Here is a 57,671-nt window from a genome sequence, read left to right as displayed (position 1 = left end):
AATCAAATAAAGCATCCTTTACAATCTTGGGCATAGTAATTTATGATTACGCAACAAAATGATTATCAAGTATTTAATTTTATTCTTCGGAAGTTAAACCTCGTAATACAATGTGCTCCTTCTCTCATTTTATTCAAGCCAAAGTATACATTCGTCTTGCATTATAAAAATTTTATCTGCAGAAATGGCCACAACACAGATTCAAATTTTCGATACTACCCTACGCGATGGGGAGCAAGTTCCGGGATGTAAACTCGACACCGATCAAAAAGTCATCATCGCGCGACAGCTAGATTCTCTGGGCGTAGATGTTATTGAAGCCGGATTCCCCATCTCCAGTCCGGGAGACTTCAATTCAGTTGCAAAAGTTTCAGAAATCGTGGAACAAGCAACGGTATGCGGACTCACACGTGCCGTGAAAAAAGATATTGAAGTGGCCGCGGAAGCGCTTCAGAAGGCCAAAAAACCGCGAATTCATACCGGTATCGGAACTTCCGATTCTCATATCAAACACAAGTTCAACAGTACGCGGGAAGCCATACTAGAACGCGCCTTTGAGGCCGTACGCTATGCCAAATCTTTTGTTGAAGATGTAGAATTCTATGCCGAAGATGCCGGACGAACGGATAACGAATATTTAGCCCGTGTTTGTGAAGTAGCCATCAAAGCGGGAGCTACCGTTCTCAACATTCCAGATACCACCGGTTATTGTTTACCCAGCGAATACGGGGCGAAGATCAAATACCTGGTAGAGCATGTGAAAGGCATTGATAAGGCCATTCTTTCCTGTCACTGTCACAATGATTTGGGGCTCGCCACAGCAAATTCAATTGAAGGGGTTATTAACGGTGCCCGGCAGATTGAATGTACGCTTAATGGTATTGGCGAACGCGCCGGAAATACAGCATTGGAAGAGGTGGTTATGATTTTGAAACAGCATCCATACTTAGCGCTGGATACCAACATCCAGACTAAGGAACTTTACAAAACCAGTCAGTTGGTCTCTAAACACATGGGCATTTACACCCAGCCGAACAAAGCCATTGTAGGCTCAAATGCCTTTGCGCATAGTTCGGGGATTCATCAGGACGGCATGATCAAAAATCGTGAAACTTACGAGATTATCGACCCTAAAGAAGTAGGCGTCACCGATTCTGCCATCGTGCTCACCGCGCGCAGTGGAAGAGCCGCGTTAGCCTATCGCGCCAGAAAGCTTGGTTACGAACTCACCAAGCTTCAGTTAGATGTCGTATACCAAAACTTTTTGGCCTATGCCGATCGCAAAAAAGAGATCGAAGATACCGACATCCATCAGATCATCGAAACCAGCAATGTGTATCAACAGATTATTTCTGCCTAAAAGATGAAGACACTCTTTGACAAGGTTTGGGACGCCCATGTGGTGCAACGGATTGAAAACGGACCCGAAATTCTGTACATCGACCAGCACTTGATCCACGAAGTTACGAGTCCGCAAGCCTTTAATGAATTAGCCGATCGCAACATCCCACTATTTAGACCCAAGCAGGTAGTAGCCACAGCAGATCACAATACGCCCACCCTCAATCAACACTTGCCGGTTCAAGACGCCCTCTCAAGAAATCAGTTGAAACAACTATCAGAAAATTGCGAAAAACACAATATAACGCTGTATCAACTAGGTCATAAATACAATGGCATCGTTCATGTGATGGCTCCGGAACTTGGTATCACACAACCCGGAATGACCCTCGTCTGTGGCGACAGCCATACCTCAACCCACGGAGCATTTGGCGCGATAGCCTTCGGAATTGGAACAAGTCAGGTAGCACAGGTATTTGCAAGTCAGTGTTTGTTGCTTCGGAAACCAAAATCCATGCGTATTACCGTCAATGGTACGCTGAAACCGGGCGTTCTTCCGAAAGATGTGATCTTGTACATAATTGCGCAACTAGGAACCGATGCGGGCACTGGGTATTTCTGTGAATATGCCGGAAGCGTGTTTGAACAGATGAGCATGGAAGGTAGAATGACCGTCTGTAACATGAGCATTGAAATGGGGGCGCGGGGCGGCATGATCGCTCCAGATGAAACTACGTTTGCGTATCTGAAAGGAAAAGAATTTGCTCCCAAAGGAGCTGAATTAGATCGTAAGATCGCCTATTGGAGGACCTTACCCAGCGAGGCGGATGCTGTTTTTGATACCGAATTTGAATTTGATGCTGAAGACATCGCCCCAATGATCACCTACGGAACCAATCCGGGTATGGGTATTAAACTTTCCGAAACCATACCGACAAAAACGGATGCTTCCTTTCAAAAGTCCTTAGCTTATATGAATTTGCAAGCCGGAGATCGCTTAATAGACCATCCCATCAATTATGTTTTCATCGGTAGTTGTACGAACTCCAGAATTGAAGATTTTCGCGTGGCCGCAACTTACGTGGCCGGAAAGCAAAAAGCATCCCATGTCACCGCCTGGTTGGTTCCCGGAAGTAAACAGGTGGAAGCGCAATTGGAAGCCGAAGGGCTGCGACAGGTTTTTGAAGACGCCGGATTTCAACTCCGACAACCGGGATGCTCTGCCTGTTTAGCGATGAATGACGATAAAATTCCGCAAGGCGAATATTGCGTTTCGACCTCCAATCGAAATTTTGAAGGCCGACAAGGACAAGGGGCACGTACCCTGCTGGCGAGTCCGTTAGTCGCTGCTGCCACCGCTATTGAAGGTAAAATTGTGGACATCACCCAACAACTCGAAACATGCAAAAACTAGTGCGCATTACCGACACTGCCGTGCCGTTGGCTATTGAGAATGTAGATACCGACCAGATCATTCCTGCACGGTTTTTAAAGGCAACCAATAAGGAAGGCTTCGGAAATAATCTCTTCCGCGATTGGCGGTATCAGAATGATGGCACACTTAACCGCGATTTTGTTTTGAATGACCCTACTTATCGAGGTAGCATCCTGGTGGCCGGAACTAATTTTGGCTGTGGATCGAGTCGGGAACACGCGGCTTGGGCATTGGCTGGTTATGGTTTTCGGGTCGTGATCTCAAGCTTTTTCGCGGATATTTTTAAAGGAAATGCCCTGAACAACGGATTACTTCCCGTACAGGTCTCACCAACATTCTTGTCGGCACTATTACCACAACTCCAAAAAGCGCCTGACACTAAAATCACCGTGGATGTGGAAACTCAAACGCTTTCCGTAGAAAACCAGGCCTTAGAAACTACTTTCGACATCGACCCCTATAAAAAAACATGTTTGCTTCACGGCTATGACGATATTGATTTTCTATTGAGTAAGAAAGAAGCCATCGAAGCTTTTGAACAACAAAGAACGTACGTATGAAAAAAATGATAGCAGTATTACCCGGTGACGGCATTGGGCCTGAAGTGACTCATGAAGCGATAAAAGCCTTACAAGCGATTGCCGTTGCTTTCGATCATCAGTTTTCTTTTCCGCAGGCATTAGTAGGCGCTACCGCCATCGACGCAACCGGCACTCCCCTACCTGAAGATACCCTAGCGCTATGCAAAGAAAGTGATGCCATTCTCTTCGGGGCCATTGGTCATCCCAAATACGATAACGATCCTTCGGCACCGGTTCGACCCGAACAAGGTTTGTTAGCGCTTCGGAAGGAATTAGGGTTGTTTGCTAACATTCGGCCTGTGAAGGCCTACGACACCCTACTTCATCATTCACCCCTTAAAGAAGACCGCATCAAAGGCACCGACATTAGCATCTATCGCGAATTGACGGGTGGTATTTATTTCGGTGAAAAACATCGAAACGAAGATGGCACCGAGGCCTCAGACCTCTGTGTTTATTCCAAGAATGAAATAGAACGCATTGCACATTTAGCTTTTCAAGCAGCGCGATCTCGAAAGAAAAAGGTAACCCTTGTCGACAAGGCAAATGTCCTGGAAAGCTCGCGTCTTTGGCGCAAAGTCGTTACCGCGCTGTCGCATGAATACCCGGATATCACCTTAGACTTTTTGTTTGTGGATAATGCAGCCATGCAACTTATTCTCAATCCAACACAGTTCGACGTCATCCTAACCGAAAACATGTTTGGAGATATTTTAAGCGATGAGGCCAGTGTGATTGGCGGGTCTATCGGACTCTTAGCGTCGGCTTCGGTGGGAGGGGACATCGGACTCTTTGAGCCCATCCACGGATCGTTTCCGCAAGCCACTGGGAAGGGCATCGCCAACCCGATCGCCTCGATCCTTTCCGCAGCCATGATGCTGGAGCATTTCAAACTCCATAAAGAAGCGCATCGCATTCAAAAGGCCGTGGAAAAAGCGTTGGAACTATCGGTTACCACCGCCGATATTAACCCTGAAAACACTCACATTAAAACGAATCAAGTAGGGGATTTTATTGAAGATTATATCCTAAATCCACACGACTCTAACGTGAATTTTCAAAACATTCACTTAGGGCAGTCAACCATTATCTAAGCGTTGGTTAATAGGTAATCGTTAAGTTGAGAATAGGTCGAAATTTTTTCGGCCTTTTTCTTTTTAGGTAAGATTCGTTGGATGTTTTCCGGAATAGCGATCGCTTCGGAAAGCGCTTCGGGCAACACATCTAAGAACTTTACCGGATGCGCCGTTTCTAAGAACACGCCAAACGCCTCCCTTTCTTGCAGGTATTTTTGAAGGGCAAGATACCCGATGGCGCCGTGTGGATCGGCCTGATAGGAATGTGCCCGATACAACGAAACAAGTGCGCTTCGGGTTTGTTCATCGGTAAAAGCAAATCCTGAAAGATCTTCTTTAAGCCGGTGATAATTATTTCCGTAGAGCGCCTGAATTCTAATAAAGTTGCTCGGGTCGCCCACATCCATCGCATTGGCAATCGTGGCTTTGGTTTGCTGGGGTTGGTACGCGCCAGAAAGCAAGTATTGTGGTACTACATCATTGACATTGGTGGCGGCGATAAAGTGTGAAATTGGCAGCCCTAATCGCTTCGCCATCATCCCAGCACAAATATTTCCGTAATTGCCGCTGGGCACTGAAAATACCACTTCGGCAGCTTCTTTGGGAAGCTGTTGAAAGGCGAAAAAGTAATAGAACATCTGTGGTAACCAACGGGCAACGTTAATGGAATTTGCCGAGGTAAGCGTTCGTGCCTTCGTGATAATGGGGTCTAGAAACGCTTGCTTTACCATCTCCTGGCAATCGTCGAAACTGCCCGCTACTTCCACCGCATGAATGTTCTTACCCAAGGTCGTCAATTGCTTCTCCTGGATGTCACTCACCTTTCCGGAAGGGTATAAAATTACTACCTCAACGCCCGGTACGTCATAAAATCCGTCGGCTACGGCGCCACCGGTATCGCCCGAGGTGGCCACTAACACCGTCACTTTTTCGTGTGAAGTGTCTTGATTAAAATATCCTAAACAGCGTGCCATAAAACGAGCACCCACGTCTTTAAAAGCTAAGGTTGGTCCGTGGTACAATTCTAACGCACTTATATTATTCTCTACGGATACCATCGGAAAATCAAATACCAAGGTTTCGGAGATGATCTTTTTTAATACGCTCTTCGGAAGGGTATCACCTACAAAACCACGAATGACTTCAAACGCAATTTCGTTACGATCGGCTGTGAGTAGCTGCTGAAAGAATTCCGCAGACAAGGTGGGTATCTCCTTCGGAAAATAGAGTCCGCGATCTGGAGCGATGCCTTGAATCACTGCTTCCCGGAAGGAAACCATTGGGGCTTTATGGTGTAGGCTGTAGTACTTCATGATTGCGTAAGGGTTCGAACGCCATGTTCGCTGATATTAGAAACATAGGTGCGAAAGGCGATGTCTGAAACCGAATAGAGGCGTGTCAATGCTTGCGCTACCAGAATGGCTGTATTTTTTCCTTCAGATAACGCAAATAAGGTGGGCCCTGAACCGGAAATCCCTAAACCGAGAGCTCCGTTCTCTAGCGCTGCCGCACGGGCTTCGTCAAATAATGGTATCAATCCTTTCCGGGCGGGTTCTGCCACGCCATCAAACATCGCTGCGCGTAGCAACTCAACATCTGAAGTATGCAAGGCATGCACAAATGCCCCCACATGCGCCCATTGTTTGGTGGCTGTTTCCAATGGAATTTGTCGAGGTAATACCGAGCGGGCATCAGCAGTTTTAATCTCTATTTGCGGATGAATGAGAGTCACGTATAGATTGGGAGGTGTAGGTAATGAAATTACATGCAAGGGATCCAGATTACGCACTAATACGAAGCCGCCAAACAGCGCAGCCGACACATTATCGGCAATGGGGGTTCCGCACGCCAGCGCTTCCCCCAGTCGAGAAAATTCCACCAGCGCTTCAGTTGAATAAGGCCCTCCCAACAATTGATTTACTCCATACGCCGTTCCGGCACTGCTTGCCGCACTACTTCCTAATCCGCTGCCGGGCTTGTACTTTTTAATCAATTGAATATCGAGTCCGAAGTCGGCATTTGCCGCTGTCAGCATGGCTTCCGCCACAACACCTGCTACATTTTTTTTAGGGTCTGTAGGAAGTTCGGCACCTTCAATATTGGAAATGGTGACATCTCTGTTCGACCGTTTCCGAAGCAACAATTCATCCCCTAATTCGGCTACAGCAAACCCCAGGGCATCAAATCCACAGGAAACGTTGGCGACGGTTGCCGGCGCAAAAACACGAATTTCATCCATAGTTAGTTATTGGCCAACCGAATTACATCTCCAAACAATCCGGAAGCCGTTACATCGGCACCGGCACCGGCGCCTTTTATAATCAACGGCTGTTCGGCATAGCGTTGGGTGTAAAATAACACAATATTATCTTTTCCGTCAAGGTGGTAGAACGGATGATCTGGAGCAATTTGTTGGAGTCCCACCCGCGCCTTGCCGTCTTGAAAGCTCGCAACATATTTCAATCGATTCCCCGCTTCAGCAGCTTGAGTATATAACTTTCTAAAATGAGCCTCCTCCTCATTCAAAATGTGGTAAAAATCGGCTACCGTATCTGCTCCCACAGAGGCATCCGGCAAAAACGACTGATTTTCGATGTCTTCCAGCTCTAAAATGTAGCCACTTTCACGCGCAAGGATTAAGATTTTTCGGGCTACATCTACCCCACTTAGATCGATTCGTGGGTCGGGTTCGGTATAGCCTTCCTGCTGGGCTTGTGCTACAATATTATGAAAGGTGTTGTTTCCATCGTAATTATTAAATACGAAATTTAGTGACCCAGACAATACGGCCTGTATGGCGGTGACACGATCTCCCGAATGAATTAGGTCTTTTAATGTGTTAATTACCGGAAGCCCCGCTCCTACGTTGGTTTCAAATAGAAATTGCGCATAGTATTTTCGCGCGGTTTGTTTCAGCTTTTTATAAGAGGTGTAAGCGGAAGAACAGGCAATCTTATTGCAAGCAATCACCGAAATACTTTCTCTAAGATAATCTTGATAGGTTTCAGCCACTGAAGCACTTGCCGTAATATCCATGACAATACTATTGCGCAGGTTTAGCTGTTTGATGGTTGCTAACCAGCGATCGGCATCTGCCTTTTCTCCGGCCGCTAAGAGCGACTCCCATTGGTTTAAATCGATACCCTCCTCCTCTAAAATCATGGTTCGGGAATTACTGAGACCCGCTACGCGAATCTTCAGATACAATTCTTCGTTCAACAAGGCTTGTTGTTGTTGAATTTGTGCCAACAAACGTTTTCCAACATTTCCGACCCCAATTATAAAGAGGTTCACGGTTCGAATTTGGCGTTCGAAGAATCGGTAATGTAACGTATTCAATGCTTTTTTAACATCCTTAGCAGCGATGACCGCCGAGATGTTCCGTTCTGAAGCGCCTTGCGCGATAGCGCGAATGTTCACGTTGTTCTTTCCGAGGGACGAAAACATGTTACCACTGATGCCCTGATGGCTTTTCATACGGTCTCCAATGAGAGCGATAATAGCCAGATTGTGCTCGATGGATACGGGATCGATACTATGGAGCGAGATTTCGTAGGCGAACACCTGATTGGTAATTTGTTCTGCCAGTGCTGCTTTTTCTTCTGGAATTGCCACACAAATAGAGTGTTCTGAAGAGGCCTGTGTGATCAAAATAACATTGATCTCTTTCGACGACAGCGCTTCGAACAATCGTTTCGAAAAGCCGGGAATCCCTACCATGCCTGATCCTTCCAAGGTAAGTAGCGCAATGTCGGGTAAGTGGCTAATACCCTTTACCGGCTGTTTATCGTCGCTCACTTTTTTCAGAATTTCGGTGCCGGGAGCTTCCGGATCGAAGGTGTTTTTGATATGTATAATGATGTCCTTATCGAGCACCGGCCGGATGGTAGGCGGGTATAATACTTTAGCGCCAAAATGCGATAATTCCATCGCTTCCTGATAGGAAATTTTGGGTAACGGATAGGCCTGTTTTACCCACTTGGGGTTCGCCGTGTACATTCCGCTTACATCGGTCCAAATTTCCAATGCCTCAACCTCCAAGGCACTGGCAACAATCGCGGCCGTATAGTCGGAACCCCCGCGTCCCAGGGTGGTTGCTTCTCCCTCCTGATTACGCGACACAAATCCGGGCATGATGGTGATCTGATTCGAATGAGTACTAAAATATTCCTCAATGTTTCCTTCGGAAACTGACGCTAAAAGATGGGCATTGGTGAATTGAGAATCGGTCACGATCAGGGTTCGACTGTCTGCTCTTGCCACGCTATCACATTCCTTTTCTACAGCGGCAGCCACGATGATGGACGATATTAGTTCGCCGAAACTAACTACTTTGTCTTGTGTCTTTTTTGAAAACTCATTGATCAAAAACACGCCTTGCAACAACTCTTTTAGTAGCTCAAGCTCCTTCTGAATGGCATCAAGCACTGAATTGGGTAAGGCAAGGGCTGTTGCCACTTCAAGATGCCGAGAAACGAGCGCTTCATAAGTCTGCTTGTAAGAAGTGTCCTTTCGAAAGGCCTGCTGTCCAGCTGTTAGCAATTCATCAGTCACACCCCCTAGTGCCGAAACAACCGCCACCAGGGGTTCGTCTTTTGCTTTTTCGCAGAGGATGGCAACCACTTGCTGAATACTCTCCGAGGTGGCTACAGAAGTGCCACCAAATTTTAAAACTCTCAAAATAGGTTAGTTAGTGTTGTTAAAACAAAATTAGACTAAAAACTGAAATAACTCGGGTTTGCTATTGAGATAATCCCCATAGAAACCATTTGCTTTCATCCGTGAAATAAGCGGTTGGAGCTTTGATGGGTGCGAAATTTCTATTCCCACCACGGCGGCTCCATTTTCTCGATTCGTCTTTTTGGTGTACTCGAAATGGGTAATGTCATCCTCCGAATCGAGAATTTGATCTAAAAATTGGCGCAACGCCCCGGCCCGCTGCGGAAACTTCACAATAAAATAATGCTTCAATTGTGCGTGTAATAGCGCTCGTTCTTTGATTTCGCCTGTACGCATAATATCATTGTTTCCGCCGCTAATCACACAAACCACATTTTTTCCGCGAATTCGTTCGGCATAAGGTTCCAGTGCGGCGATACTCATAGCGCCAGCAGGTTCTACAATAATAGCCTCTTTATGATACAGGTCGAGTAACGTCTGACAAACACTACCTTCCGCTACGGCCACGACATCGTGCAACCCCTCTTTACAGATCGAGAAGTTCAGATCACCTACACGATGAACCGCAGCGCCATCTACAAATTTATCGATTGACTTCAAGGGGGTGTTTTCTCCCTTTTCCAAAGAAGCTTTCATGGCCGCCGCACCCTGTGGTTCCACGCCGATGATCTTGGTTTCCGGCATAAGTTCTTGGAACACCGTACAAACACCAGCGGCGAGTCCGCCACCTCCAATCGGCACGAACAGGTAATCGATGGGTTCTCGTATTTGCTCGAGAATTTCTAAGGCTACCGTAGCCTGACCTTCAATAATTTTCGCATCATCAAAAGGCGGAATAAAAGTTTTACTATATTCTTCTGAAAGGGTAAGTGCGAGACGTTGCGCATCGTCAAAAGTATCTCCCTCTAACCTCAGATTCACAAAGGATTCACCAAACATTTGAACCTGCTCGATCTTCTGCTGAGGCGTGGTAGTTGGCATGACGATGGTACCATCAATAGCCAAAAGTTTGCAAGAAAGCGCCACCCCCTGGGCATGATTCCCGGCACTGGCGCAAACAATCCCACGCTTTTTTTCTTCGGAAGAAAGCGATTGTATTTTATGATACGCGCCTCGAATCTTATAGGATCTCACCGACTGAAGATCTTCTCGCTTAAACAAGATGCTCGCACTGTATACATCTGAGTAGCGCTTCTGAAAGGATAAGGGCGTTCGCAAGGAAACCCATTTCAGCGTCTTGGCAGCTTCTCGAACTGATGCAAGCGTTACCCCTTTTGAAACCGATGTCTCCATAGCGTATTTTTTAAACAGCTTGCAAGCTATGCTTTGCCTTTGAAGTATGTATCGACTTCATGGCGGTCATGGCAGCTCGAAGTTCCTTTCCTACAGTTTCTATAGGATGAGACGCAATGGCTTCGTTCACCGTGATTAATTCTTTATTAGCTACGGCCGTGTTTGGGAAATCATGACCAATATCTTCCGGCTGCACCTCCTTCATAAAATCGGCCAGCAAGGGTTGCGCGGCATGATCGAACAAATAACAACCATACTCTGCCGTGTCTGAAATAATACGATTCATTTCATACAACTTTTTACGCGCAATGGTATTGGCGATGAGTGGCAATTCGTGTAGCGATTCGTAATACGCGGAGGCCTCAATAATTCCGGAGGCCACCATGGTTTCAAAGGCCAATTCTACTCCCGATTTGATAAAAGCGATCATCAGGGTACCTTGATCAAAATAGGTTTGTTCTGCAATTGGGGTGCGGGTAATTTCCGTCTTTTCAAATGCCGTCTCGCCTGTGGCTGCACGCCATCGCAGCAAATCGGCATCGTCCTGTTGCCAGTCGGTCATCATTCCTTCTGAAAACGCTCCGCTCATAATGTCATCCATATGTTTCTCAAACAGAGGCTTCAATTGTTTTTTCAAGGCTTCCGATAACTCAAATGCGCGCACTTTCGCGGCATTTGACAAGCGATTCATCATATGTGTGATTCCGCCGTGCTTCAGCGCTTCCGTTTGTGTTTCCCACCCAAACTGAATTAATTTCGCCGCGTAATCGGGCGTGACTCCTTGTGCTACCATGGTGTCAAAACAAAGGATAGAAGCTGTTTGCAGCACCCCGCATAAAATCGTCTGTTCCCCCATCAAATCACTTTTTACCTCCGCGACAAAAGAGGAAGCCAACACTCCCGCACGATGCCCACCCGTAGCGTACGCATAGGCCTTGGCCTGATCCCAGCCTTTTTGCTGCGGATCATTTTCAGGGTGTACGGCAATAAGGGTAGGAACACCAAAGCCTCTTTTGTATTCCTCTCGTACTTCCGTGCCCGGACATTTAGGAGCGACCATGATGACGGTGAGGTCTTTTCGAATGCTCATTCCTTCCTCCACGACGTTAAACCCGTGTGAATACGATAAGGTAGCACCTTCTTTCATCAGCGGTACGATTGCCTTCACAACGGACGTATGTTGCTTGTCAGGTGTGAGATTACAGACAACATCTGCATCAGGAATAAGTTCATCGTAAGTACCCACTTGAAACCCATGTTCTGTGGCATTTTTGTACGAAGCACGCTGTTCTTCAATAGCTTCCGGACGTAATGCATAGGCAATTCGCAGGCCGGAATCTCGCATGTTCAGACCTTGGTTAAGCCCTTGGGCACCACAACCAATAATTACGATCTTCTTGTTTTCAAGCGCGGCAATTCCTTTGGAGAATTCGGAAGTTTCCATAAATCGGCACTGCCCTAAAGCGTCTATTTTTTCACGTAGGCAAAGGGTGTTGAAATAGTTCTTCATAATCATTTATTGTTCATTAAAAGCAGCTAATAATGAGGTTATTTGAATCGGTTCTTTGGTCACCGCAATTCTCCCGGAACGCACAAACTGCATAATTCCGAAGGGCTTCAATTGCTCGTACAGCCGTTCTACTTCTTCTTTTCGACCAGATTTCTCCAAGACAAAGAAGTTCCTATTGACGGTTACAATACGCGCATGACTCTCTTTGATGATGTTCTGAATTTGGCGTTCTTCAAAAAGCAGCTCACTAGCTACTTTGAACAAGCCGGATTCTTGATAAATGGTTTCGTCATCGGTAAAATAATGGGCCCGGATCACTTCGACCTGTCGTTCGATCTGCCCGATGATTTTTCGGATCTGCGCTTCGGAAACTTCCACAACGATGGTCCATCGAGAGACCCCTTCAATTTCAGAAATAGAACTGTTAATACTATCAATGTTAATATGACGACGTTGAAAAATAGCGGAGATCCGGTTGAGGAGTCCGACGTTATTTTCCGTGTAAATAGAAACCGTATAGCGTTGCGTGGTAGTTGTCATAGCGTGGTATTAAGAAAGGCGAATATCAGAAACGGAAGCCCCCGTGGGAATCATAGGAAACACATTGTCTTCTCTTTCTACGCAGACTTCCAGGAAATACGGACCTTCATGCTGCATCATGGTTTGTACCGCTTCTGAAAGCGTGGCCCGTTCTGTGACCCGTTGAGCGGGAATGTGGTAACCTTGAGCTATAGTGACGAAATTAGGGTTGGTCATCTCGGTAGCGGCGTATCGCTTGTCGAAAAAGAGTTGTTGCCATTGGCGAACCATGCCTAAGAATTCATTATTGAGCACTACTATTTTCACTGCGGTTTGCGTCTGAAAAATCGTTCCTAATTCCTGAATGGTCATTTGATACCCGCCATCTCCAATAATGGCGACCACCTCGCGTTGTGGTGCCGCCATTTTTGCCCCGATAGCTGCGGGTAAGGCAAAGCCCATGGTCCCAAGGCCTCCCGAAGTGATGTTACTTTTGGAGTGGATGAATTTGGCGTAGCGACAGGCAACCATTTGGTGTTGTCCTACATCGGAAACAATCGCAGCCTCTCCACCACTTACTTCGTTGATCTGTTGGATCACTTCCCCCATGGTGAGACCCTCTTTCGAGGGAAAAAGATCTGTTTGAATAATGGTATCGTGCTCTAATTGATAAAGCTCTCGGAATAATTGCAACCATTGCGAATGCGCTTTCGGGTTTAATAAGGGCAACAATGCTTCCAAGCTTGATTTGGCATCTCCTAACACCGGCACATCCGCGTACACATTTTTGTGAATTTCCGCCGGATCGATCTCAAAGTGGATCACTTTCGCTTGCTTCGCATACGTTTCCAAATTTCCTGTTACCCGGTCATCGAATCGCATTCCGATAGCGATCAACACATCACATTCATTGGTAAGTTTATTTGGCGCGTAGTTGCCATGCATGCCTACCATCCCGACATTCAACGGATGGTCAGTAGGAATCGCAGAAGCTCCCAAAATGGTCCAGGCGGCCGGAAGTCCCGCCTTCTCGATGACCTCTTGAAAGATAGCCTCGGCCTGTCCCAAGATCACGCCTTGTCCCCAGACCACCAGTGGCTTTTTAGCCGAATTGATCAGTGTTGCGGCGGCTTGGATTGCCTCAGTATCGCATTTTGGCACTGGATTGTAGCTGCGAATATGCTTGCACGCCTTATATTCAAAATCAAAGGTATCAAACTGAGCGTCCTTGGTGATATCGATAAGCACCGGCCCTGGTCTTCCGCTTCGCGCGATGTAAAATGCTTTGGCGAAGACTTCAGGAATTTCTTTAGCATCGGTTATTTGGTGGTTCCATTTGGTCACCGGAGTAGAAATTCCGATGATGTCGGTTTCCTGAAAGGCATCACTTCCTAATAAATGCGACCCAACCTGACCGGTGATACAAACCAGTGGTGTAGAATCTATATAGGCATCTGCCAGCCCTGTCACCAAATTAGTAGCACCGGGCCCGGAAGTAGCCATGGCCACGCCAACCTTTCCCGAGATACGGGCGTACCCCTGTGCGGCATGTGTGGCGCCTTGCTCATGCCTGGTGAGCACATGGTGCAGCTTGTCATGGTAGTGAAATAGCGCGTCGTATACTGGCATGATGGCCCCACCGGGGTATCCGTACAATGTGGTGACACCTTCTGCCAGTAAACATTTAATAACCGCCTCGCTACCACTTATAGCATGAGAAGTGGTTTGTGTTGCCGTTTCGGATAAGGTGGATGTTTCCATAGGTATTTGATCTAAAATTCATCAGTAACACAGCCAGTATCTGCCGGAGATACGGTCTTAGCATATTTGTAAAGCACGCCGCGCTCGCATTTAAGCGGCGGCTGTTTCCATTGTGCTTTTCTTTGTTGAAGGATTTCTTCGGAAAGCGCTACGCAGATCGTATTTTCTTCAGCGTCAATAGTGATAATGTCGCCATCTTCCACGTAGGCAATAGGCCCGCCAACTTGGGCTTCCGGCGTAATATGACCTACCACAAACCCGTGCGTTCCACCTGAAAAGCGACCGTCGGTAATGAGCGCCACCTCGTTTCCTAGTCCGCTGCCCATAATCGCCGCAGTAGGTTTCAGCATTTCGGGCATACCGGGTCCTCCTTTGGGACCTTCATATCGAATAACGACCACCTCTCCTGCTTGTACAAGTCCGTCTCGAATGCCGTCGTTCGCTTCATATTCGCTGTTAAACACACGCGCCGGACCCGAAAAATACAGTCCTTCTTTTCCGGTTATTTTGGCCACGCTTCCCGCCGGGGCCAAATTTCCGAAGAGCATCTGCAAATGCCCCGACGGCTTTATAGGTGATTCAATTGGGCGAATTATATCTTGTTGCTCTGAAAGTTTAGGCGCTTCCAACAGATTTTCGGCTACTGTTTTTCCGGTTACTGTTAAACAATCGCCGTGCAGGTATCCATTTTCTAGCAAATAACGAAGTACTGCCGGGACACCTCCGATGTCATGAACATCTTCCATGAGGTATTTTCCGCTAGGTTTCAGATCTGCTAAAAAGGGTGTAGTGTCGCTTATTTTTTGAAAGTCTTTCAGCGTAAAATCGATCTTAGCCGCTCTGGCGATGGCCAAAAAATGAAGCACCGCATTCGTAGAGCCACCGAGCACGGTGACCAAACGAATGGCATTTTCCAACGACTTTCGCGTGATGATATCGCTAGGCTTGATATCCTTTTCCAACAACAATCGCATGGCCTTTCCCGCGGTTACGCTTTCGCGTTGCTTGTCTTTGCTAAGTGCCGGATTGGAAGCATTGAATGGTAAAGATATTCCCAAGGCTTCAATCGCAGCGGCCATGGTGTTGGCGGTATACATCCCGCCGCAGGCACCCGCGCCCGGACATGCTTTTTCGACTACCGCCTGATAGTCGGTTTCCGACATGGTGCCAGCTACCTTACTTCCCCAGGCTTCGAAGGCAGACACCACATCCAGTTTTTTCCCTTGATACGAGCCTGAATCAATGGTGCCGCCATAGACTAAAATGCTCGGTCTATTAAGACGGATCATCGCCATGAGCGCACCGGGCATGTTCTTATCACATCCCACAACGGTTATGAGTCCGTCGTAGCTCATCGCCTGCACCACGGTTTCCATAGAATCTGCAATGAGATCTCTTGAAGGAAGTGAATACCGCATTCCCGGGGTTCCCATAGAAATACCGTCACTTACACCTATGGTGTTAAAAATGAGCCCGACAAGATCTTCAGAAAAGGTTCCTTCCTTGGCCAATTCAGCTAAGCCGTTGAGATGCATATTACAAGGATTTCCTTCGTAGCCAGTACTTGCAATACCTACAAAGGGTTTGTAAAAATCTTCCGTGGTAAGTCCAATGGCATGCAGCATGGCTTGGGCTGCCGGTTGGGTGGGGTCCTGTGTCACTGCTTTGCTATATCCGTTAAGAGCCATGTAGTGCGTGTTTCAAAATATATTCGAAACTACTGGAATGAACTTAGACGCGCCTATGCAAATTAGAAATGTGCCCAAGCTCAATACTTCAAAAAAATAGATAAACAACTGTATTAAAGCATTTTACATTTTATATTTTACGACAGTCATCGCTAAAAAAAGACATAACCCTACCGTTGGAATTAAAAAGTTACCCTGACAGACGTGGAAATTTTAAGCCGGGCGTAAATGCTTTTGTAGTTGTTTTTAAATACGTACATTTGCCCCGTTCAAGAGGAAAGATTTGACTGATTGCAACCTCTTTTGAAAACGAGTAGGGTTTCAAAATAAAAATGCTAAAGGCAGTACATCTCCTTCAGCAGTTTGCGCGTCGTTTCCTCTTTTTGATAACTTATTTAAACTCCTTGTATGGCGTATTTATTTACTTCGGAAAGCGTTTCCGAAGGACATCCCGATAAAGTGGCAGACCAGATTAGCGATGCCTTATTAGATCATTTTTTGGCCTTCGACCCCGAATCGAAAGTTGCCTGCGAAACGTTGGTGACAACAGGGCAGGTAGTGCTGGCAGGTGAAGTAAAAAGTGACACCTATCTCGATGTACAAAGCATTGCCCGCGAGGTGATCAACAAAATTGGGTACACCAAAGGGGCCTATCAATTTAGCGGTGATTCCTGCGGTGTTATTTCGTTGATCCATGAACAATCACAGGATATTAACCAAGGAGTAGATCGCGATTCTAAAGAGGAACAAGGTGCCGGAGACCAAGGTATGATGTTTGGCTATGCGACCAATGAAACCGATAAGTTCATGCCGTTGGCCTTAGAAATCTCACACACCATCCTCATTGAGCTCGCAAAATTGCGCCGTGAAGGAAAGGAGATAGCTTATTTGCGTCCCGATTCTAAAAGTCAGGTGACCATAGAATACGACGATAACGACGTGCCACAGCGCATCGATACGATAGTATTGTCTACACAGCATGACGCGTTCGACGAGGACGAGGCCATGCTCAAAAAGATCAAAGAGGACATCATTTCTATCTTGATGCCAAGAGTTAAAGCGCAGCTTCCGGAATACGTGCAAAAGCTCTTTACAGATGCGATTACCTACCACATAAATCCTACCGGAAAATTTGTGATTGGTGGTCCTCACGGGGATACCGGACTCACGGGACGAAAGATCATCGTGGACACCTACGGCGGAAAAGGAGCGCACGGAGGTGGTGCTTTCAGTGGAAAGGACCCAAGTAAAGTAGATCGAAGTGCAGCGTATGCCTCCCGCCATATCGCCAAGAATTTAGTAGCAGCGGGTGTCGCTGATGAAGTGTTGGTGCAAGTGAGCTATGCCATTGGTGTGGTGGAGCCTACTTCGATTTTGGTCAATACGTATGGAAAATCGTCACTCGGACTCACAGACGGAGAAATTTCTAAGAAAGTAGCTGAGATATTTGATATGCGCCCGGCCGCCATCGAAAAGCGACTCAAATTACGTCACCCAATCTATTCGGAAACTGCGGCGTATGGGCACATGGGGCGCATTCCTGAAACTGTCACTAAAATATTTGAGAGTCCGTATAGCGGCAGAAAGGAAGTGGACGTTGAGTTGTTTACCTGGGAAAAACTAGATTACGTCTCAAAAGTGAAAGAGGCATTTGGATTGGCGTAGCGGCTAAATGATATTGTGATTTTTCGCCTTTTGTACCGCTTCAATCTTGCTGTGCACCTGTAGCTTTTTGTAAATATTTTCAATGTGTTTGCGTACCGTACTTGGAGAGAGGAACAGATTCTCTGCAATAATGGTATAGCTCAATCCTTTGCTGAGTTGCTCTAAGACCTCAACTTCGCGCTTGGACAGGGATATTTCCTCTTTATCCGACTGATTTTTAATACTGTCAGGATTTCGCAACAGCTTCAGTGTTTTAAGCGCAATAGACGGATTCATCGCGGCTCCGCCATTCATTGTTTCCTGCAATCCATTGTACAAGTCTTCTGGATTGATCTCTTTCAGCAGATACCCATCGGCACCCGCCTTGATGGCGTTGAAGATATTCTCGTCGTTATCAAAGGCCGTCAACATCACAATTTTGATATGTGGATACTTCTGCTTCACCATTTGGGTGGTTTCAATCCCGTCGAGTACCGGCATTTCAATATCCATCAAGATCACATCGAGATTGTGATTATGCTCTAATTGCGTGAGCAACTCACTTCCGTTAAGAGAGGTGTGTTTAATGGAAACATCTTCAAAAAAGGACAATTTTTCCTTAATCGCATGAATGAGGAAGGTATTATCGTCAACAATCGCAACTTTGAGATTCATGGTCGTTTGGTTAGTTTGTTAAAGATAGGGAAGTTACAAATAATAAGATCCCCAACCGATACGACAAATGCCCTATCTAGGATCGCTTCGGAACATTGATCTCGATGGTTGTCCCGTGGTCGATTTGTGATAAAACCGACCATTCTGCATCGATGTCTCTCGCGCGTTTTTTCATGTTCTGCAAACCATTTCCGTCGGAAATCAGATCGCTATCAAAACCTTGTCCGTTGTCTGAAATCTGGATGGTCAGCAACTTGTTAGCTTCGGAAAAAATTACCTTTATTTGATTCGCCTGTGCGTATTTAAGCGCATTATTCACGCTTTCTTGAATGATCCTGTAGATGTTCATTCCTTCCACGGAAGTAAAGGTGTAGTCGCTATCTACATTGGGTTCTATAATGCATTCAAAAGTAACCGAAGAAGTAGCTGTACGTGCTTTTTCAATAAAATTAGTGATGCGTGCCTGTAGGTCTTCAAAGGTAATTTCTTCTTTGTTCATCGCCCAGATCGTATCTCGTAATTCATAAATGGTAGCACTTGTAAACCGACTTATCCCACCCAAACGATTTTCCAGGCTCGCGCCCATGTCTTTAAAGCCGTATTTCAAATTATCCAGACTCGAAATTATAAAGGTAAGTTGCGCCCCGATATTATCGTGCAGATCGCGTGAGATTCTAAGGCGTTGCTCTTGTAATTTGTTTTGTGTTTCTATTTTCGCCAACGCATATTTTAGTTCGTTTTCTTTTCTAAGCTGCTGATTTCTCAACTTCTGCTGCTTGTAGCGCATATATCCCAGTATCCCAAGCACCAGTGCCAATGCCAAACTTCCGAAAATGATGATGTTTTTCTGTCGCACTTCCAATTCTTTTTCGGCCAATTGGGCGCGTTGTTGCAAAATTTGCGTTTCCTTTTCAGCGGTTTCATATTGGGTCTCCAATTCTTTTGCCGCTTTGGCACGTTCTACTTCAAACAGTGAATCTTTGATGACTCGCAGCTTGTCGAGGCTTTTCATTGCCGCTTCAAACTTTCCTTGCGCCTTGTAGATTTTATATTGCTCGTCGTAGATCCATTTGTACATTTCTACGTAGTTGGTTCGTTCGGTATACACCACACCGCTATCCAAATAGCGAAGCGCCCGCTGGTACTCCCCTGCCACGTTTTCGGTCATTCCACTATTTACATACAACACGGCCAGCGCGTATTCATTGTTCAGTTTAGAATACATATCAAGGCCTATTTGATTGTACTGACGTGACTTCTCAATATCGCCCGCCAATAAATAAGCATACCCCATATTACCCAGCGTGGCAGCAATATCGATGGAATCCAGAGGGGGCACATAAGAAAGCACCCGTTCGTAGTAAAAAAGCGTGCTATCGGGTTTGTTGAGTTCACTAAAAGCAGCCCCAATCAAATTGTTGGCATCTACCATATCTTTTTCGTATTCGGGATAGGTGTCGGGCGTCTCTAGTATGGTCTTCTTGGCATAGAAAATCGCTTCATCATAGTCGTGGAAAAGGCGATGACATTGCGAGATCGATCGATAGGCACGGTTGATCAACACATAATTGTTTTGCCTTTTTGCGGCCTCCACCGACTTAAAATATAGAGCGATCGCCTCATCGTAAAGTCCGGTTTTCTCAAGGTAATAACCCATCTTGTGATATTGCAGACTCAGGGCGTCATAATCATTGGCTTCCGCATAAATAGCCACTAATTCATTCGCTACCCTATCCAGGGAATCGCGCTGCAAGACTTCGGAATAATAGCTCTGCCTGGCAGTGAGAAAGGAAATACGGTCATCAGAGGTTCGGAGGAAGGTTTCCGCTTGCGAAAAGTAATAGCCCGAGGAGTCTGAAGGCGGCAGTGCCTTTTCTAATAGTGTTTCTAGGTCTTGTGCTTGCATTCCGAAGCAACCCAAGAGCAAACCAAGTATAAGCGCGTAGCGAATCATATAAGGAGCTGGAAAGGTATTATTTAATTTCTTGCTGAACAAGTAGCGCTTCCTCCAGATTATACTCCAGGAAATCATAACGTCTTAAGGCGATGTGTCGTTTCGCGATTTGCTTGCGATGCAGGGCCAATTTGGTTTCCAACTGCTCACAAAACGCTTGATGTCGTTTCCAATCTCGCTTTCTTTCCACACGAAACCAGTGCCACATCACCAATAGCATTGTCAACACACCACCAATAAGCAAGAAGAACCGCTCGGCCATAATTTTCAGAATAAAAGCTAAAGATAGAAACTCAGCCTTGGCTACCCTATACGACAATTGCCTTAGTTCATTGTAGGAAATTCAAGACGCACGGTAGTACCCACATTCGGTTCACTGGAAAGTTGCAGACTTCCGTTTAGATCGTGGGCCCGCTTTTTCATGTTTTGGAGTCCGTTGCCCAATGGCACATTAGAAGGATCAAAACCGTTACCATCATCTTGCACCGTCACCTGAAATTGATCATCCACTTTGTCAAGACGTACTCCAATAACCGTCGCCTTTGCGTACTTCATCGCATTGTTCACCGCCTCTTGAATAATGCGATAGGTATTCATTCCCTGCACCGACGTAAAGGTGTGGTGGGAGGGTACAGACGGACTTATTTCCACCTGAAAAGTAACCTGCTCCTGACTGCGGTGTGCTTGGTCGATAAAGTTGGCAATACGAGTTTGTAGATCTTCACAGGAGATCTGTTCTTTATTCATGGCCCAGATGGTGTCCCGTAGTTCGTAAATGGTTTGGGTGGTAAATTCACTTATGGTTTTCAGCTTGTGGCGCACCTTGTCTTCCTGGTTCGACATTCCGTAAGAAAGATTTTCAATGGAGGAAGTTACAAAGGTGAGTTGCGACCCGATATTGTCGTGCAGGTCTCTCGAAATCCGAAGGCGTTGCTCCTGAAGTTTATTTTGCGTTTCGATACGGGCCAAAGCGGTTTTAAGTTCGGTTTCGCGCTGTAATTGACGGTTTTTCAATTTCTGTTGATTGTACAACAGATATCCCAGCAGCCCTAATATCATCGCCAATCCGAAGCCCCCATACACCAACGCGTTTTTTTGCTTTACTTCTAGCTCTCGTTGGGCCAGATCTGCCCGGGTTTCTGCCAATTGACGCTCTTTCTTTTCCGATTCGTACTTGGCATCAATCTCTTTGAACGACCGTTGTTTCTCGAGGGTAAATAGGCTGTCGTTGATCTTTTGAAACTTCTCTTGTGCCTGATAGGCTTTTGTAAAGTCACCTCTAGAAGCATAGAGATTGGCCAGGGCATCGTTAATGTAGGCCACTTCGGAAAGCATTTCCAGACTATCGGCCTTGGCTTCTAAAGGCTCTAAGGTTTGCAGGGCCTTTTGTGAGGCACCAGACTCCACATAGGCCACTCCCAGAGTGTAGTGATAATCAAAGTCGGTTTCAGCATTAATGCGATATTTGTCGAGCAGGTGGTTGGTAGCTTCTAGCACCTCAATAGCCTCTGCATACCGCTCCATCTCCAAATAGATCTTGGCACGTCGTGTCGCCGCCAACGATTTGGAGGCCTCCAGTCCTTTCTCCTCAATAAAAAGATCCATTTCGTCCAAGAGCGCCAACGCCTTGTCATAATTTCCGTCAGCCTGTTCCTTTTGCGCTAAATTGGTATACGCTAAAGGCATGTATTCAGGATATTGATCTTTTTCTTTAGTAAAGGTTTCCAGGGCTTTCTCAGCGAATAGCTTTGCCTTTTTATCGTCCTCCAAGGCACCATAACTTGCCGATAAGCTATTATAGATGGTTCCTTTGATGTATTGGTATTGAGTTGTATCGGCCATTTGATCGCCCTCCAGATAGAGTTGAATGGCTTTAGGATATTCCCCCTGAACATAATAGATATTCCCTAAGTTGAGTTTTGCGATGGTTATTCCGAGGCTATCGTTCACAGCACGAAAAACCGAATCGGCTTTTTGATAATGGTAAATTGCTTCCTTCAAAGCACCATTGCGATGGCTCATCTCACCCATTTCGCTGTGTAGTTTTCCAACGAGTCCGCTATCCTCAAGAGAATCCTGTCGCAGGGCGAATTTCATCCCGGTTTCAAAGTAATACTGTGCACTATCGGTTTCGCCATTGAATCCTTTTTGCGAGATCAATTTGCGATAAAAATACCCTTCATCGGCTTGACGCTTTAGTTTTCTGGATCGCTTTAAGCCTAATTGCAATACACGATTGGCTTCCGTTTCGTTAGAATATTTGAGCTCCCAGGCTTGATCCTTATACGATTCGATAATACTGTCCAGTGCCGCCTCCTGTGCAACGAGCGTTTCCGAATTCAAAAAGAATCCGAAGACACCAAGGGAGATGATGTAGAAAATTTTTCTCAAAACGGGTCTAATATAGCGCAATTATTTTATTCAGAACCTACTTCTTTTCCGCGGAAAAACAGCCAAGACATATGCAACTGAAATTAAAAAAAGGGGCCGTAAGCCCCTTTTTGTATGTCTCACAAGAGATGTTACTTCATAGGAGTAACCAAGGTCCCATTTGACCAAACCCCTATTTGTTGTTTGTAGTCCTGATCGTGGTAGTAGCCTCTACCGTGGTACTTTCCGTTTTTCCATTCGCCGCCATAGTATTCACCCGACTCGAAGAAAAAACGCCCCAATCCGTCGAACTCATTATTAGAATTGAACATCCCGCTGTACTTATCGCCGGAGGCAAAAGCGTAAGTTCCCATATACATACGACCATTCAACCAAAAACCGGTGAACGAATCTCCGTTATCCCACTTATAGCGACCATACTGATTAACACAATCGCCTGCCGTACAGCCTGTGGTAACGTTATTTGTTACAAATTTATGCGGCGTAACCAACTGCCCGTTGCTATACACGCCCTGAGCCCAGGTTTCACCCGTCACGGTATATCCTTTTCCATTGAGTTCTCCATTCAGGTATTCTCCCACGACGTTATCATTATTATCGGCCAAATACACGCCGTAGCCCGTCATATTTCCATTGGACCAATTGCCTATATACTTTCCAATACCGGTCCATTTGTACATGCCGTAGCCGTCCTTTTTACCATTTTTCCAGAATCCGTCGTAATACCCATTGTCGTCTTCCCATTTTCCCCATCCGTTTTGACAATCTCCAGAAACGCAGCCCGAACCGGAAACCGACGTATTCGCCATGGTCACCGGAGTGAAGACGAAGGATGCCATGGTATAATAACCCGGCAAGGTGTAGGTATGCACTCCGTTGATATCAACGGTCATGTCGTTACCCACTTTCTTAGGTTTCGCCACTGAATAATCGATAGGTCGTCCTTCCTTGATGATTCCATATTCCCCTTTGGCCGCGTCACGATACCAATAGGTGTGATTGCTCGAAGCTGGAAGTTTCATACTATTTCCGGCGGCAAAGGTGGTGTAGGAGCGAATGTTTGGAAGCCGATAGGTAGCTCCAAGCTCGGGTTGATAATAGATATAGTCGCCATTGATATTACTGAAAGGACCGGCGTTGTATTCATCATTCACATAATGTACGAACGAATAGGGATTCGTGAAGAAAAAACTGTTTCCCACGTTTTGCTGCAACAGTATGGCCTTTCCAGTACTTCCTTCGGAAGCGTTTTTGAAATCAGCCAATAAGTAGACATTTCGGTTGGTCTTATCCAAGACTCCAAGGGTATCTGTTTTAAGATACTTTAGATCCATTGTATTGCTCAACACATTTCCTTTCGCGTCCTTGAGCGTATAATAAATGCCTTGTTTGGTCCAAGACGGACCCGTAATTGTTGTGGTATTCGTTCCGGGGCGGTTTGGGGTAGAAGGCGGTGACACTTGCGCTACCACAGCCACAGAACACAATAATAATAGGGTGTATAAAAATTTCATAATGAAGTAATTTGGTACAGTGAAAATAATGATTTTTGAAAAACTCGAATGGTGAGATGCTACGAACTAGGATTTTTTGACGTACGAATCGGAACCGTTTTGAGGGTAGTAAAGGTATCGTCACAAAGATCGAAATGAATGGGTTCGCCTTCAAATACCTTTTCGGAAAGCAACATTCCTAAGGCTTTAAAACTCACCTCCATGCTCGGGTCTTCTGCGATACCGTCTTGTACCACCATACGAAAATGATAGACCGAGTCGCGCGTAATTTGAACCGATTTAGGGTCTCCATCGGTAAATCCGATTTCTTCTAAATACGCTCCGGTGGCTTCTGCTTTCGACTTAAGATCGTCTTGGGTGTAGTGAACATCGGTGCCGTCGTAGGTCACTTTTTCTCCATAGCCCGAGCAAGCTACTAAAGTGATACAGCAACATAGCATGATTACATATCTCATGATTCTGGTTTTTAAGTGTCCGGTAAAAGTCACCAATAATGCGTTGTAAGAAAATAGGGCATTTGCACTATTTATTCGGAAAAGCGCTCTAATTCGCGTTTCATCTTAAGGGCCTCTTCTTCGGTTTTGCTCAGTTTCTCAGCGACCGTTTGTAGGGCATTTCCATTTTTCCGAAGCGCTACCATTACCAGATCGACTCCAAGCCGAAACAGGATTAAGAAGACAGCCGCTGCTGTACCGGCTTGAAGAATCACGAAGAAGAATCCTCCTAGAATTACAGCAAACTGTTGTACAAAAATGCGAACATACGGCTTCATGAGTAGTTCACTCGCTCGGTATTCTTTGTACCGTTGCGGCTGTATAAAATTAGTGATGAAATAGGCAACGTTCGTCACGATAATAGAAGCCAACACAGGAATGATCCCGGGATGTCGAAAGGCATAACTGTAGTTTTCGATCAAATTAAAGCCGCTGGTAATTTCGGGAATGGCGCCTTCAAAAAATCCAAACATAAAAATGGATTGAATGGCCACAAAAAACCCATAATGCATAATAAAGAATAGGATCAAACCAATGCCTCTCGGTTGATTTGGATCGTTAGATTCTGAAGCCTTACCATAGCGATTCACCATGGCAAGCTTGATCACGTGTAGCATTCCAACGATGATGGTTTCTAGAAAATAAGCCAGTAAGACGGTTAATGCATCGACGATACCAAGAGCAACTAACACGGCAAAGAACACGGCCTGTGCCCACACCACGGCATTGTATTTATTGGGTAGCAGTATTGCTTTCATAGTCATAAGGTATAAAAAAGCCCCATCAAGCGATAGGGCTTTTGCTTCCGAAGAAGCCTCCATCTAACTTGGTTAGTTACCGGGTTAAATCGTATGCAAAAATACTGTTATTATCGGCTTTGTAATACAATACACCGCCTAGTTCATCTACTTGATATTCTGGTTTTTTGTCCTTCAGAACGATCTCTTTTTCCAACGCACCCGTGTCTTTATTCAATTTTACCAAGCCCACTCCGTCATCGAGTTTGGTTAAGACAAATTGCGCGTTTGCCGTAGCCGCTGTCGCTTTAAAACGTTTCAACATTTCCGTTACCGAAGCGCCAGACGCCGCTGCTAGTCCGCCTGCTAAATTCGATTGGCGATCCGCCAGGTCATCATATTTGGCAATTCTATTCTGAATGGAAGCATTCGCTGCTGCTGCAGCCCCTGCAGCACTTGCCACGGCAGTGACTCCGGCTAATATAGCTCCCATTGCACTTTTCCCCGGAGCTCTGTAATACTCATGCCAATTGGTACTTCCGCCACTGTCGAGCATCATCATGTTCTGATCGCTGGTTAGCAAGATGCCTCCGGAACGGATTTCAATGCCGGTGGGGGCTTCCTTTCCTTCAAATTTAGACTCCGCCAATTCGGTTACTTCACTGGTATTGGCATCGATAGCGTACAAGGTTTCGTCCGCGCTAATCAAGTACCGGTTGTTGGCTTTATCAAAGGTTGACGAAACCGCATCCGTGCGCTTGTACTTTAACGGTTTCTTCCACACTTGCTCTCCGGTATTTAAGTTCACGATGTTAGCATCTTCGGAAGTGATGTAGATCAATCCCTGAGGGGTTTCGGCCATAGTGAGAATATTCTCTCCTGTTTTTAAAGGCTTTTTGAACAGCGTATTTCCGTCGTACGAAATCTTGTTGATCCCTCCTTCGTGAATTCCGAAGAGAATACCGTCTTCCATGATGTAGAAATGTTGTACATAGCCTTTCGTTTTGGGAGCCTTATCCCACAAATCTTCACCGTTTTTTGCATCTAGCATCGCAATTTTAGATTCTGAACTGCCTGCTAAAATTCCTTTACCTTGATTATACGTATTACTTACGATCGCCAAGCCCTGCGGAAGGATTTCGAAATTGGTCACTACACCTTTTACTTTTTGTTCATCTTCCCATAGTTCGGCGCCATTAGTACCCACTTTATGGATCTTGGTGTTGTTTCCATTGGGATGTACCTCAAAAGCGTAGATCTCCGTCTCAGTTTCGTCTGTAACCATCCAATTCACATTCTTCATTTTGTTATCCCAAAGGATTTCACCTGATTGTGCCTTTTTGGCAACCAACCCTTGTGCCGTAGGCACGATGAGGTAATCTTTCAGCAACAAGGGACGTCCAGTAACGCTATAGTTCTTTGCAATTCCTACGCGGTCTGGATCTCCTAGATTAAAGCGATAATCCTCTTGCCCTGTATTGAGATCATACACGGCTACCTGGGTTGCATATTTTTCTTTCGCACGACGTTGGCCACTAACCACGAGTTTATTTTGTGGCATCATAACATCGCAGGTGGTCACCATTTTCCAACCATTATCTTCTGTACTGAATAGTTTCTTTCCAGAGATATAATCGATCACAGCTTTCTTTGTGCTGATACTGGCAAACCCGGTTTGGCCTACCATCACATAAGGTGCATTGGGAACAAAGAATAGTTCTTCAGGTTTTACGCGCCCGTAGTCAGTAAAGTTAAAGAGCAGTTCGTTAGAACCGGGCTTAATTCCTACCAAGCCATCGTTGGTAGCTACCACAAGGGTTCCTCCTTGGGTCAAGGTCATTTCATTGATCTTCGCGCCTACATCGTAGCGAAAATCGGGTGTTTCGGCCTTTTGAGACCAAACCAAACTTGTGGATACTGTAAATAGTATCAAGAGGTTTCTAAGTGTTTTTTGTATGTTCATGTGTTTGAAGTTTAATCTGATCTCAAAGGTGTCGTATTCCAAACTCGCATTCAATACGGCAGTTGTCGTATTCGGCAGACACCGCGGAGGCATTACATAAAAAACCGGAAGTACTACAGTTGTAATACCCCCGGCTCCACGTAAAAACCTCAACACTTGAGATTTTCTTTATACGTTTAAACCATTAGAAATTGGCATTAAAGGCCCCTTCGGTTATGTTTTTTGTAGAATCATCGTTCGAATTTTTACCAGTAAAGCTAAAGGTTCCGGTAACATTGGTTTCGTTGATCTCACTAATGTTGATCTCTCCCGCTACGCTCTCATCAAAAGGAGCCATCCAAGATTGTGAATCGGTTGGATTTGAAACATTGGCTTCAACATAAATAGCATTGGTAAAAATATCAGCTCCACCACCTACGTCATAGGATCCAGTACCATCAAAACCGGTAATGGTTAGGATGATTCCTTTTCCATCGGCATCCGATCCTTGAATGCGCAGCGTGGTAACCCCACCTGCTGTGGTTTGTACTGCTGTTGTCGCGATAGACATAGAAGTAAAATTAGCACCATCTACCTTGGCCGTTACCGTACCTTCTGCAGCACCGCCCCCATCGCCACCATCATCGTCACTTTTATTACACGCTACCACGGCAACACTTAGTAGTAGCACGAGAAATACATTTTTGAACCGTTTCATAATTGTTGGGTTTTTAGGTTATTATTCTGAAGCAAAACTGCGATATAACGCCTCACGGTTCAATAGGGCAATTGACGTATTCTCTTAAAACCTCAATAAATACAGGGATTACCAGCGGGCATATGGTAGCTTTTTTGCCACTGCTTCCATTTTTTTCTGAAGGGATTGCTGAAAACTTTTATGCGCCTCGTGGTTGGGATGAAACGGACGATGCGCCAACCCTTTTCTAATGGAATCAATCTCTTTCTGAAGCGACAGCGTCTCTTCGGAAATCCAGACCGTTCTAAAGCGGTTCCAAATATGAGCGATCGCAACCTGATTGGGATGAATCATATCCGACTCGTAAAAGCGATACTCCCGGAGTTCATCCATCATTATTTCGAACGACGGAAAATAATACGCACCTTCCAAGGCATCGATCCCCTGGTGAATTCCGGCGCGTAGATGGGCTTTGCTCAAACTGTTTTCAACAAATCCGTCTTTTAGATGCCGTACCGGTGAAACGGTAGTTATAACGGTAGCCTTAGGATTCACTTCACGAACCAATACCACAATGTTCTCCAAAGCCGTTGCTACTTCTTCCGGAGTGAACAGTTCTTTCAGAAATTTTTTCTGCGGAACCTTATGGCAATTCGCTACCAATTGATCGCTTTCAACATGCCGATACCCCCAAGCGGTTCCGAAGCTCAGCACAATATGTGATGCCGATAGAATTCGGTCGTGAAGCGTTTGCAAAGCGGTATTCAAGGTACTCAACAGCTCTTTTTGAGTGGCTGTAGAACAGTTAGAATGCGCCTCAAACGAATGCCATAAATCGTTGTGCTGAAAGCAGTCTTTTTCTGTGTAGTTCCCTAGATTGATGGCTCTTGTGATGACCGCTTCGATGGCAGAAGGATGAAATAACACGCCAAAAGGATTGCTGAGGTATCGAAACTGAAAGTAGTCTAACGTAGTCGCAATGTGTTCAGCAAAGCAAGAGCCTAATAAAAGGACATCCGACGCATAATCAATGGAAGGCTGTTGTGGAGAAAGCGGTATTTCGGTACTCCAGTTCACCTAAGCGAGATAGGCTTTGGCCTTTTCTAAGGCTTCGGAAATTCCTTGCGGGTTTTTCCCGCCTGCCGTAGCGAAAAACGGTTGGCCGCCGCCTCCACCTTGGATATGTTTACCCAATTCGCGTACGATGGTTCCGGCATTGAGTTCCTTTTCCGCAGCTAGGTCTTTTGAAATATAACAGGTGAGTAGCGCTTTTCCCTCTTGTTCTGAACCAAAAACCAAGAACAGATTCTCGACCTCACCACCTAATTCGTAGGCGAGATCTTTCATACCCGAAGCGTCCAAATCAATTTTTTCCGCTAGGAAATTAATACCGTTTACCGATTGAATATTATGTTTGAGCGTTCCTTTTAAGCCTTGCGCTTTCTCCTTTAAAAGGCCGGCTACCTGTTGTTCCAGTTGTTCTTTTTCTTCCTGTAATTTTGATATGGCCTGCACCGGGTCTTTTGCATTATTGAGCGATTGTTGTACCTGCTTGAAGGCCTCACTGCGCTCCATAAAATACTGTTTGGCGGCATCTCCGGTAATCGCTTCAATACGTCGAATTCCCGAAGCCACAGCTCCTTCCGAAGTAATAATAAAATGCCAAACCTCGTTGGTGTTTAGAACATGGGTTCCTCCGCAAAGTTCCATCGATTTTCCAAAACGGATGGTTCGAACGGTATCTCCGTACTTTTCTCCAAATAAGGCAATGGCCCCCTCATTTAATGCTTCTTGATACGGTTGATTGCGTTGTTCCTGAAGCGCTAACCCTTCCCGAATTCGCGCATTCACAAAATCTTCTACGGTTTTGAGTTCTTCTTCGGAAACCTTGCTGAAATGCGAAAAGTCGAATCGCAGGTTTCTGCTGTGTACCATCGATCCTTTCTGTTCTACGTGTTCCCCTAGCACATTCCGAAGCGCTTGATGTAATAAATGCGTCGCGGTGTGATTGGAAGCCGTTCGTGATCGTTGTTTAGCGTCCACCACCGCTTTAAAGGTCTCCTCGGGATTTCGAGGAAGGTTCTTGGCAAAATGGATGATCAGGTTGTTCTCTTTTTTGGTGTCTACAATATAGACCACCTCTCCGTTTGGCGCTTGCAGATACCCCTTATCTCCAACCTGTCCGCCTCCTTCCGGATAAAACGGTGTTAAGTTGAAAACCAATTGATACACTTCGCCTTCTTTCTTACTTTCTGTTTTTCGATACCGGGTAATCCGAACCGAAGTTTCCAGACTATCATAGCCAATAAATTCTTCTTCCGCGTCCTCTTCCAAGATCACCCAATCTCCCGTTTGCACCTTCGCAGCAGAACGCGAACGATCTTTCTGCTTTTGCAATGCTGCATCGAATGCCTGCTTATCGTAGTGATATCCGCGCTCACGAAGAATCAGCCCGGTTAGGTCATCAGGAAATCCATAGGTATCATACAGTTCGAACACTTTTGTTCCGGAGATCTCCTTATCGGAAGCCCCTTGAATGATATTCTCCAGCAATACCAATCCTTGATCCAGGGTTCGTAAGAAGGAGGCTTCCTCCTCGCGAATCACATTCACGATCAGGTTCTTTTCTTTCCGAAGTTCCGGAAACGCATCGCCCATTTGCTTGACCAAGGTTTCTGTCAATTTATAAATGAAAGGTTGCTGTTGGTCGAGGAAGGTGAAGCCATACCGAATGGCACGTCGTAAAATTCGGCGAATCACATAGCCTGCTCCATTGTTACTAGGTAATTGTCCATCGGCAATCGAAAATGCCACCGCCCGAACGTGGTCGGCAATCACACGAATGGCGATATCGATTTTTTCGTCCTTTCCGTAGGTACTGTTCGTGATGGCTTCGATCTCGCGAATTAAGGGCGTAAAGACATCCGTGTCATAATTACTTTGTTTGCCTTGCAACACCATACACAAACGTTCGAAACCCATGCCGGTGTCTACATGTTGCGCGGGTAAAGGCTCGAGACTACCGTTGGCCTTTCGGTTGAACTGCATAAAAACCAGGTTCCAGATCTCCACTACTTGTGGATGGTCTTGATTCACTAAATCAGCTCCCGGTGTTTTCTTTTTTTCTTCTTCGGAACGGATATCAACATGAATCTCACTACAGGGGCCACAGGGGCCTTGTTCGCCCATTTCCCAAAAATTATCTTTTTTATTGCCTAATAGAATTCGTTCTTCCGGCACCCATTGTTTCCAAAAATTGAAGGCTTCGGTATCGCGTTCCAGTCCTTCCGAAGCATCCCCTTCAAAAATAGTAACGTAAAGCATCGAAGGATCCATTTGGAAAACTTCTGTGAGTAACTCCCACGCCCAGGCAATCGCCTCTTCTTTAAAATAATCTCCAAAACTCCAATTGCCCAGCATCTCGAACATGGTGTGATGATAGGTATCCATCCCCACCTCTTCCAGATCGTTGTGTTTTCCGCTTACGCGCAAACACTTTTGCGTATCGGTAATACGGACATCCTTCGATTCTTTATTCCCTAAAAAATATTCTTTAAACTGATTCATACCGGCATTGGTAAACATCAGCGTGGGGTCGTTTTTCATCACCATTGGGGCCGAGGGGACAATGGTATGTGACTTCGATTTAAAAAAGTCTAAAAACCGACTACGTATATCGTTGGAATTCATAGGTAAAACAGCTTAAAAATGACGTTTTCTCCTACAATGCAAACAATTTTTATCTTTGCAATGCGTTAGCTTCTGAACGTCGTGTTCAATCAACCGCAAAAATAGGACTTTTTTAGCGTATGTCTAAAGTCAAATATTACTACGATAGCGAAACCCTTTCGTACCGAAAAATCGAACAGAAAAAAGGTAGAAAATTGGGTATTGTACTGTTGAGTCTCTTAGGAATCTTCTTAAGCGGATTCGTGCTTTTGGTGATCTACCTCAACCTTCCGTATGTAGAAACGCCCAAAGAAAAGGCCTTAAAACGCGAATTGGCCAATATGGAGCTGCAATACGAGCTGTTAAACCGTAAGATGGACCAGGCCGAAACCGTCTTGGATCAGTTGGCAGATCGCGATAATAATTTATACCGTGTGTATTTTGAAGCCAATCCGATTCCTGAAAATCAGCGTAAAGCCGGGTTTGGCGGAGTAAATCGCTATCAGGAGCTGGAAGGTTTTGACAATTCGAAGTTGGTCGTTAATGCACACAAACGTATTGATATTCTAACCAAGCAAATTGTGGTCCAATCGCGGTCCCTAGATGAGATTGCACAACTCGCCGAAAATAAAGAGAAATTATTAGCCGCTATTCCGGCGATTCAACCCGTGAGAAACGAAGACCTAACGCGTATGGCTTCTGGCTACGGATATCGAACCGATCCTTTTACCAAGGCGCGTAAATTCCATTGGGGAATGGACTTCACGGCGCCCCGTGGGACGCCAATTTATGCTTCGGGAGACGGTGTTGTGAGTCGAGCCGACAATACCGCTTCGGGCTATGGAAACCACATTCGCATCGAGCACGGCTTTGGCTACGAGAGCCTTTACGCCCATCTTTACAAATACAATGTTCGCCAGGGGCAAAAAGTAAAACGCGGCGATCTTATTGGATTTGTAGGAAGTACCGGACGAAGTGAAGCCCCGCATTTACATTATGAAGTGTTCAAGGATGGGGAACGTATCAATCCGATTAATTTCTACTACGGAAACCTAACGGCTGAAGAATTTGCCGTACTTTTAGAGAAGTCACAGCAAGAAAACCAATCCTTAGACTAATGCATGTCGAATTACCGGAGAAGCGCTATTACAGCATCGGAGAAGTTGCCGAAGCTTTTGAGGTGAACGCTTCGCTCATTCGGTACTGGGAAAAAGAATTTGATGTCCTTCAACCGAAGAAGAACGCCAAAGGCAATCGCAAGTTTACGCCCGAAGATATCAAGAATCTGGAATTGATCTACCACTTGGTAAAGGAACGTGGTTTTACCTTGGAAGGCGCCAAAACGCACCTGAAAGAAAACAAAAAGAAAACCTTCAGCAACTTTGAGATAATTCGTAAATTGGAATCGGTGAAAGCCGAATTACTGAAAATCAAAGACCAACTTTAAATTCTGTTTCTTATGAAAAAATGGCTACCCCTCATCGTTATTTTGGGGCTTGTACTCATTCTTGGTGGATATATCGCTTCGTTGAACAACTCCCTTGTCGAGCTCGATGAAAGCGCCGAAGCCCAATGGGGAAATGTAGAGAGCGCGTACCAACGTCGTGCCGATCTCATTCCGAATATTGTGAGCACCGCCAGAGGCTATGCTGAATTTGAGCGTGAAACCCTGACGCAAGTCATCGAAGCACGCAGCAAAGCGACGGCAGTGACCATCGACCCTAGCAATATCACCCCCGGACAACTACAACAATTTCAGGAAGTTCAAAGCGGTTTGAGTTCTGCCTTATCAAGACTTTTGGCTGTGTTTGAGCGCTATCCCGACCTAAAAGCGAACGAGAACTTTAAGGAATTGATCAACGAATTAGAACGTACCGAAAATAGGATCAACGTAGAGCGCAACCGTTACAACGAAACGGCACAAACCTATAATACCAAAGTGAAAAAGTTCCCTGCCAATTTCTTTGCGGGAATACTCGGGTTTGAAGAGCGTGCCTATTTTAAGAGTGAAGCGGGCGCTGAAGTCGCTCCAGAGGTAGAATTCGATTTTAGCAACTAATACCCTTTGTATGTCGAAAGTAGAAGATTTTCTTGCTGCGGAAGAAGAAGCAGCCATTATTGAAGCCATTCGGAATGCCGAGAAAAACACTTCCGGAGAAATTCGAGTACACCTGGAAGCGCATACCGATCTTGATCCATTTGAACGGGCCGCCGAAGTATTCGACTTCCTTCATATGGACAATACCAAATTGAGCAACGGGGTCTTGATCTACGTGGCTGTGGAAGATCGCACTCTGGTGATCTTAGGAGATAGCGGCATCAACGATGTGGTAGCTCCTGATTTTTGGGACAGTACCCGTGATATCATTATTACGCACTTTAAAGATGGGAATATGAAACAAGGATTGATTGCAGGTATTGAAGAAGCCGGACTTCAACTAAAGAAACACTTTCCATTTCGGAAGAATGACAAAAACGAATTGCCCGACGATATTTCCATAGGATGATGAACCCACGAATGCCCAAGACGTGTCTTTGTTGGCTCGTGTTTCTCTTCGGAACACTGTCTGCGCTGGCGCAATACGACATTCCAGAACTTCCGAAACAACAAACTTCCGTATACGATTACATCGAGCTGTTGTCTCCCACTCAAAAGAGTAGTTTGGAACGGAAATTAGTTGGATACGCCGACTCCACCTCCACCCAAATCGTTGTCGCTATTATTGGAACCACAAAAGGTGAAGACATCTCAATGTTGGGCGCGCGTTGGGGGCAGCAGTGGGGTATTGGCCAGGCCGATGAAGATAACGGAATACTTATTCTCTTGGCTAAGGACGATCGAAAGATCGACATCAATACCGGCTACGGAATTGAGTATCGCGTGACCGACCTCATGGCCGAACGTATTATCAACAGGATCATGATCCCTGAATTTAAAAAAGGGGATTTTTACAGCGGACTCGATCAAGGAGCTGACGCACTATTTGCCGCCCTACGAGGAGAATTTAAGGAAGATCGAAAACAACGGAAGGATTCCAAGATCCCATACGCTTCGGTGATCATTTTACTGTTCTTTATTTTAATTATCATCTTGAGAAGTCGCGGTGGCGGAAAAGGCGGTCGCGGTGGCGGTGGCAGTTTGCTAGACGTGATCATCCTGAGCAATATGGGACGCACCGGTGGTTACAGTAGCGGTGGCGGCAGCTTTGGTGGCGGTGGTGGCTTCAGCGGCGGCTTCGGAGGAGGCGGCTTTGGTGGCGGCGGAGCCTCAGGAGGCTGGTAATGTTCGTCATCATTATCAAGATTATAATGAGCTTAAGGTAAGCCGCCGTAATGGGCGGTGGTTGTTTAGACCATTTTGTACGTTGCGAAGCACAAAATGGGATAAACTTTCCGTAAGAACCAATCGAGGAGCCTCAGGAGGCTGGTAATGTTTGTCATCATTATCAAGATTATAATGAGCTTAAGGTAAGCCGCCGTAATGGGCGGTGGTGCGATCGATATAATTCAACAATGGGAAATCACTAATGGATGTCTCTGGCGTTGTGTCGTTTATAATTAAAATTTTTCTACCCCTAATAAACCTCTATATTGCTACCTCTTATATTTTAATCTTTTATCATTATCACATTTTTATGAAAAATAAGCTACTCCTCTGTGTCACAATTTGTTTTGTTTCAATGTTTAACATTTCTGCACAAGAACTCGACATACACGCCATGCCTAAAAAGGCCTACATTGCCGAGGCAAAGGCTATCGCAAACACCTTTTTTACCAACTTCAAAGACAAAAAACTCAAGGAAAATGCCGATTTCATCGTAAACAGTTTGGGAGCTACCTGGGATGAAACTAAAAAAATATCCCAACGTAATGAATACTTGGGCAAGTTCGAAATCATTAGCTTGAAACCTCCAAAGGGATTGTATGGCGACCTCGATGATTATGACCTTATCGAGGAAGGATTTTTACAGGGAAGCGATCGCTATTTTAGACATACCTATATCGGATATCACGAAGGAAGTGTTTTGATATACGAATTCAGATTTTATGTGAATCACAAAGAGGAAGTTACCCTTCATTACATCGGCTGGAGTGAAAAAAATCCATTTGAGTACATGAGTACTGCCGATATGTTGCTCCCAAAATATTAAGAGTTTATAGTATCATAACTTGCGTTGAGGCCGTTTATGGAATCGACGCAAGTTTTTTCCAACGCTGACGGTCAAAACTTACTTCTTTCTAATATAAATAGTAATAGGCACCCCCTTAAAATCAAATTGATCGCGCAACTTATTCTCTAAAAATCGTTTGTAGGGATCTTTTACATACTGTGGAAGGTTGGCGAAAAACGCGAAGCTTGGATACGGGGTGGGGAGTTGCGTACAGAATTTGATCTTAACGTATTTCCCTTTTGTGGCTGGTGGGGGTGTTGCTTGAATAATCGGTAACATCACATCGTTCAGCTTGCTTGTCTTGATCTTCTTGGTTCGGTTTTCATAGACTTTTACAGCCGATTCGATCGCTTTGAATATACGCTGTTTGTTCAATACGGAAATGAACACAATGGGAACATCGACAAAGGGTGCGCATTCCTTTTTGATATAAGCTTCCATTTCTTTGGTAGTCTTATGGTCCTTTTCCACCTTGTCCCATTTGTTGGCCAATATCACGATCCCCTTGTTGTTGCGCTGCGCCAGCCAGAAGATATTCTGCACTTGTCCGTCGAATCCGCGGGTGGCATCAAAGACCAGAATAGCCACATCGCAATGTTCGATGGCGCGCACGCTTCGCATTACACTGTAGAATTCCAGGTCTTCTTTCACCTTGCTTTTACGCCGAATTCCGGCCGTATCCACTAAGTTGAATTCAAACCCAAACCGACTGTATTTCGTATCGATACTATCTCGGGTGGTTCCCGCAATATCCGTAACCACAAAACGCTCTTTTCCAATCAGGGCATTGATAAAAGAAGATTTTCCGGCATTGGGCCGCCCTACTACGGCAAAGCGCGGCAAGGTTTCTTCTTCGGCTTCCGGCTCGTCTGGCAAAATTTTGACCAGATCGTCTAACAATTCGCCTGTACCGCTACCATTGATCCCTGAGATGGTGTAATATTGCTCGAAACCTAGCGAGTAGAATTCCACAGCATCATTCACTCGGGTAGCAGAATCTACCTTATTGACGGTGAGAAATACGGGTTTTTTACTGCGTCGTAGCAATTGCGCGACTTCTTCGTCCATGCCTGTGACGCCAGATTCTACATCTACCATAAAAATGATAGCATCGGCCTCTTCGATGGCGAGCTCTACTTGTTTGTCGATTTCGGCTTCAAACACATCGTCGCTGCCTCGTACATACCCCCCGGTGTCGATGAGGGAAAACTCTTTTCCGTTCCAATCCGATTTACCGTAATGACGGTCTCGCGTGACTCCGCTTACCGCATCCACAATAGCCTCGCGACGTTGGATCAATCGATTGAAAAAGGTAGATTTTCCTACATTAGGCCGACCTACAATGGCAACAATACTGCTCATAGACTTAGAATTGACTGCAAAGGTAACGCATTAGCCGAATATGGTGGAAAGAACATGCTGTTTTTATAGCCTGCGTTAGGGATAGCAGCGGCATCGCCCCACGGGCATACAGCGGATAGCCCGACCGTGCCGTAGGCGCGGGAACGCCCTACTTATTTTTGTTGATATCCGAACCGACGTAGTTGCCGATCGTCACTACGCCAGTTTTTATTGACTTTTACATAGGTTTCCAGATGGACCTGCTTTCCGAAGAAGGCCTCGAGATCCTTACGAGCCTCTACACCTACCCGCTTAATGGCGGCTCCTTTGTGCCCGATAAGAATTCCCTTTTGGGTGTCGCGTTCTACCATGATGACACTGCGAATGCGAATGAGTTCCTCTTCTTCAAAAAATTCTTCGGTATCAATTTCCACCGAATACGGAATCTCTTTTTTGTAATGCATCAGAATTTTTTCGCGAATGATCTCATTGACGAAAAAGCGCTCGGGCTTGTCGGTTAACTGATCTTTGGGATAAAATGGGGGTGATTCTGGTAATAATTGGAGAATGCGGGTGAACACCTCTTGCACGCCAAAATTCTCCAGGGCAGAGATGGCAAAGATTTCGGCATTGGGTACTTTTTCTTGCCAGAGGGAAAGGGCTTCGGCAAGTTGGGTTTCATCGCCTTTGTCGATTTTATTGATCAGCAACAATACCGGAATAGTAGCGTTTGTGATCTTCTGAAAAAAGGCCTCGTCTTTTAAATCTTTTTCTCCTAACTCTACCAAATACAGCAACACATCGGCGTCTTCAAAAGCCGATTTTACAAAGTCCATCATATTCTCCTGCAGGGTATAGGCGGGTTTAATGATGCCCGGCGTATCGCTCAAGACCACCTGAAAATCATCTCCATTCACGATTCCTAAAATGCGATGACGCGTGGTCTGGGCTTTGGACGTTATAATAGAGAGCCGTTCGCCCACAAAAGCATTCATAAGCGTACTTTTCCCTACGTTGGGATTTCCGATGATGTTTACAAAACCTGCTTTGTGTGCCATAGTAATTTTTTACAAAGATAGGCAATACACGCATGGTAGCTGTCCTCTTTTTTTCTTCTTGGGAATATAGTACCTTGTCCTAAAATTAACCTCATGACCGCATCTGCACAACTTGCCAAACGTTTCAGAGAAGCCCTGCTCAACGGCACCTCTATCGCTTTTACGAACTATAAAGATCAACTGGAGGGAACCCACTGGGAACTGGCCACCCAACAAATACATTCCCGCAACAGCCTGTCTCAACTGGCGCAACACATTCATTACTATATTCACGGTGTGCTACAGGTTTTTGAAGGAGGCGATTTAACCATTCGCGACAAATTCAGTTTTGATTTTCCTCCCGTGACCTCTCAAGAACAATGGGAACGTATTTTGACTACCCTTTGGAACGATGCTGAAAAATTCGCGACCCACATAGAAGCCCTATCGGATGAACAATTAGAGCACCCTTTCGTCAATGGGACTTATGGAAATTACCGGCATAACATTAATATGATGATCGAGCACTGCTATTATCATTTAGGGCAAGTAGTGATCATCAAAAAAATGTTATTGCAATGATTATGTTCTCTCGTATTGGGATACCTCGCAAACTACTAGTTTTCGGTTTTTTTGCAGGTGTTAGTTTCTTCGGAACCGCACAAACAGTCGTTTTCCAAAACTTTGACGGATTTCTTTCCATTGGAACCCAGTCGAATCGCACGGCCGGAATTTCTTTGGCCGATATGGACAATGATGGCGACTTAGACGCGCTGGTGGCCAATGGCAGGCATTGGGCCGAACAAAATTACCTGTTCTACAACGACGGAAAAGGCAACTTTAAACAAGGGCAACCTATTGGCCTTATGGATGCCAGTTATGAAATGGTCGCGGCCGATGTCAATCAGGATGGTTATATGGACCTACTGGTCGCTAACGACAATATTCCAAACGCCCTTTATTTCGGTGGAAAAGGTCAAGAATTTACGTGGCAAGGAAGTTTTGGCGCCATTGCTCCCACTCGTGGTATCCGCCTAGTCGATCTAGACAATGATAGCGACTTAGACATTGTCTTGGCCCATCGGAACGCACCGAATGAGATCTGTTGGAATGATGGTTCCGGGTCGTTTGATACCTGCATAACTTTTGGGGCGGAAAAAGATCCCACGATTCAGATTGCAATTGCTGATATCAATCGTGATGGCCATCTGGATTTGGTTACGGCGGAACGGAAGTCGGTTAACTTTATCTACTTCGGAAAGGGAAACCGAGCGTTTGAGCAACCTACCCCTTTCGGAACTAAGGAGGATGATAGCCGGTCGGTGGCACTTCACGACATCGATCGGGATGGCTTTATCGATATCATTATTGGAAACCTGGGCACGCCTAACCAGATTTTTTACGGAGACGCCGAATCGAAATTTACAAGAACGTACGCTTTTGAAACCTCCCGAATGACGGCTTCTGTTGCGGTAGCCGATTTCAATAAGGATGGCTGGCCCGACCTGGTTTTTGGCAATGCGGAGGATGTGAATTATGTCCAATTGGGGAGCGAATCGGGGACATTTAGCGAGATTGCCCTGAACAAAGATCTTAAAGAAGACACCTATAAGGTAATTACAGGCGACCTCAATGGAGATGGCCTCCCGGATATAGTAGAAGCAAACTCTGGGGTATGGAATCTTATTTACCGAACCCGCATTCGCGAATAGAATTCCTATGAAAAATCGTATCTTATAGCATCTATGACATACACTTCGATACGTTCATCTCAACGCTTTCTGTTGCTACTATTACTACTAAGCCTAGGTGCTGCAAAAGCTCAAAATACCGCTAAAAAAACTCAGGTTCTTATTTTAGGTACCACACATTTGAGTCAGATAGACAATTTCGACCCACAAATGATCGAACCGGTCGTTCAAAAACTCGAAACCTTCAACTTTGATGTGGTCTGCATCGAGAAAATGCCCGGTCAATTGTTATACGATATTGATCGAAGAAAGGATCCCGACTTCCAATTGACATCGCGAGATGCCAATCACCTTCGCTGGGCCGATTCGGTGCAGCAATTCAGAAAAGTATCCTTCGCTCAAGCCAAGGACCGTATCTATGTGCTGCTGAAAAAAGAATCGTTGACCCTTCCCGAGCGAAAAGAACTACTCTATCACTATGTTGCCACCGCCAACATTCCGGCAGCCGTGCTTCAGTATAGGTACCTACAGGAGCAGGAAGCATTATTTTCTTCCGAATTTGACCAAAAACTAACGACCTATTTAGCAAGCAAGCTGGATAATGCCAACGAATATTATTCGATGGCAGTGCCGCTGGCCTTCCGAAGTGGACATAATATCATTGAACCCATCGATAATTTTCAAGAGATGTCGTTTCAGAAGAAGTATTTCCCGATGTTTGAAAAAGACCTAGAAGAACATCCAGAATTCATTGCTATGGTGATGGAACTACCTGTATATACCAAATCACAGCAACTCATGAATACAGGGGTGACCGAAAAGGACCTTACCGCTCTTTATGAGTATATCAATAGCGACACCTATATGGATCAGGATTACAAAGCACAGTGGGAATTATGGCTGAAGACCGAATTCGATTCGCGATCAGACCGGGCGCGCTATTCGTATTGGGAAATGCGGAATTTACAGATCGCCGCCAACATCCTTGCGGTCGCCGCGAAACATCCCGGCAAGAAATTGTTGGTGATCATTGGGTCGGCACACAAAAGCTACCTCGAAAAATTCTTACACCAGGTAAAAGATTTTGAAGTATTGACCTATTAACGAATGGATCGAAACATAGAGATATCGTATCTTTCTGTCGAATGTTACGGTGATACATTGACGAATTTTTTTAAACGCCAGCTATGGGAAAACAATTGGATGCCATCACTCCAGAATTGAAGAACTTTATTGAAAAACAGCCGATCTTCTTTGTGGGTACTGCGGCTGCGGAAGGACGCGTGAATGTTTCTCCAAAGGGAATGGATTCATTTCGTGTTCTTAACGCGAACAAGGTAGTATGGCTCAATCTCACCGGCAGCGGGAACGAAACGGCAGCGCATTTACTGAAACACCCGCGTATGACGATCATGTTTTGCGCTTTTGAAGGTAAACCACTCATTCTTCGTTTATACGGAACAGCTTCCATCTATCATCCTAGAGATGCCGCCTATCAACAACACATAGGTCTATTTCCTGAAACTCCAGGTGCGCGGCAAATCATTGAAATGCAGGTAGATTTAGTACAAACCTCTTGTGGATATGCAGTTCCGTTCATGGAATATAAAGAAGAACGTACCGTGCTACACGACTGGGCCGAAAAACAAGGTCAGGAGCGCATTGAACAGTATTGGCAAGAAAAAAATACGCAAAGTATTGATGGGTTTGAGACCAACATCTTAGATCCTAAATTGTCCACAAACCATTCAACTGACAAAAGTCATAAAAACCCTGTATAACCCAAGGTATCTTTGCCCTGTAACTATTAAAAATCAGTGGTATGACAACCTTTGCACAACTTGAGAAAGATTTTACGAACAATATAATGGGCTATTCAGCCTTAGGAATTATTCTTTCTACCTGCCTGGGCTCCATCGCAATCATGCAAATACTTTCCTTCGGTCACAGCTTCTGGCATATGGCGTTAGTGATGATCTGTGTAGGTATTTGCACGGCCCATAATGCAGCAATTCTCACGGTCCAGAAACCCAAATTGATCTTCAAGCTATTAGTGGCCAGCACTATCGTTAACACTCTGGTTATTGTAGTGAGTTTGTTCTTATGATTGACAACACTTTATTAATCACCAAATACAATGTTCCCGGACCGCGGTATACTAGCTATCCCACGGTCCCTTATTGGAATACCGAGCGTTTCTCTGCCCAGGGTTGGGAACAATCCTTACAGCAAATAGCCAGCCCCGAAACGGGAATTAGCGTGTACATTCACCTACCTTTTTGTGAAAGCATGTGCACTTTTTGTGGTTGTACCAAACGCATCACCAAAAACCATTTGGTGGAGCTTCCTTACATCAAAGCGGTGTTACGGGAATTTGAAATGTATTGTGAACTGTTAGGGTATGCACCCATCATTCAACAACTTCATTTGGGTGGTGGTACGCCTACCTTTTTTTCCGCGGAAAACCTTGAAGCCTTATTGGCGGGCTTGTTTACGAGAGCGTCTCTTCATCCCGAAGCCGAGTTCAGTTTTGAAGGCCATCCTAATAACACCACGCAAACCCACCTTAACACCTTGTATCGCAATGGCTTCCGAAGGGTTTGTTATGGAGTTCAAGACTATAATGAAACGGTGCAACGTGCGATTCATCGCGTACAGCCGTTCGAAAATGTAGCAGAGGTAACTCAACAAGCTCGTGCTATTGGCTATACTTCTGTGGGACATGATTTGGTATTCGGACTCCCCTTTCAAACCGAAGCGCATGTGGCATATACCATTGAGCAAACCCTGCGCTTGCGGCCCGACCGACTAGCATTTTACAGCTACGCCCATGTTCCCTGGATCAAAGGGAACGGACAACGTGGCTATCAGGAGGCTGATCTCCCCACCGCCGCCGAAAAACGCCGTCAGTACGAACTTGGCAAGGCGATGCTTGAGCAAGCTGGCTATCGTGAAATAGGCATGGATCATTTCGCGCTGCCTTCAGACGACCTTGCGTTGGCGCAGCAAAACGGAAAACTACACCGAAACTTTATGGGCTACACCACCGCAGCAACCAAAATGATGCTGGGGCTAGGCGTTTCCGCCATTGGAGATAGCTGGAGCGGATTCGCTCAGAATGTGAAGACGCTACCTGAATATTATGCGGCGTTGCGCGCCCATGAGCTTCCAGTATTTCGTGGACATTTACTCACCCAAGAAGACCTTATCGTAAGAAAACATATTCTGAATCTCATGTGCCGGTTTGAAACCTCGTGGGATTCCGAAGCCATGCAACTCCCTCAAATGGCGGAGATCCTAACGCAATTATCGGAACTCGAAAGAGACGGTCTTGTAGCCTTGGAAGCCACTAACCTTCGTATCACGGAAGCGGGAAAACCATTTGTTCGAAATGTATGTCTTCCGTTTGATCTTCGATTGCAACGAAGACGTCCGGAAACTCGATTGTTTTCCATGACGGTATAATACTATTCCCCTTTTTAGTTAGTAGTCCTAGAACGCAGCCTCGTCTGCGTTCTTCTTTTGTAAGGAGGTTTGTTTGGAATTCCTTCTTCGGAATTCCATACGGATCATGCTACCTATAGTTCCGAAGAACACTATGAGCAAAAACAGACCGAAGCATGCTGTCAATAAGATCGCCAATGCTTCCATAGCTTACTTGTTTGCGTGAGGTTCATCCTCATTCTCCTTCCCACTGTTCATAAATCCAATGACAATGGCTACAAGAACAATACAGACAAAGGCGAACACTCCAATGATGATGGTACCCATGTCCCAATCTACTAGCGGTAATAAAAGTGATTTCATATGGTTAAGAATTAAATGTTAGTGACAACTATGAGTGGCGCCTACCTGCTCGATAGCCACCGAATCTGGGGGCGATATAAATTTGATACCAAGCCCCATACCACGTAGGACAAATAATAAGCCCACGAGCACGATCACCACGGGAATCACTTTTACGATCTTTTTCCGAAGGCTGCCCTTTAAGAAATTTCCGAGGTACACCGCCGTAGTCATCAACGGAACGGTACCCAATCCAAATAAGACCATATAGAGTGCTCCGTAACTCACCCCACCCATCGCCATCGCTCCAAAAATAGCCATGTATACGAGTCCGCATGGCAACAACCCATTGAGAAAGCCAATAGTAAAGAAGGTGCCTGGATCCCGTTTTTTTAATTCCGTTCCCAGCGTACCTTTGATGGTGCCGACCCATCGGTAGAGCGGTTTCGAGATCGCATAGCGATTCAAGACGCGATGCGGAAGGAGTACCGTAGCGATCATCAACACACCAATAACCACAGAGAGCTGTTGTTGAAAACCGAATAGCTGGAAGCGTTGACCTACCCATCCGAGCAACGCCCCTAGCAAGGCGTAGGTACTAAGTCGTCCTGCGTGGTAACTCATAAGCTGCGCCCAGCGTTTGCTTCTGCTTTGCCGGTCCAGCGGAAGCAAAAAGGCAATCGGCCCACACATGCCCACGCAGTGCAAACTTCCCAGGAGTCCGAATAACAAGCCCGACCAGATCATTTTAGTAGGTTATCGCTTCTTTATACATATAGTGCTGGCCCTCATATTCCCAATCGAGGGTGATGTTCCACCGGCCATCGAGCAAATTCTCTTTCGGAATCACGAGTCGAGGACTGTCCAGATCAAGTGGCCACTCGGTATCGAGATCTTCATTCGACGGGCGGTAAACGTATAGCTTGCCCGAAATCTTAGAAGGCTCTAATTCGGCTGGGAAGACCAATTCCCAACCTTCGGCCACCTTACTACTTTTAATCTTGCCGTTTAGGTTTTTAGTGTTGGTTTCGGCGTCAATTTCCCGCTGATACACCATTTCTTTGGCATAATAATTTTCAGTAACCATATCGTGGTCAAAGGCCTCTTCCGTTGTCATTCGTATCACCAGATACATAATGAAGCTGATGAACAAGGTCATGCCGATGACGATCCCAAATCCCCAATTAATTTTCATGACGATACACCGCATTAACGGATTTTATGGATGATACATTCGTTGTTTTAGCCGGCAGGTGTTGTTGTTTGCCTGCAAGCAATCGCAGCTTACAAGCTTCATTCTTTCCGGGGCTTCCCCCCTGGCAATCTTTACAACATTGCTTCTTCTTGTTAGTTTTCATAGGTTGATATTTTTGGGCGTGCCCGCGCTGTAGCACGGTCGGGCATTTCGTTGCAATTCCTCGCCTTACGGCTGCGGGATTTTCACTGCATTCCCTCACGCAATATTCGTATAGATCGTTTCCCTCATCTCGTTTCTTTATTTATAGCTTCTGGGACCTAAAAAGGCCGTGGTAGTAGTTTCTATCACGGTATCGCCGCTGAGCACTTCAATTTCCACCCGATCTTTGTCGCCCGTTAGTGCACTGGCATTGATCTCGATGAAAAGCGTACCTTCTGCCATGCCTTGTTCAGGAATATCAAAAGAATCATGAGAGACCACTTTAATGATTCCTTTATGCGATTTCAATTGAAAGGTGACATTTTCAATTTCATCAACTGTCTTATTCACAAGTTTGAACGTGTACACATTGCTGATCATATTGTTCTCCTTTCGCTCGTACAACTGTCCGGGCAATCGCAAGACACGCGCTTCTACGTCATTCCGCAAGAACAACATTCCCACAAATACAGCGATCAAGATGCCCAACACCACAGAGTATCCCTTGAGGCGTGGCGTGAATTCAAATTTCTTTTTCTTCTCGATGTTTTCTTCACTGGCATATCGAATCAATCCCTTCGGCAGGTTTACGGCTTCCATCATGGCGTCACAGGCATCGATGCAGGCCGTACAGTTTACACACTCTAGCTGTGTTCCATTTCTGATATCTATTCCGGTAGGACATACTTGCACACATTGAAAACAGTCAATACAATCGCCCTTGCCGGTCGCGGCCCGGTCTTCATTTTTCTTAAAACGCGCTCGTCCTTCTTCTTTCTCGCCTCGTTTGTGATCGTAGGCTACTACAATCGACTTGGTATCGAGCAGTACGCCTTGTAAGCGACCATACGGACAGGCAATAATGCATACCTGCTCTCGAAACCAGGCAAAGACAAAATAGAAGACCCCGGTAAAAATGAGCAAGGAAATAAGGGTGCTCACGTGTTGAAACGGTCCTTCTGTAATGTATCGAATAAGTTGATCGCTTCCTATGAGATAAGCCAAAAACACATTGGCAATGAAAAAGGATATGATAAAAAACACCACCCATTTGGTGACTCGCTTCCGGATTTTTTCTTTGTTCCAGGGCATTTTGTCCAAGCGTATTTGCTTTCCGCGATCGCCTTCAATCCAATATTCTATCCGACGGAAGACCATTTCCATAAATATGGTTTGCGGACATACCCAGCCACAGAACAATCTACCAAAGGCCACCGTGAAAAAGATCACGAAGACCACCCCAATGATCATCATGATCACAAAAAGGTGGAAATCTTGAGGCCAAAAAGGAGCCCCAAAGATATTGAAGCGACGCTCCAACACATTGAACATCAAAAACTGGTTGCCATTGATCTTGACAAAAGGCGCGCTGAACAAAAAGAGCAGTAGTATGTAACTTACATATTTTCGGTACTCGTACCATTTTCCCGATGGTTTTTTCGGGAATACCCAAGCCCGCTTTCCTTCTTCATTGAGCGTGCCGATCGTATCTCTAAAATTGTCCTTTCCCTGTTCTGCCATGATACCGTTATATACCTGTTTCGGAATTCGCATTCATCACTAAGAAGACCGCATCGAATACGCCGGTAATCGAATAGGCTTCTTCGGGGACATCGAAAGAGTCGAACCGTTCCAGACGGTAGCTATGTGTTGCCGTATTCACATCGATTTCCCCTTGTACCACCATAATTTTGGTTTTGGGACTGGGTTGATACTGGTGTAAGGTAGACCCGTGTGCCAATCCCACAGCGATCAATTGCTTTCCTCGATGATCATAGATCTTTTGAACGACAGGAGACTGCTTCTGCGTTAGGTTAAATACGATGTCATTGAGTACCAACATGCTTACTGTATAGAATCGTTAACCACATCGCCGGTAACCGGCTGATCTTCAATTATCATTCGGATTTTGGTACTGTCGATGACTTCTACCTCGATCGCTTCCACGGGAGCTTCAGGATCTAACCAAATATCTCCTTCCGCTTCCTTTGCGTCCTCCGGATTGCTTCCGTGAAGACTGAGTACATAACTCGCTACTTGTGCCATTTCGGAAGGCTTTAGATCGGCTTTCCAGGCGATCATCCCTTTTCCAGGACGCCCGCCTTCAGAAATAGTGTTGAATACATTTTTAATTCCCCCACCCAAAATCCAGTGATCATCCGTCAAGTTCGGGCCAATTCCGCCACCACCACTGGCCTTGTGACAGGCTACGCAATTGCCTTCAAAAATGCTCTTACCCGAATTCAAATCGCTTACTTCGGTAAGCAGTTGTACCGTATTGACATCGACCATATCTTTGGCGGTCTTTTTATACGCTTCAATTTCTACCTTGGCCTGAGCCACGGCGGCTTCGTACTCGTCTACCTGATTATAATCTTTGAACAACTCAAACCGAATCAAATAAATGGCGGCAAAAATGATCGTAGCATAAAACCCGTATACCCACCATGGCGGAAGCTTGTTATCCAATTCACGAATGCCGTCGTAGTTGTGGTCCAGAATGATCTCCCCTTCCTTTTCAATGGGTTTACCGCCTACAAGCTTCTTATAGGTTCGCTTCACCCATCCGAATTGGTTGGCCTTCGCTTTGGCACGTTCTTGATCATAGTGTTCTTTGGCCTCGGCGGATAGCGTGCGGTACAGTACATTTTCAAGCGCCCCAAGACTAATCTCAATGGCCATGTAGATCAGCACAACTACCGCAAGTACCGCCCACAACCAGGGCTGTTCTACAAATATGGAGGTATCGCCGGTGGAACCTATATAATTGACAAATAGGTATCCAAACAGGGTAAACCCGATAACTCTAATAATAGATGCGGTACTTCTCATAATTCAGTTGATTTTTGGTTGGTGCTATTTTTATCTTCTAGCGGAATGCGACTCACTTCTTTGATATGTGCCTTCTTGGCCGTAAACACCCACCAGAATAACCCTACAAAAAAGAGGAAGAAGATGAGCAATGAGATGATCGGGTAAAGTGCCACCCCATCAATGTTTTCCAGATTTCCTTTCACAAATTTCAACATAGCTTAGTCGTTTAAGTTTACTGCCGTCTCTTCTCCTTCAGGCACGTTAATATCGGTTCCTAACCGCTGTAGATAGGCGATAAGGGCGACCACCTCGCGATCACGCATTTCAATAAATTCTTCGCCATTTTCAGCCGCATAGGTCTTATCGGCTTCGTACGTTTTAGCGAAATCGGGATCGGCATATAAGTTCTGCTCGATCTGTGTTCCTTGTTCGCTCATCCATGCTTGTGCGCGCGCTACATCTTCTTCAGAATATGGCACTCCTAAAGAGATCATAGCCTGCATTTTCTTCTCTGTCATGCTTTTATCCAGTTTATTCCGAATGAGCCACTTGTACGAAGGCATGATCGAACCGGAAGAGGTGCTCTGCGGATCGTAGAAGTGATTTAGATGCCAGTTATCGCTGTATTTTTGACCAATACGATGCAAGTCGGGCCCGGTTCGCTTGCTTCCCCACAGGAAGGGATGATCGTACACAAACTCTCCTGCTTTAGAATATTCGCCATAGCGTTCTACCTCGCTTCGGAAGGGCCGTACCATTTGCGAATGGCAGGCGTTACAGCTTTCACGTATATAGATATCGCGCCCTTCCAGCTCCAATGGCGTATACGGTTTCACACTGGAAATTTTTGGGACGTAATCATCCACTAAGAGAGAGGGCATGATCTGTACGATACCACCAATAAGAATCGCGATGGTCGCATACAGCGTTAACTTGACAGGACGTCGTTCTAACCAGGTATGCCATCCTTCTTTCACGGTTCTCTTCTTGGTGACACGTTCTAAAGGAGCCGCTTCGGCTAGCTCATCGGTTACCTTGCTTCCGGAGCGAGCGGTTTTATAGGCGTTGTACACCCCAATGATTGCCCCTACGATATAAAGGCTTCCTCCTATCGCACGCATCCAGTACATGGGGATTATCTCGCTGACGGTTTCCAGAAAGTTTCCATAGACCAAGGTACCATCAGGATTGAATTGTTTCCACATAAAGGCTTGTACAAATCCGGCTACATACATGGGTAGCGCATACATAATGATTCCCAACGTACCGATCCAGAAATGGACGTTCGCTAATTTCGTTGACCACAATTTGGTTTTGAATAACTTCGGAACCAGCCAATACACCATTCCAAAGGTGAGGAAGCCATTCCAAGCCAAAGCGCCTACGTGCACGTGGGCAATGATCCAATCGGTGAAGTGTGCGATGGCGTTCACGTTCTTCAAAGACAGCATGGGACCTTCAAAAGTCGCCATCCCGTATCCGGTAATCGCGACCACCATAAACTTCAACACGGGGTCGGTACGCACCTTATCCCAGGCACCGCGCAAGGTTAGGAGTCCGTTGATCATCCCCCCCCAGGAAGGGGCGATCAGCATCACCGAAAAAGCGACCCCTAAGCTCTGTGCCCAACCCGGTAAGGAAGTGTATAACAAGTGGTGTGGCCCTGCCCAGATATAGATAAAGATGAGCGACCAAAAGTGGATAATCGACAGACGGTACGAATAGACGGGTCTATTTGCCGCCTTCGGAACAAAATAGTACATCAACCCCAGGAACGGTGTGGTAAGGAAAAAGGCAACCGCGTTATGACCGTACCACCATTGTACCAAGGCATCTTGCACTCCAGCATAGGCCGAATAGCTTTTTAGGGCGCTAATAGGCAATTCGATGCTATTGACAATATGAAGCACCGCAACCGTTACGAAGGTGGCGATATAAAACCAAATGGCGACATACAGGTGTCGTTGACGACGCTTTAAGATCGTCCCAATAAGGTTGGCGCCAAAAGCGACCCATACCAGGGCAATGGCGATATCGAAAGGCCATTCCAGTTCTGCGTATTCTTTAGAGGTGGTATATCCTAGCGGAAGTGTGATGGCAGCGCCTAAAATGATCAGCTGCCAGCCCCAAAAATTGAAATTACTGAGCCAATTTTTCCACATACGCGCTTTTAGGAGGCGCTGGGTAGAATAATAGACCCCGGCAAAGATGGCGTTTCCAACAAAAGCGAAGATCACCGCGTTGGTATGAAGCGGACGTAACCGCCCGAAACTCAACCAGGAAATACCATCCGTGAGGTTTGGGAATAAAAACATAAAGGCGAGCAGGAGCCCCACGCTCATCCCAATAATGCCCCAAAATAATGTTGCGATTACAAACTTACGAACGATCTTATTGTCGTAGTAAAAAGTGTCTAATTTCATAATGATCCTTGTTGTTCTTGAGTTGGTATTGATTGCTTGTTTTTGGTGGATACTTCGGTCTTTCCTTTAACGAGTTCATCATCAAACAGCATTCGCACCGAGGGAGTGTATACGTCGTCATACTGCCCTTTTCGCACCGAAAGCACAAAGGCTACGAAAAAGCCGAGAGCAACGATAACACTAATGGTTAAAAGCAGATAAATAATATTCATATGGAAGTTTTAATACGGTGTAAAAGTAGCATGGCCCGATTTCCTAAATGATGACTTTTGTCAGTTCCCACGTATTTTATATCCTTCATCGCACCGAACTTTGACGGGTCCCTTTTGTTTGCAATTGTCTTCCAAGCACGTAAGTGTAGAGGGTAGTGAAAACGACAATGCTTATTGAACTCAGTGGCATTAAAACAGCCGCAATCACCGGTTTCAGATGTCCTATGACGGCAAACCCTAATCCTATTAAGTTGTAGAGCAGAGAAAATAAAAAGGCATATTTGATCACCGCTCTCGCCTTTTCAGAAAGTTGGATAAATCGTGGAAGGTCGTTGAAACGAGCAGCATCTAAAATACCATCGCAGGCTGGCGAAAAAACGTTGATGTTCTCGGAAATTACAATCCCCACATCACTTTGTGCCAGGGCTCCTGCATCATTCAATCCGTCGCCCACCATAAGCACTTTCTTTCCATCCTGCTGCAGACGTTTAATGAATACTAACTTGTCTTCTGGCTTTTGATTGAAAGCAAATCGCGTTTTCTTCGGAAGTAATTTTGATAGATATGCCTTCTCTCCATCATTATCGCCAGATAAGACCACAAGTTCGTTTGAAGGAGATAAGGCGTCAAACACCGCTTGCACCCCTGTACGGTATTCGTGGTAGAATACATAGCACCCTTTGTATTGCTTGTTCGTGCTTATGTGAACACTGGTTCGGTTGGAAGAAAGAGGCGCTTCATGTTGTGGCAAATTTTTTGCGACAAAATCATACCCTCCCACCTTCACTTGATTGTATTCTTTTCGCCCTGTTATTCCTTGCCCTACTTCCTCTGTGAATTCATCCAACGTATAGATGTCGTTGACCTGAAGCATATCGTATAGCGATCTACTTAACGGATGATTGGAAGCTCGCAAGGTAGCCGTAAGCAAACGCTCTTCTTCCGAAGTAAGGGCGATTCCCTCATAGGTGATCACACTTTTTTTAGTAGTGGTAAGGGTTCCGGTTTTGTCGAAAACCACCGTATCTACCTCGGCCAATTGCTCAATAACCGCGCTGTTTTTCGCATATAATTTGTGACGCCCGAAAATTCTGAGCATGTTTCCTAAAGTGAAAGGCGCAGCCAGTGCAATCGCACAGGGACAGGCGACGATAAGAACCGCCGTAAAAACATTGAGCGCCAAGGAGGGTTCGTAATATAGCCAAAAGGTGGTGGCGATAATGGCAATAGCCAAAAGACTTATCGTAAAGTGTTTGCTCACCGTATTGGTAATGCCCTTGTAAAAAGTGGTGTGCCGTTTCGAAAATACGTCATTCGCCCATAACTGAGTTAGATAACTTTGGGCCACGGAAGCAATTACCTCTACCTCTATGATACCCGCCTGTTGTCGCCCTCCTGCATACAAGGTATCTCCCGACTGCTTTGTGACGGGTTCGGCTTCCCCGGTCACAAAACTATAGTCAATCAAGGCGTTCCCGTTGATTAAGATCCCGTCGACGGGTATCAATTCTTCATTCCGAATTAAAATACGGTCGCCCGGAGCTAATTCGTTTATCTGCGCTTGTTCTTCTTTGATGGAAGTATTGCCTTCCGAAGTTAGCTTTCGCAACCGCGTCACCGCTATGGGAAAATACGATTTGTAATCGCGCTCAAAAGAGAGGAAGGAATAGGTTTTTTGCTGAAAAAATTTTCCGAGTAGTAAAAAGAATACCAAGCCCGATAGGCTATCGAAAAAGCCGGTTCCCCAATCCATCGCAATCTCTAGCGTAGAACGCGCAAAGAGCACGATAATTCCTAATGCGATAGGAATGTCAATATTGAGCATTTTAGCGCGCAAGCTCTTGAAGGCTGAAATTAAATAATCCTGTCCCGAATACAGGACCACCGGCAACGAAAACCCGAACATCAACCAACGAAACAAATGTTTGAAACGGTCTAACCAGAAGTCGTGAACTTCAAAATATTCGGGAAACGACAAAAACATGATATTCCCAAAGGCAAAACCTGCTACCCCTAGTTTGTAGATCAAACTTCGGTCGATACGGGCGTCTTCCTTAGTGGCGTCCTCTAGAGAAATGTAGGGTTCGTAGCCTATTTTACTTAATAAGACAACGACGTCAAGCAGCTTCAGTTCGTTGGCAGCATAGGTGATTCGCGCGGTTTTCTTCGGAAAGTTTACTTGTACGCTTTGTACGGCGGGTTCTATTTTATGCAAGTTTTCCAAGACCCAGATACAGGAGCTACAATGAATCGATGGTATGGTAAACGTGACTACTTGAACGTTGTTTTCATTGAAATCCAGTAGCTTCTCGACAATGGAATCGTTTTCCAGAAAATCAAATTTTCCGTCAAATCGGGAGGGAGAAATTCCAGGTCTTGTTTCGAGATTATAATAATGCGAAAGGTCGTTGTCATTTAGTATATCGTAAACGGTTTTGCATCCGTGACAACAAAAATGCTTGTCTTGCGCAACAATCGCTGTCTCCTTACAAGGATCCCCACAGTGAAAACATAATTCCATATCCTTTACAATGCTTAGGACGATACACGCCCTTATCTGATGGATACAAAGGTGACAAAGTAAGGGGGCGAAAAAGATGACTTTTGTCAGCCGTATCCTCTTTTTTAGGAATTTATTGACACCCTTTTGACGTGGTAATCCGTACCTTTCTAAAAATATGTTATGAAACTTTCTGCCCTCACCTTATTAGGCGTTACCACCTTACTGCTTATTACCACCCTTTGCTTTGCTACGTTAGGAGGTTCCTATTCCTGGGTATTTGTACTCACCTGCGCGGGCCAGGCAATCCTCGTCTACACGGTATATCGAATCCTTCGGGATGACTATCAAACCGACAAGACCTTTGACGATTTCTACGAAGATCGTCCCGACCTTGGGCGATAAGGAATACACCTCCCTCTTTCAAAATCATTAGAAATCTGTTAGCTTTGTTACGCAATGGATAAAAAAGCACAATCGCGCTGCGAGAATTGTATCATAAGACAAATGAACAGTTTTAAGGCCTTGAAGAAAGAGGAGTTAAAACGCATGTCGGATAGCAAAGAAACCAGAAGTATCAAAAAAGGCGAATCTATTTTCGAAGAAGGCGAACGCCTCAATGGGGTGTTTTGCGTTCGGAACGGTATTTCTAAACTTTCTAAAATGAGCGATAACGGGCGCGATCAAATCGTGAAGATCGCTTCCAAGGGTGAGGTGCTGGGACAACGCTCGGTCATTGCTTCGGAAACTACCAACTTGAGCGCCACAGCGCTGGAAAATATGGAAGTGTGTTTTATTCCGAAGACACATATCGAGGAGAGTTTACAAAACAATCCGCTTTTTACCAATGCCGTGCTCAAGATGATGGCGCAGGAACTGAAATTTGCCGATGATGTCATTGTAAATATGGCGCATAAAAGTGTCCGCCAACGTCTTGCCGAAGTTTTATTATACCTCGATAGCCATTTCGGCGAAGACGAAGACGGATACCTATACCTTCAGTTATCCCGAGCCGACATTGCAGACGTGGTAGGGACGGCAACCGAATTACTCATACGTACTCTTACCAAGTTTAAGAAAGAAGGACTGGTAAGTACTTCCGGAAAGCGTATCAAACTGGAAGACAAGAAGTCGCTTTACAATCTTTCAGAAGGACTTTAACCCTCATAATTTCATGGTAAGTACCGGTTTATGCGAGTGGTTTGCCACATCTTCGGAAATACTCCCGCGGAGCAAATGAGACAAGCCTCTTCGACCATGGGTAGGCACTACTATTACATCTGAATCGATAAGGTCGCTATAGGCTAGCACGCCTTGTTCTACGGTCTTATCGGAAACAATAGAGACTTGTGAAACCGCTTCCGATGGATTTTCATATCCGGCTTCTTCAAAGAAATCATAGAGCAATTTGTCAATTTCAGAACTCGTTTTGAAGTTCCTACCGGGAATATTGACATAAACCGTTTTCATGGTAGCTTGAAACAAGTCGAAAAATTGCTTTGCTTCTATGTAGACGCTAACCGCTTCCGAAGAAAAATCGCTTGCAAACACCCCTAAATCAATATCAAAATCAGCTACAAATTGTTTGATCACCAACACGGGGATTTCAGACGTTCTGATCACTTTTTCGGTATTCGATCCCAGAAATAGCTCTTCGATACCACTGGCACCGTGTGAGCTCATAACGATCAAGTCGGTTTCAAGTTCCGCGGCCAGCGTATTTATTTCTGAAAAATTCCGGTATTTTTTTACCATAGACTTCACCTGAATATCTTTTAGATATACCTGATCTAATAGTTCAGAAAAGCGTTTTTCGGCCAATTTAACGTAGAACACAGAAGCTTCGGTGGGTAGATCGGTATTCGACGTTAGGAGTCCGCTTTCCAATCCAATCATGTGTACCACCATGATCTGGGCGTTCTTTTTCTTGGCAATGCTCGCGGCGGCTCTCAAGGCATTTTCAGAATGCGGTGAAAAATCAGTAGGAACTAAAATTGTCTTCATAGCGTTGTGATTAAAAGTTATAACGAAGGTAGTGCCTGGCACGTAAGAAAAAGATGATTTTTGTCAGCTACCCCATCCTGCCCATTTGGGTAGCTGTTTTTAATAAGTACCAAAAAAAAAGAGGCTCGATACGAAACCGAGCCCCTCTTTCCATATTCCAGGTACTTAATTTATAATAAGGTGGTGGGACACACATAGTCTGATTTGGGCAGGTTGGTTTCCTTTAAGGCTTCAAAACCAGCGCGCACATCGATCACCTCATCCCAACCGCGCTGCTTTAAGATGGAAGCAGCGATCATACTGCGATAACCACCGGCGCAGTGCAGATAGAACGTCTTGTCCTTCGGAATTTCAGCCAAATGTTTGTTGATTTCATTCAACGGAATGTTCACGGCATTGATAATATGTTCCGAATCGTATTCGCTTTTCTTTCGAACGTCAATGATCAAAGAATTTTCGTCATAGGCTGAAGCGACCTCTGCGGCATCCACCCGATCTATAGTGTTGAACGGTCTGTTGTCTGCCTTCCAACTAGGAAAACTTCCGTCCAAATACCCAATGGTATGATCGTACCCAACACGAGAAAGACGTGTTACCGCTTCGTCTTCGGTTCCCGGCTCGGTAACCAGTAAGATCTGTTGTGTAACATCAGGGATCATTTCACCCACCCATTGTGCAAAATTGCCCTCCAGGCCAATATTGATACTATTGGGAATAAATCCTTTGGCAAAGGTTTCGGCATCGCGCGTATCTAATACTAACGCCCCAGTTTCATTGGCCACAGTTTCAAAAACGGTGGGTGACATCGGAGTGAAGGCGCGCGCTTTGACCTCGTCTAAGCTATCGTATCCCTTAATATTCATCAACACATTTTGAGGGAAATATCCGGGAGGCTTGGTAAGCCCTGTGAGCAATTCTTCAATGAATTCTTCTTTGGTCATATCGGGTCGCAAGGCGTAGTTGAGCTTTTTCTGGTTTCCCAGGGTATCGGTGGTTTCTTTGCTCATCATTTTACCACAGGCCGAACCCGCCCCGTGATTGGGGTAGACAATGAGATCGTCGCTTAACGGCATGATCTTATTGCGAAGAGAATCGTAGAGATGCCCGGCGAGCTTTTCTTCGGTCAGATCGGCAACCACGTGTTGGGCCAGGTCGGGCCGTCCCACATCTCCAATAAACAAGGTGTCCCCGGTAATGATCCCGTGCTCTTTCCCATTTTCGTCAACTAACAAATAGGTGGTACTTTCCATGGTATGACCAGGGGTGTGAATAACCTTTACTTGATAATTTCCAACGGAAAAAATCTGACCGTCCCTGGCGGTAATCGCCTCGTATTCTGGCGCCGCTCCCGGTCCAAAAACAATTGCTGCGCCCGCTTTCTTCTGAAGATCGAGATGGCCACTCACAAAATCGGCGTGGAAATGTGTTTCAAAAACATATTTAATGGTGGCTTGATCTTGTTTGGCACGTTCCAAATAGGGTGCTACTTCTCGTAAGGGGTCAAAAATAGCAGCTTCGCCATTGTTCTCGATATAATAAGCGGCGTGTGCCAGGCATCCGGTATATATTTGTTCTACTTTCATGATGTGAATTTTTTAGGCCTCTGAAACATACTCAAGGATCTCGCTTCCGAAGCATTGTGAATAGCGTAAAGATACACATGCTATCTTTCCAAAACAGTAACCATAGTTACACAGCACACCGTGGAAGGATTTCCGAAGAAAAGGTTGTATTAATCCATATCTTATCGCACTTTTGGAACACTATTCGTGTAATGTGCCCTTCAATAATTCGACCAAGGGCGGGCACTTTTAAATTAAAAATAACACCCATGGAGCGGTACGTGAATGGCTTTTTGGAAGCGTTTTTGAACACGCTGGATTGGACCTGGAACTCAATACTCTTCAATGTTCCCTGGTATACCAATTACTTTTGGGGATTGATTGTGATCTCCCTCGTCATTTGGGGTTTGGAAATTATTTTCCCCTGGCGAAAGGAGCAAGCGATATTCCGCCAAGATTTTTGGCTGGACGCCTTCTACATGTTTTTTAATTTCTTCCTCTTTGCGATTGCTATCAGTGGTATTTACAAACTCTTGCAGTTGGGATTTGAGGATTTGGGAATCCAAGAGGACACGTTAGCCCTTTTTGATCCTTCGGAATGGCCTATGTGGTTGCAATTGTTGGTCTTCTTTGTCGTGTTAGACTTTGTTCAATGGTTTACACATGTGTTGCTTCATAAATATTCATTTTTGTGGAAGTATCATAAAGTGCATCACAGCGTGAAAGAAATGGGTTTCGCGGCACATTTGCGGTACCACTGGATGGAAAACATTCTCTACAAGCCCTTGAAAACGTTCGGGGTAATGATTTTGTTTGGCTTTGAGCCCGCGCAAGCGTTTATCGTCCACTTTTTGGCCATTACCATCGGACATTTTAATCATGCGAACATCAAAATTACCTGGGGGCCGCTCAAATACATTTTTAATAACCCTGTCATGCACCTGTATCATCACGCGTATGAGCTGCCGAAAGGCACCTATGGCGTCAATTTCGGGATTAGTTTAAGCCTGTGGGACTATCTCTTCAAGACCCATTATATTCCGGAAGATAGCGGGACGATCGAATTAGGGTTTCCCGGAGATGACGCCTTTCCCAAAGATTTTGTTCGTCAAAACACCTATGGGTTTAAGAA

Annotated in this window: 56 protein-coding genes (2 of these 56 only partly in view); 20 read left to right on the top strand and 36 right to left on the bottom strand. The window is 45.4% G+C overall.

Going from position 1 to position 57,671, the window contains the following annotated elements:
* A protein-coding gene (locus PO830_RS04575) for a hypothetical protein (RefSeq protein ID WP_272852351.1) crosses the window boundary here: on the bottom strand, positions 1-34 show its beginning. Its footprint begins 1,520 nt before the window's first position; the window shows 34 of its 1,554 coding nt (coding positions 1-34); the start codon lies at positions 32-34; its stop codon lies beyond the left edge, outside the window.
* Between the two features lie 150 nt (positions 35-184).
* On the opposite strand from PO830_RS04575, the gene PO830_RS04570 reads away from it, so the two are divergent.
* The 4 genes from PO830_RS04570 to leuB are packed head-to-tail and all read left to right on the top strand — an operon-like array spanning position 185 to position 4,451.
* Entirely contained in the window at positions 185-1,360 is a 1,176-nt protein-coding gene (locus PO830_RS04570; RefSeq protein ID WP_272852350.1) for a 2-isopropylmalate synthase, read from the top strand.
* Between the two features lie 3 nt (positions 1,361-1,363).
* Complete coding sequence (gene leuC / locus PO830_RS04565; RefSeq protein WP_272852349.1) at positions 1,364-2,755, top strand: 3-isopropylmalate dehydratase large subunit; 1,392 nt, start codon at positions 1,364-1,366, stop codon at positions 2,753-2,755.
* Complete coding sequence (gene leuD / locus PO830_RS04560) at positions 2,743-3,336, top strand: 3-isopropylmalate dehydratase small subunit (RefSeq protein ID WP_272852348.1); 594 nt, start codon at positions 2,743-2,745, stop codon at positions 3,334-3,336. Before leuC ends, leuD begins: the two co-directional genes overlap by 13 nt.
* Positions 3,333-4,451: a 3-isopropylmalate dehydrogenase gene (gene leuB / locus PO830_RS04555; RefSeq protein WP_272852347.1), complete on the top strand. Its 1,119-nt coding sequence runs from the start codon at positions 3,333-3,335 to the stop codon at positions 4,449-4,451. Before leuD ends, leuB begins: the two co-directional genes overlap by 4 nt.
* Here leuB and thrC read toward each other — a convergent pair.
* From thrC to ilvD, 8 genes are read right to left on the bottom strand one after another with little or no spacing between them, the layout of a single operon-like run.
* Positions 4,448-5,746 (bottom strand): threonine synthase, encoded by a 1,299-nt coding sequence (gene thrC / locus PO830_RS04550; RefSeq protein ID WP_272852346.1) that lies wholly within the window; start codon positions 5,744-5,746, stop codon positions 4,448-4,450. The genes leuB and thrC overlap by 4 nt on opposite strands.
* Complete coding sequence (locus PO830_RS04545) at positions 5,743-6,672, bottom strand: homoserine kinase (protein WP_272852345.1); 930 nt, start codon at positions 6,670-6,672, stop codon at positions 5,743-5,745. The genes thrC and PO830_RS04545 overlap by 4 nt, the downstream gene beginning before the upstream one ends.
* 2 nt (positions 6,673-6,674) lie before the next feature.
* Positions 6,675-9,113 (bottom strand): bifunctional aspartate kinase/homoserine dehydrogenase I, encoded by a 2,439-nt coding sequence (thrA, locus tag PO830_RS04540; protein WP_272852344.1) that lies wholly within the window; start codon positions 9,111-9,113, stop codon positions 6,675-6,677.
* 30 nt (positions 9,114-9,143) lie between these two features.
* Complete coding sequence (gene ilvA / locus PO830_RS04535) at positions 9,144-10,406, bottom strand: threonine ammonia-lyase IlvA (protein WP_272852343.1); 1,263 nt, start codon at positions 10,404-10,406, stop codon at positions 9,144-9,146.
* Between the two features lie 10 nt (positions 10,407-10,416).
* A complete protein-coding gene (gene ilvC, locus PO830_RS04530) occupies positions 10,417-11,916 on the bottom strand; it encodes a ketol-acid reductoisomerase (RefSeq protein ID WP_272852342.1) in 1,500 nt (499 codons plus the stop codon).
* 6 nt (positions 11,917-11,922) lie between these two features.
* Entirely contained in the window at positions 11,923-12,456 is a 534-nt protein-coding gene (ilvN, locus tag PO830_RS04525) for an acetolactate synthase small subunit (RefSeq protein WP_272852341.1), read from the bottom strand.
* 9 nt (positions 12,457-12,465) lie between these two features.
* On the bottom strand, positions 12,466-14,196 hold the full coding sequence (gene ilvB, locus PO830_RS04520; protein WP_272852340.1) for a biosynthetic-type acetolactate synthase large subunit: 1,731 nt from the start codon (positions 14,194-14,196) through the stop codon (positions 12,466-12,468).
* Between the two features lie 11 nt (positions 14,197-14,207).
* Complete coding sequence (gene ilvD, locus PO830_RS04515) at positions 14,208-15,884, bottom strand: dihydroxy-acid dehydratase (RefSeq protein ID WP_272852339.1); 1,677 nt, start codon at positions 15,882-15,884, stop codon at positions 14,208-14,210.
* A gap of 408 nt (positions 15,885-16,292) precedes the next feature.
* Between ilvD and metK the strand changes: the two genes are divergently transcribed.
* Positions 16,293-17,549 (top strand): methionine adenosyltransferase, encoded by a 1,257-nt coding sequence (metK, locus tag PO830_RS04510; protein ID WP_272852338.1) that lies wholly within the window; start codon positions 16,293-16,295, stop codon positions 17,547-17,549.
* 3 nt (positions 17,550-17,552) lie between these two features.
* Here the strand turns inward: metK and PO830_RS04505 are convergent, their stop codons facing one another.
* From PO830_RS04505 to alaS, 11 genes are all read right to left on the bottom strand, one after another.
* Positions 17,553-18,203: a response regulator gene (locus PO830_RS04505; RefSeq protein WP_272852337.1), complete on the bottom strand. Its 651-nt coding sequence runs from the start codon at positions 18,201-18,203 to the stop codon at positions 17,553-17,555.
* 76 nt (positions 18,204-18,279) lie between these two features.
* Positions 18,280-20,157 (bottom strand): tetratricopeptide repeat-containing sensor histidine kinase, encoded by a 1,878-nt coding sequence (locus tag PO830_RS04500; protein ID WP_272852336.1) that lies wholly within the window; start codon positions 20,155-20,157, stop codon positions 18,280-18,282.
* Positions 20,158-20,176: 19 nt separating this feature from the next.
* Positions 20,177-20,419, bottom strand: a complete 243-nt coding sequence (locus tag PO830_RS04495) for a hypothetical protein (RefSeq protein ID WP_272852335.1) — start codon at positions 20,417-20,419, stop codon at positions 20,177-20,179.
* Between the two features lie 62 nt (positions 20,420-20,481).
* Positions 20,482-22,548 (bottom strand): tetratricopeptide repeat-containing sensor histidine kinase, encoded by a 2,067-nt coding sequence (locus tag PO830_RS04490; protein WP_272852334.1) that lies wholly within the window; start codon positions 22,546-22,548, stop codon positions 20,482-20,484.
* A 131-nt stretch (positions 22,549-22,679) separates the two neighbouring features.
* Positions 22,680-24,062, bottom strand: a complete 1,383-nt coding sequence (locus PO830_RS04485; protein ID WP_272852333.1) for a hypothetical protein — start codon at positions 24,060-24,062, stop codon at positions 22,680-22,682.
* A 59-nt stretch (positions 24,063-24,121) separates the two neighbouring features.
* Positions 24,122-24,517, bottom strand: coding sequence for a hypothetical protein (locus PO830_RS04480; protein ID WP_272852332.1), 396 nt, complete (start codon positions 24,515-24,517; stop codon positions 24,122-24,124).
* A gap of 71 nt (positions 24,518-24,588) precedes the next feature.
* A complete protein-coding gene (locus PO830_RS04475; protein WP_272852331.1) occupies positions 24,589-25,314 on the bottom strand; it encodes a DUF6498-containing protein in 726 nt (241 codons plus the stop codon).
* A gap of 76 nt (positions 25,315-25,390) precedes the next feature.
* Entirely contained in the window at positions 25,391-27,256 is a 1,866-nt protein-coding gene (locus PO830_RS04470) for an outer membrane protein assembly factor BamB family protein (protein ID WP_272852330.1), read from the bottom strand.
* 184 nt (positions 27,257-27,440) lie between these two features.
* Complete coding sequence (locus tag PO830_RS04465; protein WP_272852329.1) at positions 27,441-27,953, bottom strand: DUF6252 family protein; 513 nt, start codon at positions 27,951-27,953, stop codon at positions 27,441-27,443.
* 108 nt (positions 27,954-28,061) lie between these two features.
* Positions 28,062-29,009 (bottom strand): GSCFA domain-containing protein, encoded by a 948-nt coding sequence (locus PO830_RS04460; RefSeq protein WP_272852328.1) that lies wholly within the window; start codon positions 29,007-29,009, stop codon positions 28,062-28,064.
* Positions 29,010-31,622, bottom strand: a complete 2,613-nt coding sequence (gene alaS, locus PO830_RS04455; protein WP_272852327.1) for an alanine--tRNA ligase — start codon at positions 31,620-31,622, stop codon at positions 29,010-29,012.
* Positions 31,623-31,741: 119 nt separating this feature from the next.
* On the opposite strand from alaS, the gene PO830_RS04450 reads away from it, so the two are divergent.
* The 6 genes from PO830_RS04450 to PO830_RS04425 all read left to right on the top strand — a co-directional run bounded on the left by PO830_RS04450 (position 31,742) and on the right by PO830_RS04425 (position 35,752).
* Complete coding sequence (locus PO830_RS04450) at positions 31,742-32,719, top strand: M23 family metallopeptidase (RefSeq protein ID WP_272852326.1); 978 nt, start codon at positions 31,742-31,744, stop codon at positions 32,717-32,719.
* Positions 32,719-33,048 (top strand): MerR family transcriptional regulator, encoded by a 330-nt coding sequence (locus tag PO830_RS04445; RefSeq protein WP_272852325.1) that lies wholly within the window; start codon positions 32,719-32,721, stop codon positions 33,046-33,048. The genes PO830_RS04450 and PO830_RS04445 overlap by 1 nt, the downstream gene beginning before the upstream one ends.
* A gap of 12 nt (positions 33,049-33,060) precedes the next feature.
* Positions 33,061-33,660, top strand: a complete 600-nt coding sequence (locus PO830_RS04440) for a LemA family protein (protein WP_272852324.1) — start codon at positions 33,061-33,063, stop codon at positions 33,658-33,660.
* A gap of 10 nt (positions 33,661-33,670) precedes the next feature.
* The gene (locus PO830_RS04435) at positions 33,671-34,108 is read left to right on the top strand and encodes a TPM domain-containing protein (protein WP_272852323.1); all 438 of its coding nucleotides are present in this window, start codon (positions 33,671-33,673) and stop codon (positions 34,106-34,108) included.
* The gene (locus PO830_RS04430) at positions 34,108-34,884 is read left to right on the top strand and encodes a TPM domain-containing protein (protein ID WP_442870051.1); all 777 of its coding nucleotides are present in this window, start codon (positions 34,108-34,110) and stop codon (positions 34,882-34,884) included. Before PO830_RS04435 ends, PO830_RS04430 begins: the two co-directional genes overlap by 1 nt.
* Before the next feature lie 397 nt (positions 34,885-35,281).
* On the top strand, positions 35,282-35,752 hold the full coding sequence (locus PO830_RS04425) for a hypothetical protein (RefSeq protein ID WP_272852321.1): 471 nt from the start codon (positions 35,282-35,284) through the stop codon (positions 35,750-35,752).
* Positions 35,753-35,830: 78 nt separating this feature from the next.
* Here the strand turns inward: PO830_RS04425 and der are convergent, their stop codons facing one another.
* Together der and era are read right to left on the bottom strand one after the other, a co-directional pair.
* Positions 35,831-37,135, bottom strand: coding sequence for a ribosome biogenesis GTPase Der (gene der, locus PO830_RS04420; protein WP_272852320.1), 1,305 nt, complete (start codon positions 37,133-37,135; stop codon positions 35,831-35,833).
* A 152-nt stretch (positions 37,136-37,287) separates the two neighbouring features.
* Positions 37,288-38,172 (bottom strand): GTPase Era, encoded by an 885-nt coding sequence (gene era, locus PO830_RS04415; protein ID WP_272852319.1) that lies wholly within the window; start codon positions 38,170-38,172, stop codon positions 37,288-37,290.
* A 93-nt stretch (positions 38,173-38,265) separates the two neighbouring features.
* Between era and PO830_RS04410 the strand changes: the two genes are divergently transcribed.
* From PO830_RS04410 to hemN, 6 genes are all read left to right on the top strand, one after another.
* Positions 38,266-38,733 carry a DinB family protein gene (locus tag PO830_RS04410; RefSeq protein ID WP_272852318.1) on the top strand — a complete coding sequence of 156 codons (468 nt, stop codon included), beginning with the start codon at positions 38,266-38,268 and terminating at the stop codon, positions 38,731-38,733.
* Positions 38,730-39,863 (top strand): FG-GAP repeat domain-containing protein, encoded by a 1,134-nt coding sequence (locus PO830_RS04405; RefSeq protein WP_272852317.1) that lies wholly within the window; start codon positions 38,730-38,732, stop codon positions 39,861-39,863. Before PO830_RS04410 ends, PO830_RS04405 begins: the two co-directional genes overlap by 4 nt.
* Before the next feature lie 33 nt (positions 39,864-39,896).
* Positions 39,897-40,946, top strand: a complete 1,050-nt coding sequence (locus tag PO830_RS04400; RefSeq protein WP_272852316.1) for a DUF5694 domain-containing protein — start codon at positions 39,897-39,899, stop codon at positions 40,944-40,946.
* An 83-nt stretch (positions 40,947-41,029) separates the two neighbouring features.
* Positions 41,030-41,623, top strand: coding sequence for a pyridoxamine 5'-phosphate oxidase family protein (locus tag PO830_RS04395; protein WP_272852315.1), 594 nt, complete (start codon positions 41,030-41,032; stop codon positions 41,621-41,623).
* Between the two features lie 41 nt (positions 41,624-41,664).
* Positions 41,665-41,949: a hypothetical protein gene (locus PO830_RS04390; protein ID WP_272852314.1), complete on the top strand. Its 285-nt coding sequence runs from the start codon at positions 41,665-41,667 to the stop codon at positions 41,947-41,949.
* Positions 41,946-43,307, top strand: a complete 1,362-nt coding sequence (gene hemN / locus PO830_RS04385) for an oxygen-independent coproporphyrinogen III oxidase (RefSeq protein WP_272852313.1) — start codon at positions 41,946-41,948, stop codon at positions 43,305-43,307. The genes PO830_RS04390 and hemN overlap by 4 nt, the downstream gene beginning before the upstream one ends.
* Positions 43,308-43,334: 27 nt before the next feature.
* On the opposite strand, the gene PO830_RS04380 is transcribed toward hemN, so the two are convergent.
* The 12 genes from PO830_RS04380 to PO830_RS04325 all read right to left on the bottom strand — a co-directional run bounded on the left by PO830_RS04380 (position 43,335) and on the right by PO830_RS04325 (position 52,994).
* Entirely contained in the window at positions 43,335-43,493 is a 159-nt protein-coding gene (locus tag PO830_RS04380) for a hypothetical protein (protein ID WP_272852312.1), read from the bottom strand.
* A 3-nt stretch (positions 43,494-43,496) separates the two neighbouring features.
* Complete coding sequence (locus PO830_RS04375; RefSeq protein ID WP_272852311.1) at positions 43,497-43,649, bottom strand: hypothetical protein; 153 nt, start codon at positions 43,647-43,649, stop codon at positions 43,497-43,499.
* A gap of 18 nt (positions 43,650-43,667) precedes the next feature.
* Positions 43,668-44,375: a sulfite exporter TauE/SafE family protein gene (locus tag PO830_RS04370; protein WP_272852310.1), complete on the bottom strand. Its 708-nt coding sequence runs from the start codon at positions 44,373-44,375 to the stop codon at positions 43,668-43,670.
* 1 nt (position 44,376) lies between these two features.
* Positions 44,377-44,823 carry a FixH family protein gene (locus PO830_RS04365; RefSeq protein WP_272852309.1) on the bottom strand — a complete coding sequence of 149 codons (447 nt, stop codon included), beginning with the start codon at positions 44,821-44,823 and terminating at the stop codon, positions 44,377-44,379.
* Positions 44,813-44,986 (bottom strand): hypothetical protein, encoded by a 174-nt coding sequence (locus PO830_RS04360; protein ID WP_272852308.1) that lies wholly within the window; start codon positions 44,984-44,986, stop codon positions 44,813-44,815. Before PO830_RS04360 ends, PO830_RS04365 begins: the two co-directional genes overlap by 11 nt.
* Positions 44,987-45,123: 137 nt before the next feature.
* Positions 45,124-46,545: a cytochrome c oxidase accessory protein CcoG gene (gene ccoG, locus PO830_RS04355; RefSeq protein ID WP_272852307.1), complete on the bottom strand. Its 1,422-nt coding sequence runs from the start codon at positions 46,543-46,545 to the stop codon at positions 45,124-45,126.
* A 7-nt stretch (positions 46,546-46,552) separates the two neighbouring features.
* Positions 46,553-46,867 (bottom strand): hypothetical protein, encoded by a 315-nt coding sequence (locus PO830_RS04350; protein WP_272852306.1) that lies wholly within the window; start codon positions 46,865-46,867, stop codon positions 46,553-46,555.
* Between the two features lie 2 nt (positions 46,868-46,869).
* On the bottom strand, positions 46,870-47,856 hold the full coding sequence (locus PO830_RS04345) for a cbb3-type cytochrome c oxidase N-terminal domain-containing protein (protein WP_272852305.1): 987 nt from the start codon (positions 47,854-47,856) through the stop codon (positions 46,870-46,872).
* Complete coding sequence (locus PO830_RS04340; protein WP_272852304.1) at positions 47,853-48,053, bottom strand: cbb3-type cytochrome c oxidase subunit 3; 201 nt, start codon at positions 48,051-48,053, stop codon at positions 47,853-47,855. Before PO830_RS04340 ends, PO830_RS04345 begins: the two co-directional genes overlap by 4 nt.
* 3 nt (positions 48,054-48,056) lie before the next feature.
* Positions 48,057-50,261, bottom strand: coding sequence for a cytochrome-c oxidase, cbb3-type subunit I (gene ccoN, locus PO830_RS04335; RefSeq protein ID WP_272852303.1), 2,205 nt, complete (start codon positions 50,259-50,261; stop codon positions 48,057-48,059).
* Positions 50,258-50,473: a cbb3-type cytochrome oxidase assembly protein CcoS gene (ccoS, locus tag PO830_RS04330; RefSeq protein WP_272852302.1), complete on the bottom strand. Its 216-nt coding sequence runs from the start codon at positions 50,471-50,473 to the stop codon at positions 50,258-50,260. The genes ccoN and ccoS overlap by 4 nt, the downstream gene beginning before the upstream one ends.
* Before the next feature lie 85 nt (positions 50,474-50,558).
* The gene (locus PO830_RS04325) at positions 50,559-52,994 is read right to left on the bottom strand and encodes a heavy metal translocating P-type ATPase (RefSeq protein ID WP_272852301.1); all 2,436 of its coding nucleotides are present in this window, start codon (positions 52,992-52,994) and stop codon (positions 50,559-50,561) included.
* Between the two features lie 162 nt (positions 52,995-53,156).
* On the opposite strand from PO830_RS04325, the gene PO830_RS04320 reads away from it, so the two are divergent.
* A complete protein-coding gene (locus PO830_RS04320) occupies positions 53,157-53,378 on the top strand; it encodes a hypothetical protein (protein ID WP_272852300.1) in 222 nt (73 codons plus the stop codon).
* A 102-nt stretch (positions 53,379-53,480) separates the two neighbouring features.
* A complete protein-coding gene (locus PO830_RS04315; protein WP_272852299.1) occupies positions 53,481-54,134 on the top strand; it encodes a Crp/Fnr family transcriptional regulator in 654 nt (217 codons plus the stop codon).
* Positions 54,135-54,137: 3 nt separating this feature from the next.
* On the opposite strand, the gene PO830_RS04310 is transcribed toward PO830_RS04315, so the two are convergent.
* Positions 54,138-54,977: a universal stress protein gene (locus PO830_RS04310; protein ID WP_272852298.1), complete on the bottom strand. Its 840-nt coding sequence runs from the start codon at positions 54,975-54,977 to the stop codon at positions 54,138-54,140.
* A gap of 170 nt (positions 54,978-55,147) precedes the next feature.
* Entirely contained in the window at positions 55,148-56,560 is a 1,413-nt protein-coding gene (locus tag PO830_RS04305; RefSeq protein WP_272852297.1) for an MBL fold metallo-hydrolase, read from the bottom strand.
* Positions 56,561-56,808: 248 nt separating this feature from the next.
* Here PO830_RS04305 and PO830_RS04300 point away from each other — a divergent pair, with 248 nt between their 5' ends.
* Positions 56,809-57,671: the 5' portion of a sterol desaturase family protein gene (locus tag PO830_RS04300; RefSeq protein ID WP_272852296.1), read on the top strand. Its footprint extends 13 nt past the window's final position; only the first 863 of its 876 coding nucleotides appear in the window; its start codon is at positions 56,809-56,811; its stop codon lies beyond the right edge, outside the window.

The organism is Altibacter sp. HG106 (assembly GCF_028561755.1).
Taxonomy (GTDB): domain Bacteria; phylum Bacteroidota; class Bacteroidia; order Flavobacteriales; family Flavobacteriaceae; genus DFVG01.
This window is presented reverse-complemented; position numbering and strand designations above follow the sequence as displayed.

Bases quoted from the DNA above. Each gene is read 5' to 3' on its own strand.
- PO830_RS04370 (WP_272852310.1), bottom strand. From the start codon at position 44,375: ATGATCTGGTCGGGCTTGTTATTCGGACTCCTGGGAAGTTTGCACTGC.
- PO830_RS04470 (WP_272852330.1), bottom strand. From the start codon at position 27,256: ATGAACATACAAAAAACACTTAGAAACCTCTTGATACTATTTACAGTA.
- PO830_RS04375 (WP_272852311.1), bottom strand. From the start codon at position 43,649: ATGAAATCACTTTTATTACCGCTAGTAGATTGGGACATGGGTACCATC.
- hemN (WP_272852313.1), top strand. From the start codon at position 41,946: ATGATTGACAACACTTTATTAATCACCAAATACAATGTTCCCGGACCG.
- PO830_RS04340 (WP_272852304.1), bottom strand. From the start codon at position 48,053: ATGTTGAAATTTGTGAAAGGAAATCTGGAAAACATTGATGGGGTGGCA.
- PO830_RS04465 (WP_272852329.1), bottom strand. From the start codon at position 27,953: ATGAAACGGTTCAAAAATGTATTTCTCGTGCTACTACTAAGTGTTGCC.
- PO830_RS04315 (WP_272852299.1), top strand. From the start codon at position 53,481: ATGAACAGTTTTAAGGCCTTGAAGAAAGAGGAGTTAAAACGCATGTCG.
- PO830_RS04570 (WP_272852350.1), top strand. From the start codon at position 185: ATGGCCACAACACAGATTCAAATTTTCGATACTACCCTACGCGATGGG.
- PO830_RS04405 (WP_272852317.1), top strand. From the start codon at position 38,730: ATGATTATGTTCTCTCGTATTGGGATACCTCGCAAACTACTAGTTTTC.
- ilvA (WP_272852343.1), bottom strand. From the start codon at position 10,406: ATGGAGACATCGGTTTCAAAAGGGGTAACGCTTGCATCAGTTCGAGAA.
- PO830_RS04500 (WP_272852336.1), bottom strand. From the start codon at position 20,157: ATGATTCGCTACGCGCTTATACTTGGTTTGCTCTTGGGTTGCTTCGGA.
- PO830_RS04435 (WP_272852323.1), top strand. From the start codon at position 33,671: ATGTCGAAAGTAGAAGATTTTCTTGCTGCGGAAGAAGAAGCAGCCATT.
- PO830_RS04440 (WP_272852324.1), top strand. From the start codon at position 33,061: ATGAAAAAATGGCTACCCCTCATCGTTATTTTGGGGCTTGTACTCATT.
- PO830_RS04445 (WP_272852325.1), top strand. From the start codon at position 32,719: ATGCATGTCGAATTACCGGAGAAGCGCTATTACAGCATCGGAGAAGTT.
- leuC (WP_272852349.1), top strand. From the start codon at position 1,364: ATGAAGACACTCTTTGACAAGGTTTGGGACGCCCATGTGGTGCAACGG.
- PO830_RS04475 (WP_272852331.1), bottom strand. From the start codon at position 25,314: ATGAAAGCAATACTGCTACCCAATAAATACAATGCCGTGGTGTGGGCA.
- PO830_RS04545 (WP_272852345.1), bottom strand. From the start codon at position 6,672: ATGGATGAAATTCGTGTTTTTGCGCCGGCAACCGTCGCCAACGTTTCC.
- era (WP_272852319.1), bottom strand. From the start codon at position 38,172: ATGGCACACAAAGCAGGTTTTGTAAACATCATCGGAAATCCCAACGTA.
- ilvN (WP_272852341.1), bottom strand. From the start codon at position 12,456: ATGACAACTACCACGCAACGCTATACGGTTTCTATTTACACGGAAAAT.
- leuD (WP_272852348.1), top strand. From the start codon at position 2,743: ATGCAAAAACTAGTGCGCATTACCGACACTGCCGTGCCGTTGGCTATT.
- PO830_RS04365 (WP_272852309.1), bottom strand. From the start codon at position 44,823: ATGAAAATTAATTGGGGATTTGGGATCGTCATCGGCATGACCTTGTTC.
- PO830_RS04395 (WP_272852315.1), top strand. From the start codon at position 41,030: ATGGGAAAACAATTGGATGCCATCACTCCAGAATTGAAGAACTTTATT.
- PO830_RS04410 (WP_272852318.1), top strand. From the start codon at position 38,266: ATGACCGCATCTGCACAACTTGCCAAACGTTTCAGAGAAGCCCTGCTC.
- PO830_RS04485 (WP_272852333.1), bottom strand. From the start codon at position 24,062: ATGAAATTTTTATACACCCTATTATTATTGTGTTCTGTGGCTGTGGTA.
- PO830_RS04495 (WP_272852335.1), bottom strand. From the start codon at position 20,419: ATGGCCGAGCGGTTCTTCTTGCTTATTGGTGGTGTGTTGACAATGCTA.
- PO830_RS04310 (WP_272852298.1), bottom strand. From the start codon at position 54,977: ATGAAGACAATTTTAGTTCCTACTGATTTTTCACCGCATTCTGAAAAT.
- PO830_RS04430 (WP_442870051.1), top strand. From the start codon at position 34,108: ATGAACCCACGAATGCCCAAGACGTGTCTTTGTTGGCTCGTGTTTCTC.
- PO830_RS04320 (WP_272852300.1), top strand. From the start codon at position 53,157: ATGAAACTTTCTGCCCTCACCTTATTAGGCGTTACCACCTTACTGCTT.
- metK (WP_272852338.1), top strand. From the start codon at position 16,293: ATGGCGTATTTATTTACTTCGGAAAGCGTTTCCGAAGGACATCCCGAT.
- PO830_RS04425 (WP_272852321.1), top strand. From the start codon at position 35,282: ATGTTTAACATTTCTGCACAAGAACTCGACATACACGCCATGCCTAAA.
- ilvD (WP_272852339.1), bottom strand. From the start codon at position 15,884: ATGGCTCTTAACGGATATAGCAAAGCAGTGACACAGGACCCCACCCAA.
- PO830_RS04325 (WP_272852301.1), bottom strand. From the start codon at position 52,994: ATGGAATTATGTTTTCACTGTGGGGATCCTTGTAAGGAGACAGCGATT.
- PO830_RS04450 (WP_272852326.1), top strand. From the start codon at position 31,742: ATGTCTAAAGTCAAATATTACTACGATAGCGAAACCCTTTCGTACCGA.
- PO830_RS04345 (WP_272852305.1), bottom strand. From the start codon at position 47,856: ATGAGAAGTACCGCATCTATTATTAGAGTTATCGGGTTTACCCTGTTT.
- PO830_RS04505 (WP_272852337.1), bottom strand. From the start codon at position 18,203: ATGAATCTCAAAGTTGCGATTGTTGACGATAATACCTTCCTCATTCAT.
- ilvC (WP_272852342.1), bottom strand. From the start codon at position 11,916: ATGAAGAACTATTTCAACACCCTTTGCCTACGTGAAAAAATAGACGCT.
- PO830_RS04390 (WP_272852314.1), top strand. From the start codon at position 41,665: ATGACAACCTTTGCACAACTTGAGAAAGATTTTACGAACAATATAATG.
- PO830_RS04400 (WP_272852316.1), top strand. From the start codon at position 39,897: ATGACATACACTTCGATACGTTCATCTCAACGCTTTCTGTTGCTACTA.
- ccoG (WP_272852307.1), bottom strand. From the start codon at position 46,545: ATGGCAGAACAGGGAAAGGACAATTTTAGAGATACGATCGGCACGCTC.
- PO830_RS04480 (WP_272852332.1), bottom strand. From the start codon at position 24,517: ATGAGATATGTAATCATGCTATGTTGCTGTATCACTTTAGTAGCTTGC.
- thrC (WP_272852346.1), bottom strand. From the start codon at position 5,746: ATGAAGTACTACAGCCTACACCATAAAGCCCCAATGGTTTCCTTCCGG.
- PO830_RS04360 (WP_272852308.1), bottom strand. From the start codon at position 44,986: ATGAAAACTAACAAGAAGAAGCAATGTTGTAAAGATTGCCAGGGGGGA.
- PO830_RS04380 (WP_272852312.1), bottom strand. From the start codon at position 43,493: ATGGAAGCATTGGCGATCTTATTGACAGCATGCTTCGGTCTGTTTTTG.
- der (WP_272852320.1), bottom strand. From the start codon at position 37,135: ATGAGCAGTATTGTTGCCATTGTAGGTCGGCCTAATGTAGGAAAATCT.
- alaS (WP_272852327.1), bottom strand. From the start codon at position 31,622: ATGAATTCCAACGATATACGTAGTCGGTTTTTAGACTTTTTTAAATCG.
- ccoS (WP_272852302.1), bottom strand. From the start codon at position 50,473: ATGAATATTATTTATCTGCTTTTAACCATTAGTGTTATCGTTGCTCTC.
- ilvB (WP_272852340.1), bottom strand. From the start codon at position 14,196: ATGGAAACATCCACCTTATCCGAAACGGCAACACAAACCACTTCTCAT.
- PO830_RS04305 (WP_272852297.1), bottom strand. From the start codon at position 56,560: ATGAAAGTAGAACAAATATATACCGGATGCCTGGCACACGCCGCTTAT.
- leuB (WP_272852347.1), top strand. From the start codon at position 3,333: ATGAAAAAAATGATAGCAGTATTACCCGGTGACGGCATTGGGCCTGAA.
- ccoN (WP_272852303.1), bottom strand. From the start codon at position 50,261: ATGAAATTAGACACTTTTTACTACGACAATAAGATCGTTCGTAAGTTT.
- PO830_RS04350 (WP_272852306.1), bottom strand. From the start codon at position 46,867: ATGTTGGTACTCAATGACATCGTATTTAACCTAACGCAGAAGCAGTCT.